The sequence below is a fragment of the Priestia flexa genome (genome assembly GCF_021441905.1).
In the GTDB taxonomy this organism is placed as follows: Bacteria; Bacillota; Bacilli; order Bacillales; family Bacillaceae_H; genus Priestia; species Priestia flexa.
In genome coordinates this window covers 2529277-2586947 of the sequence record NZ_CP090431.1, presented here as the reverse complement: position 1 = coordinate 2586947, position 57671 = coordinate 2529277, and the positions used below count along the sequence as shown (strand labels likewise).

Sequence of the window (57671 nt, the reverse complement as noted above, 5' to 3'; positions counted from 1 at the left end):
AAATTGAGGATATTTCAGTTGGTATGCAGCAACGTGTCGAAATTTTAAAAACCTTATATCGCGGTGCAGAAATCTTAATCTTTGATGAGCCGACAGCGGCTCTTACACCTCAAGAAATCACAGAATTAATTGAAATTATGAAGCGTTTAATTAAAGAAGGAAAATCCATTATTTTAATTACTCATAAATTAAAAGAAATTATGGCAGTTTGTGATCGCTGTACGATTATTCGCAAAGGTGTAGGGATTGGAACAGTGACGGTTTCTGAGACCAATCCAGATGAATTGGCGTCCTTAATGGTTGGACGTGAAGTGCATTTTAAAACAGAAAAGAAAACAGCAGAACCAAGAGATGCTGTGTTAACAATAGATGGCTTAGTCGTGGAAGATGCCCGCGGAGTAGCAGCTGTTAATGATCTATCGCTAACTGTCAGAGCGGGTGAAATTGTAGGAATTGCAGGAGTAGATGGTAATGGGCAAACAGAACTAATTGAAGCCCTCACAGGTCTTACAAAAATCAAATCAGGTTTTATTAAGCTAAATGAAAGTGACCTCACAAAGCTATCAGCACGTAAAATTACTGAATCAGGTGTAGGACATATTCCTCAAGACCGCCATAAGCACGGCCTTGTTTTGGACTATACAATTGGTGAAAATATCGCACTTCAAACGTATTACAAAGAACCAATGTCTAAAAGAGGTATTTTGAACTATAAAGAGATTTATAGAAAAGCGAAAGAACTCATTGCAGAATATGATGTTCGCACACCGAGTGAGTATACGCAAGCTCGAGCCCTTTCTGGAGGTAACCAGCAAAAAGCCATTATCGCTCGTGAAGTAGACCGCAGTCCGGAGTTATTAATTGCAGCTCAGCCGACACGCGGATTGGATGTGGGAGCAATTGAGTTTATTCATCGTAAATTAATCGAAGAACGTGATAAAGGAAGAGCGGTTCTTCTTGTATCTTTAGAACTGGATGAAGTTATGAATTTAAGTGATCGTATAGCTGTTATCTACGAAGGTAAAATCGTTGATATTGTGAATCCAAACGAGACGAATGAGCAGGAGCTTGGGTTATTAATGGCAGGCGGAAAGCGCGAGAAAGCAGGTGAAACATCATGAAATGGCTAAGAAATGAGCGAACCATTCATATTCTAATTCCAGTTATCTCGGCAATTTTAGGGTTACTTGCTGGTGCAATTATCATGGTTTTTGGAGGTTATGATGCGGTAAAAGGGTATGATTCTTTATTTAACGGTATGTTGGGTAGTCCAAAAGCTATAGGTGAAACAATTCGTGCAATGACGCCTCTTGCTTTAGCTGGTATTGCCGTGGCGTTTGCCTATAAGACAGGCTTATTTAATATTGGGGTAGAAGGTCAGCTACTCGTTGGCTGGTTAGCAGCGGTTTGGGTAGGCTACGCTTTTGAACTTCCGTCTGTTATTCATATACCACTCGCAATCCTTGCAGCAGGTGTTGCTGGTGCATTGTGGGCCTTTATTCCTGGGTTTTTAAAAGCACGCTTTCATGTTCATGAGGTTATTGTCTCTATTATGATGAACTATATTGCACTGTATACAACCAGCAGTATCATTCGTGAGTTTTTATATGCAGGAAATGAAAAATCGTACAACATCCATGAGTCAGCTTCATTGGCATCTTCATTTTTAGCTGAAGCAACGAACAATTCTCGTTTACACTATGGGATTATTGTCGCGTTTTTAGCAGCTTTTGTAATGTGGTTTCTATTGAACAAAACGTCAAAAGGCTTTGAACTTCGGGCCGTTGGGTTTAATCAGCAGGCTTCTAAATATGCAGGGATGAATGTATCTCGCAACATCATCCTTTCCATGTCAGTATCCGGTGCATTTGCAGGATTAGCCGGTGCAATGGAAGGCCTTGGTACATTCCAATATATGAATACTTTTACGTCATTTACTGGAACAGGGTTCGACGGAATTGCTGTTGCTCTTTTAGGAGCCAATAGTGCAATTGGTATCTTACTTGCTTCTTTCCTATTTGGAGGGTTACAAACAGCAGCACCACAAATGAACTTTATGGCGGGAGTGCCGTCGGAATTAATTGAGATTGTTATCGCTCTTATCATTTTCTTCGTGGCGTCCAGTTACCTTATTCGTTGGATTATTGGTCGTTTAAGTAAAGGAGGAGCACAATGAGTTTCTTAGACGTTTTAATTATAATTATTCCAGCTGCGCTGTACTCTGCGGCACCGCTTATTTTTACAGCATTAGGTGGAGTGTTCAGTGAGAAGTCTGGTGTTGTAAATATTGGTCTTGAAGGTCTTATGATGTTTGGTGCATTTACGGGAATTGTTTCAACACTACTTCTTCAAGACTCATTGGGTGCATGGGCACCTTGGGTTTCAATTTTAATTGCAGCAGGGGTTTGTGCAATCTTTTCACTTATTCATGCCGTAGCAAGTATTACGCTTAAAGCAGATCAAGTAGTCAGCGGAGTTGCGCTCAACTTCTTAGCTGGAGGTTTATCTATCTTTTTAATCAAGAAAATCTTTGGAAAAGGACAAACGGATTTTATTCAATTCCGTATTGATAAAACAAGCATTCCTGTTCTATCTGATATCCCGGTTATTGGTAAGCTATTTTTCTCTAATGTTCCAGTGACGTCATACTTAGCAATTTTGTTAGCCTTTGTTGTATGGTATATCATTTACAAAACGCCGTTTGGGCTGCGTCTTCGTTCTGTAGGTGAACATCCGATGGCTGCAGATACAATGGGAATTAAAGTTATCAGAATGAGATATGTAGGCGTTATGCTATCTGGTGTGTTAGCAGGTATCGGTGGTGCTGTATATGCAACATCAATCGCCACAAATTTTTCAGCAGGTACCATTTCTGGACAGGGCTTCTTAGCGCTTGCTGCCATGATCTTTGGAAAATGGCATCCAATTGGTGCGATGGGAGCGGCTCTCTTCTTTGGCTTAGCACAATCCCTAAGTATTACAGGAGCACAGATTCCAGTTATTCAAGACATTCCAACTGTTATTTTAACAATTGCTCCTTACGTCTTAACAATTTTGGCGCTAGCTGGATTTGTCGGTCGAGCAGAGGCACCGAAAGCACTTGGTACGCCTTATGAAAAAGGTAAAAGATAATAGAATGGTTTTCTGAGGCTAGGACATACGTATTTCAGTTAATGATCTATCCAAACTATCGCGAGTTAACTCCCTTCGATAGTTTGGATATTTTTTGTTAGTGCGGAAAGGAAAACAATTAAAAAACTAGTGAAATGAAGCGTAGGACACGCGACTGCTGGGGGAGATAAAGGAAGAGCTGAGACCCAGCAGCGCAGCAAAGAGGCTGGGATTCCGCCCCATGGAAAGCGAGTGTCTGCAACGCAATGGAACGAACTTGTTTTTTAAAACTAACTATTGTAGAAAAATCATGATTCGTTTTTGAGAAGAAGTCATTTAGTTATGTTCCAGCCTCTCTTAGTTCAGATGTAGTTTGTGGAAAAAGGAAAGTGTTTCTGTCACAGTGAATGTACAAATACAAGGTGAACTGTTAATTGGAAATATAATTTATTTTGCACCTATGCAAAAAAGCTAAATTGCTTATCTTATTTAGTCTTTATTCAAGAAGGACTTATATGAAAGTTGTTTCCTTGAAAATCTTTCCTCTAATTGGATATAGTGAAGGTAAGACTAAAAACGGCAAAATAAACTAAAAATAAAGGTATTGTGTTGTTTTTAGCAAACTTACTATTAATAAGGAGGTATCTCTATGAAATTATTGACTGAACAAAAGCACGAACTGAATGGCTTAACGCTGCATACAATTCCAACTACAAAGTATAAAACCAATACGTTTATTTTAAAATTAAATGCTCCATTGAATGAAAAAACGGTGACGATGCGAGCTCTTTTACCTTATGTATTACAAAGTGCTACAGAATCTTTTCCAACGACAACACAGCTGCGTACATATTTAGATGAACTCTATGGTGCAACTTTGCAGGTGGATTTGACGAAAAAAGGTGATAACCACGATATAACCATTCGAATTGATATAGCGAACGAAAAATATTTAAAAGATTCAACTCCTCTTCTTCAAAAAGCACTCACGCTGCTTGGTGAAATTCTCTTGAAGCCGGCAACGGAGGAGGGAGCTTTCTTAAATGATGCAATGGAAAAAGAAAAGCGCTCTCTGCGTCAACGTATTCAAGCAGTCTTTGACGATAAAATGCGCTATGCAAATCTTCGCTTAGTTGAAGAGATGTGTAAGGAAGAGCCGTACTCTCTACATGTTAATGGTCGAATTGATGATATTGAGTCGATTACAGCAGCTACGCTTTATGAGTATTATCAACATGTATTAAAAGAAGACGCCATTCATCTCTATGTCATTGGCGATTTTCATGAACAAGAAGTAAAAACCACGGTTGAGCAAGCGTTTGATTTGCCGCAGCGTCAACCAAAAGAAATCAAACGTTCAATTACGAAAAAAGAAATTACCGACGTAAATGAAGTTGTAGAAAAACAAGAGGTAAAGCAAGGGAAGTTAAACATTGGCTACCGTACAAACGTTGTATACGGAGATCGTCAGTACTTTGCTCTTCAAGTGTTTAACGGTATATTTGGCGGCTTTTCTCATTCAAAGTTGTTCATCAATGTCCGTGAAAAAGCAAGCTTAGCTTACTATGCTGCATCGCGAGTTGAAAGTCATAAAGGTCTTCTGATGGTTATGTCAGGAATCGATGCGAAAAACTATGATCAGGCTGTAACCATTATTAAAGAACAAATGGAAGAAATGAAAAATGGATCGTTTACCGATAGCGAAATCGCTCAAACAAAAGCAGTTATTCATAATCAACTGTTAGAAACGGTGGATACACCACGAGGGCTGGTTGAAGTTATGTACCATAATGAATTAACAGGGAAAAGTATTTCCGTTGATGAATACCTCAAACAAATTGATGCAGTATCAAAACAAGAAATTGTGAAAGTAGCTGAGAATATTCAGATGGATACAGTGTATTTCTTAACAGGAAAAGGCGGTGAAAACAATGGAGAAAATTGAATTTTCCCAGCTGAAAGAGCAGCTTTATCATGAAAAAATGGACAATGGATTAGAAGTTTATATTTTACCAAAGCCTGAATTTAACAAGACGTTTGCGACGTTTACCACAAAATATGGTTCCGTTGACAATCAGTTTGTTCCGCTTGGGGAAGATAAAATGATTAAAGTTCCTGATGGGATTGCGCATTTTCTAGAGCATAAGCTGTTTGAAAAAGAAGATGGTGATGTATTCCAACAATTTAGCAAGCAGGGGGCGTCTGCCAATGCATTTACATCATTTACGCGAACAGCATATTTATTTAGCTGTACGTCTAACTTTGAACAAAATTTAGAGACGCTTGTAGACTTTGTTCAAGAACCGTATTTCTCTGAAAAGACAGTCGAGAAAGAAAAAGGAATTATTGGACAAGAGATTACGATGTATGATGATAATCCGGACTGGCGCTTGTACTTTGGAACAATTCAAAACATGTATAAAAATCATCCTGTGAAAATTGATATTGCTGGTACCATCGAGTCCATTTCTCATATTACAAAGGATTTGCTTTATACGTGCTACGAAACGTTTTATCATCCGAGTAATATGTTGTTATTTGTGGTAGGGCCCGTTGATGCAGAAAAGGTAATGACTCAAATTCGTGAAAATCAAGCTAAAAAAGATTATGAAGATATGCCTGAAATTACTCGTCATTTTGATAAAGAACCAGAAACAGTAGCGGAACAAAAGCAGGTATTAAATATGCCTGTTCAAGCCTCTAAAGCAATGGTTGGTTTAAAAACAAGAAAGCCTGAACGTTCTGGGCAAGATATGCTTCGACATGAGCTTGCGATGAACATTGTACTTGACCTTGCGTTTGGAAAAAGCTCTTCTTACTATGAGGAACTTTATAAAAATGGACTGATTGATGAGACATTCTCATACGACTATACTGAAGAAAATGGCTTTGGTTTTGCGTTAATTGGTGGAGATACAGAAAATCCGGAAAAATTTTATGCTCGCATTAAAGAAATTTTGCTTGAAGTGAAATCCAACGGTTTGCAAGAAGAAGAATTAGAACGAGTAAGAAAGAAAAAAATTGGAGAATTTTTGCGAGCTTTAAATTCTCCAGAGTTTATTGCCAATCAGTTTACTCGCTATGCGTTTAACGATATGAATTTATTTGATGTTGTAGATACGCTTGAGAAACTGACAGTTGCAGATGTGAAGCACGTAATGGATGATATGATCCATGAGGAGAGCTTTACTGTATGTGAGGTTGTACCAAAATAAGTGATAAGATAGTATATGAAAAGCTGACGTTGAGTCAGCTTTTTTAATGGATAATATAAGGAGAATCAACATGGAGAAATATGCGCTAATTACAGGAGCAAGTGGCGGAATTGGCAGTGCTATTGCGGAGAAAATGGTAAAGGAAGGGTATGGGGTAGTTCTGCATTATCACCAAAACGAAGCTTCAGTTAACGAAATTGCTAGCCGACTTCGCTTCTACACAAACAATATTATCGTTGTGCAAGGAGATTTATCTTCAAAAGATGGCGTCGATCGGTTTTTAGCTACTCTTTCTGTTCCGATAGACGTACTTATTTATAATAGCGGTCAAAGTTTATCAGGATTAATGACCGATGTTTCAGATAACCAAATTGAAGAAATGGTTTATTTAAGCGTAACGGCTCTTTATCGAATCACCAAGTTTGTTCTTCCTAAAATGATTCAGAAGAAAAATGGGAATATTATCGTTGTCTCATCTATTTGGGGATTAGAAGGAGCTTCTTATGAAGTGTTGTATTCAATGGTGAAAGGCGCTCAGAATACTTTTGTCAAAGCATTGGCCAAAGAGGTTGCGTTAAGTGGAATTCGAGTAAATGGGATTGCACCAGGAGCTATTTTAACAAATATGTTAGCCGATTATACAGAAGAAGATGTTGAAATGATGGAGCAAGAAATTCCCATGGGACGGATTGGGAAGCCGTCAGAAATTGCAGATGTTGTGGCTTATCTAACGTCTAATCAGTCTTCTTATATGACAGGGCAAATTTTATCAGTAGATGGCGGTTGGCATACATAATAACGCGAATAAAAAAGAGGAAGGTGTACAAACTATGATATGAATAAACCTTAAGGAGGGCTACTCATGTCAGTATTAGACAATTGGGGTAACTGGAAAAACTTTTTAGGCGATCGCTTACATCATGCTCAAAACGAGGGTATGAACAACGAAGTAATCAATGACTTAGCATATCAAATTGGTGGCTACTTAGCGAACCAAGTTGACGCAAAAAACGAACAAGAAAAAGTATTAGCAGATTTATGGAGCGTTGCTTCAAAAGAAGAGCAACATGCAATTGCTAATATGATGGTGAAGCTTGTTCAAAACAATGGTTCTGCTCATTAATATAACCATGTTAATGAAATGAACAAAAGAAGGAGTCGGCTCAAGTTTTTTGAGAAACGACTCTTTTTTATTTATAAATAAGTCAATGATAAGCAAAGATAAAAACTACAGCGCTTACAATAAGAACATTTACATAAGAAATAGGTTTTACACTTTATAATTTAATGAAAATCATTTATATTTAAATTATGTGAAAAAAGGGGAAAGATAACAGCGGGTACCATTTCATAGGCTCGCATTTTTTACATATCTAATAACAGCTTCTCCGAGTAGTGTTTGAGGTGATTTATTAATCGTTCTTCAAGCATTTTTGTGCTGTGAATGAGTGTTTTAATATGTTCATTCTATTATTGGATTAGGTTTAGACGGAACAAATGGGATGAGGAGGGGTTTCGTGAATAAAATTGAGTGGTACTTAGAATATCAAATACAGAAAAATCGACCTGGTTTATTGGGAGACATTTCGTCTCTTTTAGGAATGTTGGCAATTAATATTGTTACAATTAATGGGGTAGATGACAAAAGGCGTGGTTTATTACTAAGGTGTGATTCCCATGAGCAAATTGAGCGGCTTGAATCTATATTAAAAACAATGGATAATATTGTTGTGACAAAGATGCGTCCTCCCAAGCTACGAGATCGTTTAGCTGTTCGTCACGGTCGTTACATTCAACGAGATGCTGATGATAAAAAGACATTTCGATTTGTACGAGATGAACTTGGACTGCTAGTGGACTTTATGGCAGAGCTTTTTAAGCAAGATGGTCATAAGTTAATTGGTATCAGGGGAATGCCTCGTGTAGGTAAAACAGAGTCGATTGTTGCTGCTAGTGTTTGTGCGAATAAGCGATGGTTATTTGTATCATCAACGCTTTTAAAACAAACGATTCGCAGTCAGCTAATTGAAGATGAGTATAATTCTAATAACATCTTTATCATTGATGGTATTGTATCAACAAGAAGGGCGAATGAGAAACACTGGCAGCTCGTTCGTGAAATTATGAATGTGCCTGCGACAAAGATTGTTGAGCATCCCGATGTATTTGTACAAAATAGTGAATATACGCTGGATGACTTTGCATATATCATTGAATTACGAAATGATCCAGATGAAGAGATTACATATGAAGTCATTGAAGGATCGCAAATGTTTCCAAACGGTGGATTATCCATGTTTGATTTTTAGCATAATTGGTAGGTGTTAATATTGACAGAGTTAGGGCAAAGGTTAAGACAAGAGCGAGAAAATAAAGGGATGTCGCTAGAGGATTTACAAAAAAACACAAAAATTCAAAAGCGCTATTTGATTGGTATTGAAGAAGGCAACTATGATGTAATGCCAGGGAAATTTTATGTGCGAGCGTTTATCAAACAGTATTGTGAAGCTGTAGGGTTGAATCCTGATGACATTTTTGATCAGTACAAAACGGATATTCCAACGACTCAAACCGATGATATTCCACAGCCGTTATCTCGTGTTCGCAGTCGAAAAGAAATTCCCCAAAATACGAAAGCATCAAAAGCAGCAGATTATTTACCGACGATTTTAGTAGTTGCTGGTGTGCTGGTAGTCGGAATTATCATTTGGGTGATTGCTCAAAATATTGTATCCGGGCGTCAAGAAGATCAGGCTGCAAATACTGAACAAACGAATAACGAAGTACAACAATCTGAAGAGCAGCAAGCATCTAATGAAGACCAAGCTGCTAAAGAAGCGGCAGAAAAAGAAGCAACAGAAAAAGAAAAGGCAGACAAAGAAAAAGCTGCTAAAGAAGATGAAGAGAAAAAAGATGAAGAAAAAGAAGAAACAAAGCAAGCTTATAAAGAAGTTCAAAAGTCAGGCCGCAATGGAACATATGAGCTATCTGGAACAGATGAGTTTAAGCTAGAAGTGTCGTCTACTCAAGCTGATACATGGTTAGATGTAAAAAATGGTAAGGGCAATTCATTTTATAATGCCATGTTAAAAAATGGTGAGACAAAAGAATTTGACTTCACGAAAGAAAGTGAAGTTCGAGTGAATATTGGATTCTCACCAGGGGTACAATTGAAAATTAATGGACAAGATGTTTCTTTACCGTTTGATGCAAATCAACAGGTTAGACAAGTTGTAACGATTAAATATGAGCAGGAAAAAGCTCAATAAGTAGCTTAGCAGTATCAAAAATGGTTAAGTCGTGCCGACAACAGTTTGCACGGCTTACGTTTTTGTATGTAATTGGAGGAAACAATAGTGAATTTACCAAATAAGATTACAATCTCTCGAATTTTTTTAATCCCGCTTTTTTTAATTTTAATGATGGCACCGTTACCTTTTGGTGAAGTTAGCGCTGCTGGAATGGACGTGCCAATCGCTCATTTATTAGGGGCAGCGTTATTTATTATTGCGTCTACAACAGACTGGATCGACGGGTACTACGCTCGTAAGTATAATATGGTTACAAACCTTGGGAAATTTTTAGATCCGCTAGCAGATAAGCTATTGGTTTCAGCAGCTTTGATTGCTATTGTAGACTTAGACTTAATTGCCGGTGCAGGTTGGGCTGCAATTATTATTATTAGCCGCGAATTTGGAGTAACAGGCTTACGTTTAGTTCTTGCTGGAGAAGGTGAAGTCGTTGCTGCAAATATGCTAGGTAAAATTAAAACGTGGACACAAATTATTGCTATTTCAGCTATTTTACTTTATAACTTACCCTTTGAATTTGTGTCATTTCCATTTGCAGCAATTGCCCTATGGATTTCTGTTGTATTTACAGTAATTTCTGGATGGGATTACTTTGCGAAAAACAAGCAAGCATTTGTTAATTCAAAATAATGGGGATGATTTCATGAACGCGGAAATTATTGGAGTAGGTTCAGAGCTTTTGCTAGGCCAAATTGCCAATACAAACGCGCAATACCTATCTAAAAAGTTTGCAGAGCTTGGTATTAACGTATATTATCATACGGTAGTTGGCGATAATGAAAGCCGATTGAAAGAAGCAATTTTGACCGCCAAAAAACGTGCGGATTTGATTGTGTTTACAGGTGGGCTTGGGCCAACCAAAGATGACCTTACAAAAGAAACAATTGCTTCAGAACTAGGTGTCTCACTTGTAACAGATCAGCAAGCGCTTGAAAGTATCGAAGCGTATTTCGAAAAAACGAATCGGACAATGACGCCTAATAATAGGAAGCAAGCAATTGTACTTGAAGGTGCAACAATACTGCCAAACGATTATGGAATGGCACCAGGAATGGGCATTACGGTGCGTGGTATTCACTACATGTTATTTCCTGGTCCACCAAAGGAACTTTACCCTATGTATGAATCGTATGGACAAGCATATTTAGCAGAAAAGCTAGATATGAAAGAGCAAATTGAATCTCGCGTTTTACGTTTCTTTGGAATTGGAGAGTCTCAGTTAGAAACAGATATTGAGGATTTATTAGATGCACAAACAAACCCAACCATTGCGCCGTTAGCTGCTGATGGAGAAGTAACGCTTCGCTTAACGGCTAAGCATGGAGATGTGGTTGAGGCTCATCGAATGCTTGATGAAGTAGAAAAGCAGATTATGAGCCGTGTAGGAGAGTTTTTCTACGGATACGATATGACATCTCTACAGGCTGAACTCATTGCTACAATGCGAGAGCAAGAAGTGACCGTTGCTTCAGCTGAAAGTTTAACTGGCGGATTGTTTAGTGGGACGCTAACGAGCATTCCTGGAGCTGGAGATGTTGTAAAAGGTAGCATTGTTGCTTATCACACTGAGGTAAAGCACAATGTGCTACATGTAGCAAAAGAAACCCTAGAGCAAGACGGGGCAGTTAGCGAGAGATGCGCAGAAGAAATGGCTGTTGGTGTGAAAAAGCTGACAGGCTCTGATGTTGGTATTAGCTTTACAGGCGTCGCTGGTCCGTCTAAGCAAGAAGGTAAAGAAGTTGGTACAGTTTACATTGGTATAGCTTTTAAAAATGAAAAAACACGCGTGTATTCGCTAAAGCTTACAGGCAGTCGTGATGGTATCCGTAAACGCACTGTGAATTATGGAATTTATTATCTTTTACAACTATTGAAACAGTAATATATTGAAGCGGTGTAGTCCCTCCTTGTGTAAATAAGGAGGGACTTTTCCTTCATAAAATAGTTATTTTTTTAAAATATAGTCTTGGCTGTTAAAATAAAAAAATCGAACATTTATTCGCTTTTTTGCTTGTCAAATGACTCAAAAGCGAGTATAGTTATGTATAGAAAGTTAATTAAAACGTCATTGCTACTACAACGTAGTAATCTTAAATTATAAAACAAAGCAAGCAAGTATAGAGGAGGAAATCGAGTGAACGATCGTCAAGCAGCCCTTGATATGGCTCTAAAACAAATTGAAAAGCAATTCGGTAAAGGTTCAATTATGAAATTAGGAGAACAAACGGAACGTAAAATTTCAACTGTGTCTAGTGGTTCTCTAGCGTTAGATGTTGCGCTTGGTGTAGGTGGGTATCCACGCGGACGTATTATTGAAGTTTATGGTCCAGAAAGCTCTGGTAAAACAACAGTTGCGCTTCATGCAATTGCAGAAGTACAGCAGCAGGGTGGACAAGCAGCGTTTATCGATGCTGAGCATGCGTTAGACCCGGTGTATGCACAAAAGTTAGGTGTCGATATTGACGAGCTTCTTTTATCACAGCCTGATACAGGTGAACAAGCACTTGAAATTGCTGAAGCGTTAGTTCGTAGTGGAGCAGTTGACATTCTGGTTATTGACTCTGTTGCAGCCCTTGTGCCTAAGGCTGAAATTGAAGGTGAAATGGGAGATTCTCACGTTGGTTTACAAGCTCGTTTAATGTCTCAAGCACTTCGTAAGCTATCAGGTGCTATTAATAAGTCGAAAACAATTGCTGTTTTCATTAACCAAATTCGTGAAAAAGTTGGCGTTATGTTTGGTAACCCTGAAACAACGCCAGGTGGACGTGCGCTTAAGTTCTATTCTTCAGTGCGCCTTGAAGTTCGTCGTGCTGAGCAGTTGAAGCAAGGTAACGATATTGTAGGAAACAAGACAAGAATTAAAGTTGTCAAAAACAAAGTAGCACCACCATTCCGCGCAGCTGAAGTGGATATTATGTACGGAGAAGGAATCTCAAAAGAAGGAGAAATTTTAGATATTGCTTCTGATTTAGATATCGTACAAAAAAGTGGAGCTTGGTATTCTTATAACGAAGAACGTTTAGGTCAAGGCCGTGAGAATGCGAAGCAGTTCCTAAAAGAAAATGTTGATATTCGTCAAGAAATTGCTGGCCAAGTTCGTGAATATCATGGATTAGACGAAGCGGCAGAGCAAATGCCTGAAGACGATGCTCAAGATGAATTGAAAATTTAATAACACTTCTTTTGCTTAAAAAAGACTCTTTTTTAAAAAAGGGTCTTTTTTTTGAAAAAAATGTTAATCATAGTGATAGCAGGGGCAAGGATTTTCGTGACATAGCATTTTCATAGGCTTGACAATAAAAATGGACAGACTTACAATTAAGATGTATATTTTCCCTTTTTAAAACATTTTAGCGTTTAAAAGCCTTTGTGTGTATATTGAAAGGTGAAGGCGATATACATGCCGACATGAAATTAAAAACTTACAAGTTTATAGCAAGGGGAGGTGAAATGATGGATATAATTACAATCATCTTCGCTTTGCTTGGCCTAATCGTCGGTGCAGTTGTTGGCTTTTTTGTTTGTAAATCGATTGCTGAAGCTAAGGTTGCGGGAGCAAAGTCAAACGCAGAACAAATTATCGATGATGCAACCCGTGAGGCGGAAGCTTTGAAAAAGGAAGCTTTATTAGAAGCGAAAGATGAAATCCATCAGCTTCGTACAGAGGCAGAACTAGATATTCGTGATCGTCGAGCAGAACTTCAAAAACAAGAAAATCGATTAATGCAAAAAGAGGAAAATCTTGATCGAAAAGACGAGTCACTTGATAAACGTGAAGCGGCACTTGAAAAGAAAGATAATTCTCTTACCGTTAAACAACAGCATATTGAAGAGATGGAAAGCAAAGTTGAAGAATTAGTCAAGGCTGGTCAAGCGGAATTAGAACGCATTTCAGGCTTAACGAGAGACGATGCACGAGCGATTATTTTAGATCGTGTTGAAAATGAACTTTCCCATGATGTTGCGATGATGGTGAAAGAAACAGAAAATCGTGCCAAAGAAGAAGCCGATAAAAAGGCTAAAGAAATTCTTTCGCTTGCGATTCAACGTTGTGCAGCGGATCACGTAGCTGAAACAACGGTTTCAGTTGTTAACTTACCAAACGATGAGATGAAAGGTCGAATCATTGGTCGAGAAGGTCGAAACATTCGTACATTAGAAACATTAACAGGTATTGATCTTATTATTGATGATACACCAGAAGCAGTTATTTTATCAGGTTTTGACCCTATCCGCCGTGAAACGGCACGTATCGCCTTGGACAAACTTGTTCAGGATGGACGTATTCACCCAGCTCGAATTGAAGAGATGGTTGAAAAATCTCGTCGTGAAGTAGATGAGTATATTCGTGAGGTTGGTGAACAAACAACGTTTGAAGTTGGAGTTCATGGCTTGCATCCAGACTTAATGAAGATATTGGGCCGTTTGAAATTCAGAACGAGCTATGGTCAAAACGTCTTAAAACATTCGATGGAAGTTGCTCATTTAGCTGGATTGATGGCTTCTGAACTTGGTGAAGACGCTACGCTTGCGAAGCGTGCAGGTTTACTTCACGATATTGGAAAAGCAATCGACCACGAGGTAGAAGGAAGCCACGTTGAAATTGGCGTTGAGCTAGCTACGAAATATAAAGAGCATCCTGTTGTTATTAACGCAATTGCTTCACATCATGGTGACACGGAACCGACGTCAATTATTGCTGTTCTAGTTGCTGCGGCCGATGCTTTATCAGCTGCAAGACCGGGTGCTAGAAGTGAAACGTTAGAAAACTACATTCGTCGCTTAGAAAAGCTTGAAGAAATCTCTGAGTCTTATGAGGGTGTTGAAAAATCATTTGCTATTCAAGCAGGACGTGAAGTCCGCATTATGGTTAAACCAGATACGATTGGTGATTTAGAAGCGCATCGCTTAGCGCGCGATATTCGCAAACGCATAGAAGATGAACTAGATTATCCTGGTCATATTAAGGTAACAGTAATTCGAGAAACACGAGCTGTTGAATACGCGAAATAAGTAAAATAAAGTGGCTATTGCCACTTTATTTTTTTGAGTCAGAAATAAGGAGCTAAAAGATGAGAATTTTATTTGTTGGAGACGTTGTTGGTTCTCTAGGTCGAGATATGGTAGAAGAATATTTACCACGCTTAAAAAGAAAATACGCCCCAGGCTTAACGATTGTAAATGGTGAAAATGCGGCGTCTGGAAAAGGAATTACAGAAAAAATTTATCGAGCATTTTTACAAGCTGGTGCAAACGTAGTAACGCTTGGTAACCACGCATGGGATAAGCGTGAAATTTTTGATTTTATTGATGATGCTAAGAACTTAGTGCGTCCAGCTAATTTCCCAGAGGGAACGCCAGGAAAAGGAATTACATATGTAACCTACAATCAATATGAAGTAGCTGTTATTAACTTACAAGGGCGAACGTTTATGGCCCCTCTTGATTGCCCGTTTAAAAAGATTGATGAGTTGATTGCACAAGCAAAGCAACGTACGCCAATTATTTTTATTGATTTTCATGCTGAAACGACAAGTGAGAAGCAGGCAATTGGCTGGTATGTAGATGGTCGCGTAAGTGCTGTAGTGGGTACTCATACTCATGTTCAAACAGCTGATAATCGTATCTTGCCGCAAGGTACTGCGTATATTTCAGATGTGGGAATGACAGGTCCTTACGATGGTATCTTAGGTATGGAGCGAGAAGCAGTGATGAAGCGCTTTTTAACATCGCTTCCGGTTCGCTTTGAAGTTCCTAAGGAAGGCCGAACGCAGCTGAGTGGAGTTATTATTGACCTTGATGAAAAAACAGGTCAAGCTAAAAAAATTGACCGAATTTTAATTAATGACGATCATCCTTTTTTTGAATAAGTGAGATGAAAGAGCGGTATGTTTCTTTGGAGACATACCGCTTTTTTTGTCGTTTTACTGAGCGAAAAAGAACAGAGATTAGCGAATCTGTACAAATGACAAGTTTTTGAACAATTAGAGAAAACAAGCAGGAATACGTTTACTATTTCGTGAATATAGTATCATTGAAATCAATTAAGTCATTGGTCTAATGATCTCTCATCATACATTGTAAAGAATAAGGAGGAGTTAGATATGGAAATTTTAAAGGTTTCGGCGAAGTCTAACCCGAATTCAGTTGCTGGTGCTTTAGCAGGAGTATTGCGCGAACGCGGTGCAGCTGAAATTCAGGCGATTGGCGCTGGTGCACTAAATCAGGCAGTAAAAGCAGTAGCGATAGCTCGAGGTTTTGTAGCGCCAAGCGGTGTCGACTTAATCTGTATTCCTGCTTTTACCGATATTCAAATTGACGGGGAAGAGCGGACAGCGATTAAACTCATTGTTGAACCTCGTTAATCATAAAATGGACGGGACCTGCTAGGTATGACCTAGCAGGTCTTTTTTGCAGATAATAGATTGAAAGGAGTAGGGAAAATGATTTTCGATGCGCATTGTGATGTATTAGCCAAGCTATGGTGGAATCAGCATCTATCTGTACAGGATAGCCCAAACCTTCATACAACAATTGATGGAATGAAGCAAGTGGGTGGTAAAGTACAGGTATTTGCTATCTTTGTACCAGAAGCTGTTCAAGCCGAGCAGCAGTTTGACGTAGCTCTTGAAATGGTACACCTCTTTAAAAAACATATTATTAGTCTTCCGAATGTGAAATGGATTCAATCACAGGAAGATGTTTTGCGCTTAGGTAAGAGTGAAATAGGCGCAATGTTGAGCTTAGAGGGATGTGATGCCATCGGCGTTCATCTCGTCCGTTTACAGACGTTATTTGCTTTAGGGGTTAGGTCAGTAGGCCTGACATGGAACTATGCGAACGCGGCGTGTGATGGTATTCTAGAACCACGTGGAGCCGGCTTGTCTAGCTTTGGTAAAGAAATTGTAAGGGAAAATAATCATTATAAAGTCTGGACAGATGTTTCTCACTTATCAGTGCGAGGTTTTTGGGATGTAATAGAAGAATCAGATTTCGTAGTTGCGACTCATTCAAACGTGTATTCCTTATGTTCCAACCCGAGGAATTTACGCGATGACCAAATTGATGCGTTATTGAAAAAAAAGAGCGTTATTGGTATTACCTTTGTCCCACAGTTTCTAACGGATAAAAAAGAAGCAACCGTGGATGATGTGTTAAGACATCTTGATTATATATGTAGCAGAGGAGGAGAGTATTCAGTTGGATTTGGCTCAGACTTTGATGGTATTGATCAAACGGTAGTAGGGCTAGGTAAGTTTAAAGATTATCACAATTTAATTAATCAACTACATAAGCGTTATTCCGCGGACCAAGTGCATCGTTTTTTATTTTCAAATTTTGTGCAACGATTACCATAATGAACCTAGTAAATACTCTGAAAATATAAATCTGTGAATTATGTGGAAAGGGTTGCATTTTAGTACATGTGGGAATAGAATTGTAGACGGATTAAGAAACTTAGTATTTTATTGCTCGTTTTTAGAATGATTTCGTTAGAAAAAAGAGCAATCTTGACAGAATAAAAGGAGTGGCTTAGATGGTAAAGCAGCTTTCATGGAAAGTTGGCGGTCAGCAGGGTGAAGGAATCGAAAGTACAGGTGAAATTTTCTCAACTGCCTTAAATCGATTAGGGTACTATTTATACGGCTATCGTCATTTTTCTTCACGTATTAAAGGTGGACATACAAACAATAAAATTCGCGTAAGTACAACGCAAGTGCGTTCTGTATCGGATGATTTAGATATTTTAGTAGCGTTTGACCAAGAAACGATTGATGTGAATGTACATGAGCTTCGTCAAGGTGGAATTGTCATTGGAGATGCAAAGTTTAAACCAGCACTTCCAGAAAGCTGTACAACGGCAACATTGTATTCCGTTCCGTTTACAGAAATTGCAACTGAGCTTGGTACATCTTTAATGAAGAACATGGTAGCAGTAGGAGCTTCAAGCGCTGTTTTACATATTGATACAGATGTATTCGAAGAAGTAGTATTAGAGATTTTTGGTCGCAAAGGACAACAGGTTGTTCAAAAGAATATGGAAGCCATTAAACGAGGCGCAGAGTATATTCGTGAGCAGCTTGGTGAGAACTTAGAGACGATGAGACTTGAACCAGCAGATGGACAAAAGCGCATGTTTATGATTGGAAATGACGCTATTGCTCTAGGTGCTGTAGCAGGTGGAGCTCGCTTTATGCCGGCATACCCAATTACGCCTGCATCAGAAATCATGGAATACTTAATTAAAAAGCTTCCGCAGTTTGGTGGTACGGTTATTCAAACTGAGGATGAAATTGCAGCATGTACAATGGCAATTGGTGCAAACTATGCTGGCGTTCGTGCGTTAACAGCATCAGCAGGTCCAGGACTATCTCTTATGATGGAATCAATTGGTCTTGCAGGGATTACAGAGCAACCAATCGTTATCATCGATACACAGCGTGGAGGTCCAAGTACAGGACTACCAACTAAACAAGAACAATCAGATTTAATGGCAATGATCTATGGTACCCATGGTGAAATTCCTAAAATTGTGATGGCGCCAAGTACAGTTGAAGAAGCCTTCTATGATACCATTGAAGCATTTAACTTAGCTGAAGAATACCAGTGTCCTGTTATCATGCTGACAGATTTACAGCTTTCACTTGGGAAGCAATCTGTGAATCCTTTAGATTATAGTCGTATTCAAATTCGCCGAGGAAAGCTTCAAGAAGCTGAGCTTCCTGAGCTTGAAGCGAAAGAATACTATAAGCGCTATGAAGTGACAAAAGATGGCGTTTCTCCTCGTGTTGTTCCTGGTATGAAAAACGGTATTCACCACGTAACAGGAGTTGAACATGATGAAACAGGAAAGCCTTCTGAGTCACCAATCAACCGTAATAATCAAATGGATAAACGTATGAGAAAGTTAGACAACATTCAGTTTAAAACACCAATTCACCTGCACTCAGATGAAGTTGATTCAGATGTTTTATTCGTTGGCTTTAACTCAACAAGAGGAGCAATTGAAGAAGCGATGGAACGCTTAGAAGCAGATGGACTTCGCGTCAACCATGCGCATATTCGCTTGATTCATCCGTTCCCTGTTGATGAAATTCTTCCTTATGTAAATGGAGCGAAGAAGGTAATTGTAGTGGAAAATAACGCAACGGGTCAATTAGCCAATATTTTAAAGATGAATGTCGGTAATCACCATAAAGTGCAGAGTATCTTAAAGTATGATGGAAACCCATTCTTACCGCAAGAAGTCTACACAAAAAGTAAGGAGATGTGCTTGATTAATGGCAACGTTTAAAGATTTTCGTAATAGTGTAAAACCTAACTGGTGTCCAGGGTGTGGAGATTTCTCGGTTCAAGCAGCAATTCAACGTGCATCGGCTAACGTAGGACTAGAACCACATGAATTAGCGGTTATTTCTGGTATTGGATGCTCTGGTCGTATTTCGGGTTATATTAATTCATACGGATTTCATGGTATTCATGGACGCGCTCTACCAATTGCACAAGGTGTGAAAATGGCTAACCGTGATTTAACAGTTATTGCTTCTGGTGGAGATGGAGATGGATTTGCCATTGGTATGGGGCATACTGTTCATGCAATTCGCCGTAACATTGATGTGACATATATCGTAATGGATAACCAAATTTATGGTTTAACAAAAGGGCAAACATCTCCTCGTAGCGACGTAGGATTTAAGACAAAGAGTACGCCAGAAGGTTCGATTGAATCATCTTTGTCCGTCATGGAACTTGCTTTAACATCTGGTGCAACATTTGTGGCACAGAGCTTTTCAACTGATTTAAAAGAGCTTACAAGTTTAATTGAACAGGGTATTCAGCATAAAGGGTTTTCTTTAATTAACGTATTCAGCCCATGCGTAACGTATAACAAAGTGAATACGTATGATTGGTTTAAAGAGAATTTAACAAGCTTAAAAACAATTGAAAACTATGATCCAGCAAACCGTATGCAAGCGATGCAGACATTGATGGAGCATAATGGTTTAGTAACCGGCTTAATTTATCAAAATGCTAACCAACCTTCTTATCAGCAGCTTGTGCACGGTTATAGCGACCAACCACTTGCTGATTCTGATTTAATGATGTCAGAAGATAAATTTAAAGAGCTTGTAGCTGAATTTATGTAAACAAAAAGAGACTGAGACATAAGTAGTTCAGCCTCTACTATACCTGAACGATTGAGAGTTCATAACTTTTAATCGTTCAGGTTTTTTGGTTGATTGTGAAAACAGGGTGGAATGGAGCGTAGGATACTCGACTCCTGCGGGAAAGAGAGGGGAAACTGAGATCCCAAAGTGCAGCGAGGAAGCTCAGGTTCCTCCCCGCGGAAAGCGAGTGACCGTAGCGCAATGGAACGAACGTATTGAGACAAACTAAAGAGATGGGAACAGCGAGTGTTCGTCTTTTAGAAGCAATCATTTTGTTATGTCCCAAACTCTTTTTGATATTTTTTCTCCCTTGGTGACATATGTATATATGGAGAGGACTCGGTTATTTACCTGTATTTAAAAAGGTGTTAATATATTTGTGATGAAAGCGTTTTTATAAAAAGGGGATGTGCACCATGGGTGGAAAGATGAAAGCGTTGGTGAAGGATAAAAGAGGGTTTGGAGCTGTTTTGGCTGAAGTTGATATTCCATCGATTGCCGATGATGAAGTATTAATTAAAGTGAAAGCAACTTCAATTTGCGGTACAGACGTTCATATTTATAAATGGGATAAATGGGCATCTTCACGAGTCAATCCTCCTTACGTGTTCGGTCATGAATTTTCGGGGGAAGTTGTTCAAATTGGTCAAAATGTAGCAGGAGTACAGATTGGGGACTCTGTTTCTGCTGAAACGCATATTGTATGCGGACGCTGTATGCAGTGCTTGTTAGGTAATGCTCATATTTGTCAAAAGACAAAGATTATTGGCGTTGACCGAATGGGCTGTTTTGCTGAGTACGTAGCTGTACCAGCTCAAAATATTTGGAAAAACCCTAATCACTTATCACATGATGTTGCGTGTTTGCAGGAGCCGCTTGGAAATGCAGTTCATACAGTTTTAAATGACAGTATTGCGGGTAAATCTGTCTTAGTAATAGGGTGCGGACCTATCGGTTTAATGGCCGTAGCCGTTGCAAAAGCTTCCGGAGCATCTTTAGTGATAGCAATGGATGTGAATGAGTATCGCTTGAGCCTTGCCAAGGACCTTGGAACTCACATTGTACTTAATCCACTTGAACAAGATCCTCTAGAGGTTATCAATAAGCTGACAAGTGGAAATGGTATTGATGTTGTCTGTGAGATGTCGGGCCAGCCGACAGCAATGAATCAAGGTTTTAAGATGGTAGCAAATGGAGGGAGAGTATCTATTTTAAGCTTACCAACGACACCTGTTTCCATTGATGTGACGAATGATATTGTATTTAAAGGGGTAACGGTTCAAGGTATCACAGGGCGTAAAATGTTTTCAACTTGGTATACAGTGTCTAATTTATTGGCAGGAAATCAGCTGAATATGAACGAACTAATTACGCATCGCTTGCCACTAGAAGACTATGAAAAAGGCTTTGAGCTCATGATGGAAGGAAAATGTGGGAAAGTTGTATTTATCTTAGAGTAGTTGAAAGGGGAAGGGGTAAATGAGAGGATTTGAGTTTTTAGATCAAGAGCTACAGGAAATGAAGAAAGCAGGTACTTTTCGCAAGCTTATACCAATTGAGTCTGAACAAGGATCAAAAGTGCAGATTAACGGGCAGACGCTTATTCAGCTATCGTCAAACAACTATCTAGGTTTAACATCCCATCCGAAAATGAAGGATGCGGCTATTGAAGCGGTTCAAAAATATGGTGCTGGTACGGGATCTGTGAGAACCATTGCAGGAACATTCTCTATGCATGAGGCGCTGGAGAAAAAATTAGCAAAATTCAAGCATACGGAGGCAGCACTTGTGTTTCAATCTGGCTTCACGACAAATCAAGGCGTGCTTTCATCAATTTTAACACATGAAGATGTTGTTATTTCTGACGAATTAAATCACGCATCCATCATTGATGGGATTCGATTAACAAAAGCTGCTCGTAAAGTATATAAGCATGTGGATACGGAAGATTTGGAAAGAGCTCTTAAAGAGTCAGGAGACTATCGTAAACGGATTATTGTAACGGATGGTGTATTCTCAATGGATGGTAATATTGCACCGCTTCCGAAAATCGTTGAGTTAGCTGAACAATATGATGCTCTTGTAATGGTGGACGATGCTCATGCCTCCGGAGTGCTTGGTGAGAATGGCCGAGGTACAGTCAATCATTTCAGTTTAGACGGACGCGTTCATATTCAAGTAGGGACGTTAAGTAAAGCAGTTGGTGTTCTTGGCGGTTATATCGCGAGCTCCCAGACATTAATTGATTATTTAATTCACAAAGGTCGACCTTTTTTGTTTAGTACTTCTCATCCACCAGCAGTGACGGCCGCATGCAGCGCAGCTATCGATGTATTGCTTGAAGAGCCAGAGCTCATTGAAACATTGTGGGAAAACACGGCATTCTTTAAACAAGGGTTATCAAAGTTAGGCTATGATATCGGACATAGCGAAACGCCTATTACACCCGTTATCATTGGAGATGAAGCATTGACGCATCAGTTTTCAGAAAAGCTAGCAGAAGCAGGCGTCTTTGCTCAAGGAATTGCGTTTCCAACGGTTGCTAAAGGGAAAGCAAGAATCAGAACAATCGTAACGGCTCAGCATACAAAGGAAGAATTAACAGCTTCTCTTAGCGCTTTTGAAAAAGTAGGAAAAGAGTTGAAGATTTTAGTATAAACGTCAAGAAAATACTGCAGGCTGCAGTATTTTCTTTTTTACAGCTCAAGGGTATGTTATTGTGTTCAATAGATGAAAGTTATATACTAATATAATGTGATTCCGTTTCGTTTTTTGTATGAATGAGGACAAAAAATAAAGACATGAATGGCATTTTTTTAACGAGTTTATAAAGCAACGCATAACAATGAAAAAATTAGTAAATGTGCACGTTGAAAGGAGCTTTTATATGAACGAAAAACAACGTTTAGAAAGTGGACAAGTAACTCCAGCGGACAAAAAATCCGAGAAGGATTACAGCAAATATTTCCAAACAGTATATATGCCACCTTCTTTAAAGGACGCAAAAAAGCGCGGTAAAGAAGAGGTTGCTTATCATAACGACTTTTCTATTGAAGAGCGTTTCAGAGGCATGGGACAAGGCCGTAAGTTTTATATTCGTACATACGGCTGTCAAATGAACGAGCATGATACGGAAGTAATGGCAGGAATTTTCTTAAGCTTAGGCTATGAGCCAACTGACTCCGTTCAAGATGCACACGTCGTTTTATTAAATACGTGTGCCATTCGTGAAAATGCTGAAAACAAAGTATTTGGTGAACTAGGGCATTTAAAGGCTTTAAAGCGTGAGCGTCCAGACTTATTGATCGGAGTATGTGGCTGTATGTCACAGGAAGAGTCAGTCGTTAATAAAATCTTACAAAAACATCAGCATGTTGATATGATTTTTGGAACGCATAACATTCACCGCTTGCCTCATATTCTAAATGAAGCATATATGGCAAAAGAAATGGTGATTGAAGTATGGTCAAAAGAAGGAGACGTTATTGAAAATCTGCCACGTGCAAGAAAAGGCAGCATCAAAGCGTGGGTAAATATCATGTATGGCTGTGATAAGTTCTGTACGTACTGTATCGTTCCTTATACGCGTGGTAAAGAGCGTAGCCGTCGTCCAGAAGAAATCATTCAAGAGGTGCGTCATTTAGCAGCTCAAGGGTATAAAGAAATTACGCTTCTTGGTCAAAACGTAAATGCATACGGAAAAGACTTTGAAGATATGGAATATGGTCTAGGTGACTTAATGGATGAGATTCGTAAAATTGATGTTCTGCGTATTCGCTTCACAACAAGTCATCCACGTGACTTCGATGACCGCTTAATTGAAGTGTTAGCAAAAGGTGGAAACTTAGTTGATCACATCCATTTACCAGTTCAGTCAGGTAGCTCAGATATTCTGAAGATCATGGCGCGTAAATACACGCGTGAGCACTACCTAGAGCTTGTTCGTAAAATTAAAGAAGCAATTCCAACAGCATCTCTTACCACTGATATTATTGTTGGTTTCCCTAATGAAACGGACGAGCAGTTTGAAGAAACGCTATCATTGTACCGTGAAGTGGAATTTGATAGTGCTTATACGTTCATCTACTCTCCTCGTGAGGGTACACCAGCTGCTAAAATGAAAGACAACGTACCGATGGAAGTGAAAAAAGAGCGTCTTCAGCGCTTAAATGCACTTGTAAACGAAATTTCTGCAAAGAAAATGCAGGAATACGAAGGTCGTGTTGTCGAAGTATTAGTGGAGGGTGAAAGTAAAAACAACCCGAATGTGTTAGCTGGCTATACTGAAAAGAATAAGCTTGTAAACTTCGTAGCACCAGAATCAGTAATTGGTCAAGTTGTAAAAGTGAAAATTACAAAAGCTAAGACATGGTCTTTAGATGGAGAGATGGTAGAAGAAGCAGCAGAGGTGAAGTGAAATGTCGCAGTACACAAAAAGTGATGTGATTGCAAGAGCGAAAGAACTTGCAAAAATGATTTCTGAAACGGAAGAAGTTGAATTCTTCAAGCGTGCAGAAGCTCAGCTGAACGAAAACCAAAAAGTTCGTGAAAAAATTGCGAGCATTAAAAGCCTGCAAAAACAAGCGGTTAACTTTCAGCACTATGGAAAAACTGAAGCGTTAAAGCAAGTGGAAGAAAAAATCGATCGAATCCAAGCTGAGTTAGATGAGCTGCCAATTATTCAGCAGTTTCAAGACTCTCAGGTTAACGTTAATGATTTGCTTCAACTTGTGGCGAGCACAATTTCAAATACGGTCACTGATGAAATTATTGTGGCAACTGATGGTGACGTACTTCGTGGTGAAACGGGCTCAAAAGTTCGTAACACTCCGGGGGCAAGCTGCCATTGATAAAAAACTCCCAGCGGAAGCTGGGAGTTTTTTTATGTTGTACAATTTTCTCTAGAATAATTGTCACATTTCTCTAAGGTGTTGCATACAATGAAACATAGGTTTTTTATGTCTTTAACCTAGTTTTACAAAATAATGTGCAAACAAGCGATAGAACCTGCATAGGATGAAATGAAGATAGTTTGAGGAGGGTATGCTCACATGTCACAACACTATAGAGAAATTATTACAAAAGCAGTCGTAGGTAAAGGGCGTAAGTTTACGCAGTCATCACACACGCTTACACCACCGAACCGACCGACGAGCATTTTAGGTTGCTGGGTAATTAACCATCAGTATGATGCTAAAAAGCGCGGAAATACAGTTGAAGTGGACGGCAAATATGATATTAACGTCTGGTATTCTTTCAAAGATAATACAAAAACAGAAGTGTTTACAGAGACGGTTCACTATCGTGATGTGATTAAGCTTCGCCAGAAAGATGACGATGCTTTTGGAGATGATTGCGAAATTATCGTACGAGTGCTACAGCAGCCAAATTGCCTTGAGTGTACAATTTCACCAAACGGAAACAAAACGATTGTCCAAGTAGAGAGAGAGCTTTTAGCCGAGGTAATTGGTGAGACAAAAGTATGCGTAGCCGTTAATCCGAAAGGATGCGATGATGGTGATGAACTTGATTTAGACGTTGATGACGATGAATTTGAAGACCTCAATCCAGATTTCATTTTAGGTGACGATGAATAACTAGGAAGAATTTCTTCCTAGTTTTTTTATGTGCACCAAAAGTGATTAGCAAGTTTTACAATCATGAAGTTTTTTGCAAACCTATGTTATAATACGTGTAGAAAAAATGATTAACAGAAGTTTTTGGAGGAATAGTATGGCAACATATACGCCAATGATACAGCAATATTTAAAAATCAAGGCAGACTATCAAGATGCCTTTTTATTTTTTAGATTAGGTGATTTTTACGAAATGTTTTTTGAAGATGCAACGACTGCATCTCAAGAATTAGAAATTACGTTAACAAGCCGAGACGGAGGGGGCGATGATCGCATCCCAATGTGCGGTGTACCTTACCACTCAGCGCCTACATATATTGAAAGATTAATTGAAAAAGGCTATAAGGTGGCAATTTGTGAACAAGTAGAGGACCCTAAAAAAGCCAAAGGCGTCGTAAAGCGTGAAGTCATTCAAGTCATTTCACCAGGGACTTTAATGAACGAAAAAGGACTGCAAGAAAAAGAAAATAATTATATTTGCTCGGTCACGCATTTCCCAGATGACACGTTTGGATTAGCGCTATCGGATTTATCGACCGGGGAAAATAGCGTCACGCTTATTTCTTCATTCCATGACGTTGTTTCTGAAATCTATGCCAAAGAAGCAAAGGAAATAGTTGTTTCAAGCAGCTTTTCTGCTGAATTGCTGCAAACAGTGAAAGAGAGAATGACCATCACTATTTCGTTTGAAGAAAGTACAAAGGTTGAAGATGCCTTTTTACATTTAACTGAATCACTTCAACAGCAAAAATTAGTAGATACATTTGCTCGTATTTTACAATATTTAGTACGTACACAAAAGCGTTCTCTTGAACATTTACAGCCTGTACAGCTTTATCAAATCAATGAATATATGAAGATTGATTTGTTTTCTAAGCGAAACTTAGAGTTAACAGAAACGATTCGTTCAAAAGGTAAAAAAGGATCTCTTTTATGGTTATTAGATCAAACAGTCACGGCAATGGGTGGACGTTTATTAAAAAATTGGATTGACCGCCCGCTTCTAAGCAAAGAGAAAATTGATGAGCGTTTAAATATGGTTGACGTTCTTATGAAACAATTTTTTGAACGTGAAGAACTGCGAGATTTATTAAAAGAAGTGTATGACCTAGAGCGTTTAGCAGGTCGCGTAGCATTTGGTAACGTTAATGCGCGTGACTTAGTACAGCTGCGCAAATCCCTGCAAAAGGTTCCTGAAATTCAAGAAGTGGTTTATCGATTAAATAATCCATATGTTTCTAAACTCGTTGAAGATATTGACCCATGTGAAAGGTTAACTGCGCTACTGGAAAGAGGATTAAAAGAACATCCTCCTCTATCAATTAAAGAAGGGGATATTATTGCAGATAATTATAACCATCAGCTTGATCAATATCGAGATGCTAGTCGGAACGGGAAGACATGGATTGCTTCTTTAGAGCAGAAAGAGCGTGAAAGAACAGGGATTCGTTCGTTGAAAATTGGTTATAACCGCGTGTTCGGCTACTACATCGAAGTAACGCGTGCCAACTTGCATTTACTACCTGAAGGGATGTATGAGCGTAAGCAAACCTTAACGAACGCTGAGCGCTTTATTACACCTGAGCTTAAAGAAAAAGAAGCGCTTATTTTAGAAGCGGAAGAAAAAATTGTTGAGCTTGAGTACGAGCTGTTTGCGCAAATTCGTGAAGAGGTCAAAGTATATATTCCTCGTCTTCAAGCGTTAGCTAAAAAAGTAAGTGAGCTTGATGTATTGCAGTGTTTTGCAAAGGTCAGTGAAGAGCGTCATTATACAAAACCTACATTCTCTACTAATGGAGATATTCATATTAAAAATGGGCGTCATCCCGTTGTTGAAAAAGTGATGAATGCACAAGAGTATGTACCAAACGACTGTCAAATGACTGACGATAGCTCAATCTTACTCATTACAGGACCAAATATGTCGGGTAAAAGTACGTATATGCGCCAAGTAGCGCTAACAGCCATTTTAGGACAAATCGGCTGCTTTGTTCCTGCAGAAGAAGCAGAGCTGCCCATCTTTGATCAAGTGTTTACGCGAATTGGAGCAGCGGATGATTTAATCTCAGGTCAAAGTACGTTTATGGTTGAAATGTTAGAAACGAAAAATGCAGTTACCAATGCGACACAGTCAAGCTTAATTTTACTGGATGAAATTGGACGAGGTACGTCAACATATGATGGAATGGCGCTGGCTCAAGCAATTATTGAATATGTGCACGAACATATTGGATGTAAAACACTATTTTCTACACACTATCATGAGTTAACGGTATTAGATCAACAGCTTTCAGCACTGCGTAATGTGCATGTTAGCGCAATTGAAAAGAACAATAAGGTGGTCTTCTTACATAAAATTAAAGAAGGGCCAGCAGATAAGAGTTATGGTATCCATGTTGCTGAGCTAGCAGAGCTTCCAGAGCCTTTATTGCAGCGTGCGCGCGTCATTTTAGCAGATTTTGAGAACGCGAGCGAAGAGCAAAAAGTGAAGCCGACTGCTGATGCAGTAGCTGAACCTGAACCTCAGCCAATTGAGCAACCAAAAGCTGAAACTAAAACAGATACCGAGCAAAGTCAACTTTCATTTTTCGGAGAAGAAAAAGAACAGCAGGTAAAAGAAGCCAGTTTATCGAAGCGTGAAAAGCAAATTCTAGCAGAATTAAAGCAGCTTGATCTTCTTGAGATGACGCCGCTTGATGCAATGAACGCCATGTATAAGCTACAAAAACTACTAAAGAAGAAATAGACTTGAAAGGGGTGAGTCTGTGGGTAAAATTAGACAGCTTTCAGACGAACTTTCAAATAAAATCGCAGCAGGAGAGGTTGTAGAACGACCTGCTTCTGTTGTGAAAGAGCTCGTTGAAAATGCGATTGATGCAAATAGCACAGTTATTGAAATTGAACTAGAAGAAGCAGGGTTATCAAAGATTCGTATTTTAGATAACGGAGACGGGATTGCACCTGAAGATTGCTTAACTGCTTTCCGTCGACATGCGACGAGTAAGATTAAGACTGAGAACGACTTGTTCCGAATTCGGACATTAGGTTTTCGCGGTGAAGCACTGCCAAGTATTGCGTCTGTATCCATGCTTGAAATTAAGACAAGTACCGGTGATGAAGCCGGTACCCACTTAAAGCTTCGTGGAGGAGAAATAACGCATCACGAACCGTCTTCAAGCCGAAAAGGTACAGAAATTATTGTAGAAAACCTATTTTTCAACACGCCAGCACGCCTTAAATACATGAAAACAATTAATACAGAATTAGGAAACGTAACGGATGTTGTGAATCGCCTTGCCATGGCGAATCCTCATGTATCCATTCGTTTAATTCACCAAGGTCGTCAGCTTCTCTATACAAACGGAAGTGGAGATGCGCGTCAAGTGTTAGCTGCTATCTATGGGATGGCAGTAGCGAAAAAGATGATTCCGTTAAAGGTAGAATCGCTAGATTATGATATCACCGGCTATATTGCCTTGCCGGAAGTAACACGTGCATCTCGAAGCTATATGTCTACGACAATTAACGGTAGATTTATAAAAAACTACGGGCTTTTAAAAGCTATCCAGCAAGGCTATCATACGCTGTTACCGATTGGACGCTTTCCGGTTGTATTTTTAGCTATTAACATGGATCCATTGCTAGTAGATGTGAACGTACACCCAGCAAAGCTTGAAGTAAGGTTAAGTAAAGAAGCAGAGCTGTATGAGCTTGTAGAAGAGGCAATTAAAGCTGCGTTTAAAAAACAGCAGCTTATACCAGAAGTGACAGCAGCTTCTCGCTCTAAACAACCAGTGCTGCCAACGGAGCAGCAAACCTTCACGTTTAATCATGGATTGCCTAAAGAGCCTCTTCCTTTATCGAAGGAATTTGTTGAACCGAGCAAAGCTCAGCCTTTCTTTAGCAAGAACGTTGCCGAAACGCAAGAAAAGCCAGGTTTTATGGTGACAGAAAATGTTGAAAATGAGCTTGAATACGATGAGCTGGAAGAGCAGGATGCAGAACCAGTGTTTTCTTATGAGGAAGAAAATGATGTACAAAAGCAAGAATCGGGTAATGAGAAAGTCGAAGAAGTGCAAGCAGAGCGAGTTCCTCCCATGTATCCGATTGGTCAGATGCACGGTACGTATATATTAGCTCAAAATGAAAACGGCTTGTTTATCATTGACCAGCATGCGGCTCAAGAGAGAATCAAATATGAATTCTTTAAGAAAAAGCTTGGTCAAGTAGATGCAGAAGTGCAGGAACTTTTAATGCCACTCACGTTTGAGTTTTCAGGTAACGAAGCGCTCATTCTAGAAGAAAATCGTAGAGCTCTTGAAGATGTCGGCGTATTTTTAGAACCGTTTGGCCAAAATGCTTATATCGTTCGAGCACACCCTCAGTGGTTCCCAAAAGGTGAAGAAAAAGAAACAATTGAAGAGATGATTCAGCAAGTATTTGTGATGAAACGTGTAGATATAGAAAGCTTACGTGAAGAAGCTGCTATTATGATGAGTTGCAAAGGTTCAATCAAAGCGAATCATCACCTTCGAAATGATGAAATTTTAGCTTTACTTGAAACGCTAAGAAAAACAACCGATCCGTTTACTTGTCCGCACGGGCGACCAATTATCATTCACTATTCAACATATGAAATGGAAAAAATGTTTAAGCGCGTGATGTAAAGTGATTTATACAATGTTTTACCCCATTTGATGAAGTTATATCTGCACCATTTTTCACCGTAATTGTGTGTTTAAAAGTAAAATTGCAAAGCGGTATGTGGTGCAGGTATTTTTTTAAAAAGAAAAGATTGTTTTTCTTTTATTGTGTATGTAGATTCTGTAAGTCAGATACCTATACGTTAGTAGTTTCTATTGCATATACTAGCGGTAGAAATTAAACATAATGTGAAGGGGAAGTTATGATGAATAACGATTTTAACAGATTACAAACCAATTCAAACCATGATATCGGTTCTAATAGAGATAATGAGTCGGGAAATAAAAATATTATTAGCAATAGTGGAAGCTCTAACGTTAATATTAATATACCTCAGATAAGAGAAACATCTCAAAATCGCTCGGGGCGTCGTAGAAAATGTCGAGCAGAAAACCGCTCTCAAGGTCGTGTACAATCCGAATCAGAAAACCTCTCTGGCCGTCGCAGAAAATGTCGAGCAGAAAACCGCTCTGGTGGTGGCACACAACCTCAATCTGGAAACCAATCCCAACCTCTTGTTCGACCCCAGTCAGAAAATCCTTCTGGAAATCGTGTACAATCTGAATCAGAAAACCGCTCTGGTGGTGGCAGAAAATGTCGAGCAGAAAACCGCTCTCAATGTAGAAGGAATCCTTTTCGGTTCTTTTAATTCAGAAGGTAGAACTTTTAAGAGGAACAGATGTAGAATGCTAATTTTCAAAGCGAAAAAAGAATCTCCATCATTGTTTTGGAGTTTCGTGCTTGCTCAAAACTAGCTTTCAAACAATACCTGTTTCTCTTCTTTTTATAGGCCTGTAAAGAAATTTTTATGTACATTCAGCTTTTTTTCTTTTTTAGTAAATATCTTTTCCAACCAAGTTACTGTCATTGGTGTATGTTCAGGTTAAGAGTTGACTTTTTCTAAAAACCATTCATATTCTTTTATTATTTCATCAGTTAAACGAATTGAGTTTTTGTTTCTACTTTTATAGTCGAGCTCCGCTAATTCAATTGCTGTAACAGAACGTTCCTTCTTTATCAGCCTTGAATAAAGATGGGTTTTCCGGGTAAAATGAGAAGATGTAAATGTAATAGATGAAAGTAGTGTGGTTATGACGGGAGAGAAACAAAAATTAATAGTAATTATTGGTCCGACAGCCGTTGGTAAAACCAAGTTGAGCATTGAAATGGCCAAGCTGTTAAATGGAGAAGTTATTTCGGGAGATTCCATGCAAATTTATAAAAAGATGGATATCGGAACAGCGAAGGTTACAAGCGATGAAATGGAAGGAATTCCTCATCACTTAATTGATATTAAAGAGCCGACTGAGTCGTTTTCCGTGGCTGAATTTCAAGAGATTGTAAGAGAGAAGATTACAGATATTCATGGCCGGGGTAAACTGCCGATTATTGTAGGTGGTACAGGATTATATATTCAATCTGTCATCTATGACTATCAGTTTACTGAATCAGCAGGCGACGAACACTTCAGACAGCGCATGGAACATTTTGTTGCAGCGCATGGAATTGAGCCTCTTTATCAAAAACTTTGTGAAATAGATCCAGTTGGCGCAGAGTCCATTCATCCTAACAACCATAGGCGCGTTATTCGTGCTCTTGAAGTGTATGAAGTGACTGGTAAGCCTTTCAGCGTTTATAATCGTGAGCAAACTCAAGAGCTTCTCTATGATGTGACGCTCATTGGTTTAACAATGGAGCGTAAACAACTATACGATCGAATTAACCAACGTGTTGATCTTATGGTGCAAAAAGGCTTGGTAGAAGAAGTCAAATCACTGTACGATGCAGGGGTTCGTGATGTACAATCAATTCAAGCGATTGGCTACAAAGAACTGTATACATATTTCGACGGAAACTGCACGCTTGAAGAAGCGATTGAACAGTTAAAGTTGAATTCAAGAAGGTATGCCAAACGTCAATTAACGTGGTTTCGTAATAAGATGCCTGTAACGTGGTTTGAAATGGAAGTTGACAATTTTCATGAAAAGTTCAACAAAATTTTCACTTATGTAGCAGGAAAGCTGAAAGAAGAAGCGAATTAATCTAGTAAAGATAGAGAAATGAGGAGGCCGAATAGTGAAACAATCCGTTAATATTCAAGATCAGTTTTTAAATCAATTACGCAAAGAAAATATTTATGTCACTGTGTTTTTATTAAATGGTTTTCAACTGCGCGGACTAATTAAAGGGTTTGATAACTTTACAGTTCTATTGGATTCAGAAGGAAAGCAGCAGTTAATTTATAAACATGCAATCTCAACGTTTGTTCCAAATAAAAATATCTCTGTAGAATTAGAGTAGTCAGATAACCAGCCAAATCCGCGGGGATGAGGCTGGTTTTTCTTATGGTTGAAAGAGAGAAGTATTTTTCTTAACATGGTTTACTGTTTTACCACATACAACTATAATAAGCGTTTATTTCTTGGGTAATGGCGAGCTACAGAAAAAATACAAGCCGCTAAAAGAAAATGATGATTTCATTCGTTCGTCCTACAGCTAGAGATAGAGCGATACAATGTCATCAGCGTAACTGTGATGAAACGAGAGGTGAACAGTGTGGAGCAGCCTATAACTCTTAAAAACAATGGGCAAATTAATATTGTTTTAAATAACGAGACAAAGAAAGAACGAGTCTATACAACGTCAATTCCACGTCCTGTGAAACGACCGATTGTTAATCATGAACCACTGCTAGAAATTGAAAGAGAAATGAGCGGTCTGGTTGGAATGGATGAGCTAAAAAAAATGATTAAAGAAATATATGCTTGGTTATATATTAATAAAAAGAGAGAAGAAAGTGGTCTGAAGGCAGAAAAACAAGCGATGCATATGATGTTTAAAGGAAATCCAGGTACAGGAAAAACAACGGTTGCAAGGCTTTTAGGGAAATTGTTTTTAAATATGAATGTGTTATCAAAAGGACACCTCATTGAAGCTGAAAGAGCAGACTTAGTGGGTGAGTACATTGGACATACAGCACAAAAAACCCGAGATCTTGTGAAAAAAGCGTTGGGTGGTATTTTATTCATTGACGAAGCCTATTCGCTTGCCCGAGGTGGAGAGAAAGATTTTGGGAAAGAAGCAATTGATACGCTTGTGAAGCATATGGAGGATGCAAATGATAAGTTTGTCTTAATTTTGGCTGGCTATCCACGCGAAATGGAGAACTTTTTAAGCTTAAACCCTGGTCTTCGTTCAAGGTTTCCGTTCATCTTTGATTTTCCGGATTATGATGTCAATGAGCTAATGGATATTGCAGACCGGATGATGGATGATCGCCAGTATCAATTCAGCGGCGATGCTTATAAAAAGTTAAAAGAACATTTCATGGATGTAAAATACAATCAGACGCCTCTAGACTTTAGCAACGGTCGCTATGTGCGAAATATTTTAGAACGCTCCATTCGAGCTCAATCCATGAGGCTTTTAGAAGAAGCAAACTATGGTAAAGAGCAGCTGATAACGCTTAAATCAAGCGATATTCGTCTATAAAAATCCGGATTTAAAATGCACCCCAATTGTTAGACACAGTCTAACAATTAAAGGTGCATTTTTTTATGGCTAAATTTAGTGTAGAAGAAAAAATAAACGCTTTTGTCAGATATGTAAACATTTATCATGAACACGAAGGATGTTACGGATATCATCGTATTCGCAGTGAACTCGCAAATCGTGGAAGTAAAGTGAAACACAAAAAGGTTCAACGTATCATGAAAGCACGAGGATTAATCTGCATGGTACGCATAAAAAAATATAAATCCTATAAAGGAACAGTTGGCAAAAACGCACCGAATCGTTTAGAGCACCAGTTTACAGCTGAAGCTCCGAATGAGAAATGGGTTTTTATTTCTCATTTAATGTATGTTCAGTTAGAAGAATCTTATTATCGGATGTTTTTGCCACTAAGTTGTTGTTCTGCCATTTGTACTGTTTGCGATTGTATGCAAATCCTTTACAAGTTGTATCGTTAACATGTGTAAAAGAAAAATGGTTTATTCTTAAGGCGAGAAGTTATTTTTTAAAAGTCTTTTAGTTGATAAATTGGTAATAAAAAGCAGGGAAAACGACTGTTGGCTCGTGAATTTTATCTCTGTCGGTAGACAAAAACTAATAAGAGAAGTTTATTGATTCCTACTGTCTATTTGGCAGAGTTGGTGCCATTCATGAATGTTTGCGTCAATTCAAATAAAAATATAGACATTTATGTATGTCTATACTAATATAGTGAAGATGTTGATTGGAAGCGTTTTTAAATTTTATCTAAAGAAGCTAAAGTAATAAGAAAATAGTTTTACTAGCTTTGATTGGGAAGTATAACGGTTATAAAGCATGTTAGAGTCTGGATGGTGATTAAAGTCTCTTCAACAGTAGTGAGGAATGAAAGCTTTATAAAAATTCTCTATCGGAGCAAATGATTTAATACAAGAAACAGGTGAAACTTATGAATACAAGACAAAAAGAAATTTTGTATCTATTGTTATCTCAACCTGATGAATATTTACTGGTGCAGGAATTTGCGGATAGATTAAATTGTTCTGAAAAAACAATTCGTAATGACTTGAAAATAATTGAAGATTACCTTGATAAGCACTCAAACGCTCATCTAATTCGAAAACCAGGACTAGGTGTTTATTTAGATATAGAAGAACATGAAAAAGTGAGTTTATGTAATAAGTTTTATAAAGTAGATAATGATGCAAGATATCAAACCGGTGAGGAAAGGGTATTGCAAATCACCTATAACTTACTGATGAATGTAAAGCCAATTACAGCAAAAGAGTTAGCTACTCAATATTTCTTAAATAGAGCTACAATAAAGAAAGACTTAAATAAAATTGAGAAATGGTTGAAGCATTTTAACTTAAGGCTAGTCTCAAAACAACGAGTAGGTTTGATAGTTGAAGGAACTGAAAAAAATAAAAGAAAAGCATTGGCTAGAATGTCAGATTTAATTAATAACTTAGATTTTGTAAGTCAGTTTGTCAAAAGACAGTTTTTTACTCATGAAGTAGAATTTGTAGCGAATGAATTGAAAATGCTACAAAGTCGTTATTCGTTATATTTTACAGATGAAACGCTCGAAGGTTTATTATTGCATACATTGTTGATGATTCGACGAACGAAACTAAAACAATCTATTTCGATTTCTAAAAGTGAGATAACTCTTTTACAGGAGAAAAAAGAATATAAATGGACTTGTGGATTTCTTAAAAGGTTGGAAAAAGTTTTCGCTATCCATTTTCCAGAAGAAGAAGTGGTGTATCTAACATTACATATATTAGGTGGGAAAGTTCGATATCGAAAAAATGGGACATCATGGAAAATGGATGAAATCGATGAAGAGAACACCGAGTTTTCTAAGGTGTTACGTCATTTAATTGATCGTATATCTGAACTAACTATGCTAAATCTTGGTAAGGATCAAGTTTTGGAAACTGGCTTAAAAGTTCACTTATGTACAGCTTTAAATCGAATAAATTATAATCTTTCTGTATCAAATCCACTGTTGAATGACATTAAAAATATGTATCCTTACATGTTTGATATAGTGATTGATGTACTTGGAGAAATCAATCAATCGTTTGCTCTTTCTATTCCAGAGGAAGAAGCGGCGTACCTTACCTTGCATTTCCAAGCATCTATTGAACGCTTAAATAGTAACAGGCAAAAGCAAAAGAACGTAATCATAGTATGTCATATGGGAATTGGCATGTCACAATTATTACGAACAAAGATTGAAAGAAAATTTCATCAAATTTATGTGATAGATTGTATTGCAAAAGCGGATTTAGAAGAGTATTTAACGAAGCATCATGATGTAGAACTTGTTATTTCTACAATATCTCTTCCAGAGTTAAAGATTCCTTATGTTGTGGTATCACCTCTATTAGAAGCTAGAGAAGAAAAGAAACTAGGTGACTTTATCAAACAACTTGAAGAACCAGTCCATCAAGAACAAATAGAGTTTGCTATGCTAAACTATACGACTCCTTTTCTAGTTTTTTTACAAGAGGATATAGAGCATCGTTACAAGTTAATCGAGAAGTTAGCAACAGTCTTGTTTGAAAAGGGTTATGTGGAAAAAGAATATGCTGTTCATGCAATTATGAGAGAAAAAATGTCGGCAACAACCATTGGAGCAGGTATTGCAATTCCTCATGCTAATTCCAAATTTATTAAACAGTCAGCAATTGCTATTGCTACATTAAAAGAGCCTCTTGATTGGGGAACTGAAAAAGTGACTCTTGTATTTATGCTAGCTGTAAAAAATGATGATCAAAAAATGATAAAGAAATTATTTCAAGAGTTATCTTTTATAAGCGAACAACCATCATTTATTCAAAAACTTACTAAGGAAACAAATGTAATGAAGTTCCTATCTCATCTACATTATTAAAAAGCAAGGCATTTGTGCCTTGCTTTTTTATTTGATAGGGTAAAAGTTCAATTTTTCCGGAAGTTACGGTAAAAAACAAAACTTTTGACTTTGTAATATTGCTATATAGTATTTGTAGGCGCTTACGAAATAGAATTTAAGGAGGATTAAAAATGAAATTGTTAGCGGTTACATCATGTCCGAATGGAATCGCCCATACCTATATGGCAGCGGAAAATTTGCAAAAAGCAGCAGAGAGATTAGAGGTTGAAATGAAAGTCGAGACCCAAGGTGGAATAGGGGTAGAAAATGAACTTACTGAAGAGGATATTCGTGAAGCAGACGGTATTATTATCGCTGCAGACCGAGCAGTAAATAAAGATAGATTTATAGGAAAAAGACTTTTAGTTGTTGGAGTTCAAGATGGAATTCGTAAGCCCGAGGAATTAATTCAGAAAGTAAGAAATGGTGATGCTCCTGTTTATCATTCAAAATCAAAAACTGAGGAAGGGAATAAACAGCAGAAAAAGCAAAATCCGATATATCGTCATCTAATGAATGGTGTATCTTTTATGGTTCCATTTATTGTAGTTGGGGGATTATTAATTGCAATTGCTGTGGCTCTTGGAGGAGAAAAAACACCCCAAGGTTTAGTTATTCCAGACGATTCTTTTTGGAAAACAATTGAACAAATCGGTGGTGCTTCATTTACATTCATGGTTCCAATTTTAGCTGGATATATTGCATATAGTATAGCTGATAAGCCTGGACTTGTTCCTGGTATGATTGGCGGGTATATTGCAGCTACAGGAAGTTTCTATGGGAGTGAAAGTGGTGCAGGTTTCCTTGGTGGAATTATTGCAGGTTTCTTAGCTGGTTATGTAGCGCTAGGAATTAAAAAAATGAAAATTCCAAAAGCAATTCAACCGATTATGCCAATTATCATTATTCCCGTAATTGCCTCCCTCATTGTGGGTCTTGCATTTGTGTTTATTATCGGTGCGCCTGTAGCACAAGTTTTTGATTCATTAACAGCTTGGTTAGCAGGTATGAAAGGTTCTAGTTCAATTCTTTTAGCATTGATCTTAGGCGCTATGGTTTCTTTTGACATGGGTGGTCCTGTTAATAAGGTTGCATTCTTATTCGGTTCCGCAATGATTGGTGAAGGAAATTATGAGATTATGGGTCCAATTGCTGCGGCAATCTGTATTCCACCAATCGGAATGGGACTTGCTACGTTCTTAAGAAAGAGAAAATTCCAAGCTTCAGAGAGGGAAATGGGTAAAGCAGCCTTCACAATGGGTTTATTTGGAATTACAGAAGGTGCAATTCCATTTGCAGCACAAGATCCAATTCGTGTTATTCCAAGTGTTATGGTGGGTTCTATGACAGGGGCCGTTATTGCAATGATTGGTCATGTAGGCGATAGAGTAGCACACGGTGGCCCAATCGTTGCTGTGTTAGGAGCGGTAGACAATGTATTTATGTTCTTTGTCGCTGTTATTGTCGGTTCTTTTGTAACTGCTATTTTCGTAAATATGTTGAAAAAAGATATTGCTAAAGTAGACATGCAAGAAGTAGAAAAAATAGAAGAAGTTTCAGCAAGAGAAGAAATACCAGAAGTTCAAAAGCAAGTAGAACAGGTGGAAATAAAAAAACTAAAGGATATAACGAGTTTAGAACTGATTGATACGGATTTAATCGGAGAAACACGTGACGATATTATTGATGAAATGATTCAAAAACTCAACTTTGCTGGTGCGTTATATTCAGAGTCTGAATTCAAGCAAGCTATTATGAATAGAGAACAAGAAAGTACGACAGGCATTGGTATGAATATTGCGATTCCTCATGGAAAATCAGATGCTGTTAAGAAGCCAAGTGTAGTATTTGGAATTAAACGATCAGGAGTAGATTGGAAAAGTCTTGATGGAACAGAAGCGAAATTAATATTTATGATTGCTGTACCGAAAAGTAGTGAAGGAAATGAGCATTTGAAAATTCTTCAAATGCTCTCTAGAAAACTAATGGATGACAGTTATAGAGAACAGTTATTATCTGTCCAAACAAAAGAAGAAGCATACAAACTACTAGATGAAATCGCATAAAGCAAAGGGAGATTAGTCATGACTGAATTATTATTTTTTGAACCTGTTTTTAAGGAAAGAATTTGGGGTGGAACGCAACTTACCACTTTTGGTTATGAGATTCCATCGAACCAAACAGGAGAGTGTTGGGCTTTTGCAGCACATGCACATGGACAAAGCGTTGTAAAAAATGGTAAGTATAAAGGTTTAACTCTAGGTGAATTGTGGAAGGAACACCGAGCTATATTTGGGGACTTGGGTGGGGAGTCTTTTCCCCTTCTAATAAAAATCTTAGATGCTAATCAAGATCTATCTGTTCAAGTACACCCAAATGATGAATATGCCAATATCCATGAGAATGGAGAATTTGGAAAAACAGAATGTTGGTATGTTATTGATTGTGAAAAAAATGCAGAAATTATTTATGGACACCATGCAAAAACAAAAGAAGAATTCATGTCTATGGTAGAACAGGAAGAATGGGATAAGCTATTACATCGTGTAAAAGTAAAACCCGGAGATTTCTTCTATGTTCCAAGTGGAACTGTTCATGCAATTGGGAAGAGAATTTTAATATTAGAAACGCAGCAAAACTCTGATACGACTTATCGATTATATGATTATAATAGAAAAGATTCAGAAGGGAATACACGTGAGCTGCACCTGGTAAAGAGTATTGAAGTTACGGAAACTCCATGTACATCAAATAAACTAACTATTCAACAAGAAAAAATACATGATTTGTATGTAACTACTTTTATTGAATGTCCGTACTTTTCAGTACAAAAATGGGTATTAAACGGTACCAGTAGTTTAAAAAAAGAAAAACCTTTTCTTCTTGTTAGTGTAATAGATGGGAAAGGGAGCCTAATTTCTGTAGGAAATGAATATCCCTTTAAAAAAGGAGATCACTTTTTAGTACCTAATGGTTTGGAAGAATATCAACTTGTGGGAAATGCTGAATGTATTGTTTCAAGTCTATAGTGCCTGCATTTATAACTGGAAGAGATTCTGGTTATGGTTTACAAGTATTATATGGGGAATTATTCTTTCTCCAATGCAGGTGTGTTTGCACAGGACGGAGATTACAGAAAGTCAAATAATTATTTTAATGTTAGCAATTTTTTATGGATACCAGAAAAATTTAAAGGAGATAATGGTATACTACCATCATAGTTCCAGGAATATATTTAACGCTACGACAATTATTATATTTGAAATTGTTCTGAATTTCTTTACGCATACTGAGGCTACCTAACAGCTATTTCTGTGTTACGTGTAAATTAAACAGTTGGTATGTCAACACTATATTAAATTTATAGGATATAAATTATTAAAAGCGCTTATGTTTTACTTAGCGCTTTTTTATTTATTTGTGCAAATATAAGTTCGGTTACAAAAAAACTATTAAATCTATCTAGCAATATATATTATAAATGTACCAAATGGTTAAGTAATCTATTTTTGTAAAAGTAAGGAAAAAAGAACTGAATTATTATGTAAAAAAATTTACATTATTTTGGTCATTAATTCTTGATATTACCTTTTATTCTAAAAAAAGGTTGATTTAATAATGTCTACCAATTAAGTTAGTAGTGAGATAAAAATAATAAAGGAGAGAGAAATGAAAAGAAGGTTATTAGCATTATTGTCTTTAGTTCTGTTAATAGGAACAACTCTACCAATCTACGGAGAGGTCAATAAAGTAGAAGCTGCTGAGCAAAGTTTTAACGAAGATGAGATTACAGAGATGGCGGAAGAATATTTAGATGGCTTTGAAATAATTCAATCTGATGAACTAGAAAGTTCTTTTTCAGTTATTGAGGATGATGGTGAAAGATATGAATATGAAACACTTGTGTTGAATCCTGACACTGACGAAGAGACAGTTCAAGTGAATAAGTATTTGCTTGTTAACAATAAAAGAGAAAACCTGGTTGAAACATCTGAAGAGTTGGTTAATAATAGTAATGAAATGGTTGCTATGGCAAAAGCTTCTTGCCACGGAGTAACAGGTGGTGTGATAAGTTGGAAAGGTACAAGAGCTACAGCCTACTTTGATTCTTGTCTTACAAAGAAATTTGTAAATATAATAGATGAATCTCAAGGCGCTACAGGTGCTATCGCAGGTCTTAGTGCAGTTATACGCAATACTACAAAATTAGGAAAGATAATTTCGTATGCAGGTTTTGTTTCAAGTATCCTATGGGCTGCGGGATATACTATTAAGAAGATTTCAGAAAATGGAAAATATGGTATTGGCTTCCATATGGCTAGAAATCCTATAACTGGTAAGATAAATAAGTCGATGGGTATACCTTGGAGACAATAGTTGTAATCAAGGAGGGTTAGAATGATATATAGGGTATTATTAATTTTTGCATCATTAATATTCATAGTAAATTACGTAGTAGGCCCTAGGTTTTTAGATATGGAAGTATCTACTTCTGGAACTTTTGTGGGACTTATGTTAATTATTGTTGTGTTGTCTCACTTACTAGATGGAAAGAAAAAATAGAGGTGTTAAAGAGTTCTCTTATAAAAAAATAAGGGAACTCTTTCTTTTGATTCTGTAGTAATGGATAGGCTACACTGAGTTGGACAGAAAAAATAAGGTCAAGTAGAATACAGTAAATACTACGGGGGAGCATCTACTATGACGAAAAAAGCTAGACGAACATTTACAGCTGAATGTAAGGAACAAATCGTGCAGCTCTATCTTAATGGAAAGCCAAGAAAGGATATCATCCGGGAGTATAACTTGACACCCTCGTCATTGGACAAATGGGTGAATCAAAGCCAGGAATCTGGATTGTTCAAAGAACAGGACAACCTAACCCCTGAACAACAGGAATTGAATCGACTTCGCAAAGAGATTAAGCAACTTCAAATGGAGAACGATATTTTAAAGCAAGCCGCGCTGATACTAGGACGAAAGTAAATGTCATCAAGAATAATCAACATAAATACTCGATATCAGCAATGTGCAAAGTCCTACAATTACCTAGAAGCACGTACTATTATGAAGCCAAAGAAAGAGCAGCCGTGGATGATATAACCTCAGATGTGATCGAAATATTCCACGCGAGCCGTCAAAATTATGGAACACGCAAAATTAAAATGGAATTAAAAAAACGCGGACTCATCGTGTCTAGACGGAGAATTGGGCGTATTATGCAAGAACAGGGTCTTGTCTCTGCTTACACGGTAGCTCAGTTTAAGCCACATGCGAAATCCTGTAATGAATCCGAACAGAAGAATGAACTAAACCGCGAGTTCCATCAGGAAGAAGAAATGACAACGATCGTAAGCGATTTAACATACGTAAGAGTCAAGCAAAAATGGCATTACGTATGTGTATTTGTCGATCTTTTTAATCGGGAGATTGTAGGTTACAGCGCAGGTCCAAACAAAGATGCGTTACTTGTCTATCGTGCATTCGCCTCTATCAAAGCCGACCTTCGTAAAATCCAACTGGTTCATACAGATCGTGGGAATGAGTTTAAAAATAAGCTAATGGACGATGCGTTAGAGACATTTAACATTCAACGTTCTTTAAGTATGAAAGGCTGTCCATATGACAATGCCGTCGCTGAAGCAACGTTTAAAATCATCAAAACAGAGTTTGTGAAAGGTCAACATTTTGATAGTTTAGAAGAATTAACAAGGGAATTACATGACTATGTCCACTGGTTTAATCACATTCGAATTCATGGAACACTGGGTTATGTCAGTCCGGTTGATTATAAACTTGAACACCTTAAAAAATCTGTCTAGTTTAGTGTTGACATACCACATACAATCTCCTAGAAAAAGAATTTTTTCTTCAAGAACATAAATAATACTAGAATCAACAGCATGATCTCCACCTACATGTTCAATTAGACAATGCACTCCGCCTAAATTGACTGTCATTCGGTTATCGAATGTAATGTGAGGTAGAGGAAGAAAGACGTCTCGATAATTCCCTAGCTCTTTTTGTATTGCTTCAGAACAAAATGGGATTTCTGTTCCTTCTTTAACACGTTGATCTAAGTATTGATCTTCCCAAGATAGACTCTGTAATTTTTTTATCCTGTCATGAGTTTTGAAATGAGAAATAGTTGGCATATTTACTTCGCTCATGCCGAATATATGATCCCAATCTCCATGAGTAAGAACAACCCAGTCCCCTTTAATATGGTTTTCTTTTAGTTGTTCTAGAAACAATCTTGCATGGCTTGATGAATTGCCAGCATCAATTAATAGTGTTCTTTCTTCTCCTGTAACTGCTGCTAGAATCGGACGATCTGTTTCTTGATAGGGTGGTAAATATGTGACGCGATTAGATATTCGTTGTAGTTTCTGCAATTTCTCATTCTCCTTATTTAGTGTATTAATTTCCTCTTTTATAATAGGCAATTTCAATTCTGGTGTAAATTTAGTCATAAAAAAACTGCACCTTCAATTGTTAGACTATATCTAACGATTGGAGTGCAGTTTTTTATTACATATTTGGTTGGCGAATTGAACGAATTGGCAGCTTCCATTTGTACATATAAGATAGCATACGACATGCAACAAGCAAACCAAATAATACGTAAAGCTCTACCGGAGAGCTTGCGATTTGAAGGCCAACAATCAAGCCTGCAAGAATTGCCCAAAGCGCATAGATTTCATCTTTTAAAACGGTCGGTTTTCGGCGAGCAAGCAAGTCGCGTACAATCCCACCGCCGCTACCTGTTAATACAGCAGCAACGATAACAGCGCTTAAGGGGTGTCCCATGCTGGTAGCATAGAGTGCGCCTTGAATGGCAAAAGCCGCAAGCCCAATTGCGTCAGAAAAGTTTCCCCAACGTTTCCACTGTCTTAAGATGCTGTTTGGAAACAAAAAGGTTGCCGTAATCGATAATAGCGCAATTTGGAAAAATAATCCCTGCTCCCAAAGAGCAGATACTGGTACACCAATTAATAAGTTACGGATGGCGCCACCGCCAAACGCTGTGACGATTCCTAGAATGTAAACTCCTAAAATATCATATTCTTCTTCCATTGCAATAAACGCCCCGCTAACTGCAAAAGCAATGGTGCCGATGATGCTCAAAACGTCCCATGTCATCGCAACTTCCCCTTTATGTATAAAAATTCGTTTGTTAGAAAGTATTACAATAATAAAGTCATTCAAATTGTATCCACTATTGAGCAGAATTTCAACGTTTTTTTAGGGATAATTTCTTAAAAGAAACAAAGCGTGATAAACTAGTAAAAACAATCTATTCTGCATCTTTGAAGAAGATAGAGAAAATCGTGTTTTTTTGTTATGATATGAGTGCGTTAATACTTTAACAGTAAGGGAAGGAAAGTCATTGACATTTGAGATGAAACAAGAGCTTGAGCGTGTGATTTTAGTGGGGTGTCAGCTTCACGATGATGATGAGCGCTTTGAGTATTCGATGGATGAACTAGCATCATTAACTGAAACAGCACAGGGTGAGGTTCTAGTACGCTTGTCTCAAAAGCGCGACCGTATACATCCAGCTACATATATCGGAAAAGGAAAAGTGGAAGAGCTCGTTGCGCTTGAAGAAGAGCTAGAGCCAGATTTAATTGTGTTTAACGATGAGCTTTCACCGAGTCAAATTCGTAATTTATCCAGTCAGCTAGAAGCTCGAATCATTGACCGAACGCAGCTGATTTTAGATATTTTTGCGCAGCGTGCGCAAACAAAAGAAGGAAAGCTGCAGGTTGAGCTTGCGCAGCTAAACTACTTACTCCCTCGCCTAGTTGGACAGGGAACAGCACTTTCTCGCTTAGGAGGAGGAATTGGTACAAGAGGTCCAGGTGAAACGAAGCTTGAAAGCGATCGACGTCATATTCGTCGTAAAATCGATGAAATTAAGCGTCAGTTAAAAACAGTCGTCAGTCACAGGGAGCGCTACCGAGAGAGAAGAAAGCGTAACCACGTATATCAAATCGCTATAGTAGGATACACAAACGCCGGTAAGTCAACGCTTTTCAATCGTTTAACAGAAGCGGGCATTTATGAAGAAAATCAGCTGTTTGCAACCCTTGATCCAACGACGAGACAGTATACGATGCCGTCCGGCTTAACTGCTCTTTTAACAGATACGGTTGGGTTCATTCAAGATTTGCCAACAACGCTTGTTGCTGCGTTTCGTTCCACATTAGAAGAAGTGACAGAAGCTGATTTCATTTTACACGTGGTCGACTCTGGTAATCCAGACTATCACAACCATGAGCAAACTGTTCACAAGCTATTAGCGGAATTAGATGTAGAAGATATTCCGATGTTAACCGTTTATAATAAGCGAGATGTGAAGCATGAATTATTTGTGCCGACCACACCTGCTTCTGTTTTAATCAGCGCTTTTAATAAGGAAGATCTCGCTTTGCTGGGAACAAAGATCCAGGATGAAATGAAGAAAGAGATGGAGTACTTTCATCTATTTATTCCTTCGGATGAGGGCAAGCTGTTGGCGGAGTTAAAAACCGTTGCGCTGATTGACTCCCTAAAGTTTAATGAGGAAAAAGAAAAGTACGAGTGCCGAGGCTATATTGCAAAAGAGCACCCAATTTATAAGCAGCTAAGAATGATAGAAGAAAGTTGAGGAAGATAGAAAATGATGTTTGATCAGTTAGCAAACGGAGAGAGAATTAAAAGGTTAGCAAAGGAAGTGGAGCAGCAAATTAAGCCGATTCATGAACGAATTGATGAAGTGATTGAAGCAAATCAGTTTCGCGTGCTGCAAAGCTTTCAACAAAACCAGGTGAGTGATTCACATTTCATTCCCTCCACGGGCTATGGTTATGATGATTTAGGAAGAGATACGCTTGAAAAGGTATATGCTGATGTATTTGGAACGGAAGCGTGCCTTGTACGTCCCCAAATTATTTCAGGTACGCATGCAATAGGCATTTCGCTATTCGGTGTGTTGCGACCTGGTGATGACCTTTTATACATTACCGGTAAGCCATACGATACGCTTGAAGAAATCGTTGGAATTAGAGGGTCTGGCGTTGGTTCACTGAAAGAGTATAACATTGGATATAAAGCCGTAGATTTAACAAAAGAAGGGCGAGTAGACCTTGAAGAAGTGAAAGCGGCCATTACGGATACAACGAAAATGATTGGTATTCAGCGTTCAAAAGGTTATGGAATTCGTCCTTCGTTTACGGTCAGCCAAATTAAAGAAATGATTGCTTTTGTGAAAAGCATCAAGCCAGACGTTATCGTATTTGTAGATAACTGTTACGGAGAATTTGTAGAGACAATAGAGCCATCTCATGTTGGAGCTGATTTAATTGCAGGCTCTCTCATTAAAAATCCAGGCGGTGGGTTAGCGAAAATCGGTGGCTATATTGCTGGACGTAAAGAGTTGGTTGAAGCATGCTCTTACCGCATGACAACGCCAGGTATTGGAGCAGAAGCTGGTGCAACGCTGTACAGCCTACAGGAAATGTATCAAGGTTTCTTTTTAGCTCCGCACGTTGTAGGGCAGGCTTTAAAGGGGGCTGTATTTTCTTCGGCCATGTTTGAAAAACTTGGGATGCAGTCAGAACCAAAGTGGGACGCTGAGCGAACAGACTTAATTCAGTCCGTTCAGTTTGATGATCGGGATAAGATGGTGGCGTTTTGCCAAGCAATTCAATACGCGTCGCCAATTAATTCGCACGTGACGGCATACCCAGCTTATATGCCAGGATATGAAGACGATGTAATCATGGCAGCCGGTACGTTTGTTCAAGGGGCTAGCTTAGAGCTAACGGCAGATGGTCCAATCCGTCCACCGTATGTTGCTTATGTACAAGGTGGTTTAACGTATGCTCACGTTAAAGTAGCTATCTGCACAGCAATTGATTCAATGATTTTGAAAAAGTTAATTTAAGTATAATCTTGCTCAGCAAGAGAAAAAGATGAGCTATCGTGTATAAAAACAAATTAAAAATAAACTAAAATCGCTATTTTATTGTATTCGTGAAATATTCTAAAAATTTTTATGTGAGAATTGCTCACATATGGTTGACAGATAAACTAACATGGCATACAATGAAACTAGTTAATCAAAGGAGGAACTGAGATGAGTGACAACATACGAAGAAATACGCCGCTTTTCCCAATTGGAATTGTGATGCAGTTAACTGAGTTGTCGGCTCGCCAAATTCGCTACTATGAGGAACATGAATTAGTTACACCTGTACGATCTGAAGGTAATCGTCGATTATTCTCGTTTAACGATGTTGATAAATTACTAGAAATTCGGGACTTAATTGAACAAGGTGTAAACTTAGCTGGTGTTAAGCAGCTATTTCAAGTTCAGAAAGCGCAAGAAGGGCATAAAAAAGAGGCAAAACCAGAAGATGAAAAGGTTGTAGCAGAAGCAAGCAAATCTGAGCTATCAGATGAAGAGTTACGCAAGATGCTTCGCGCTGAGTTAATGCAAGCAGGACGCTTTAACAAAGCAACGCTCAATCAAGGAGATATGTCTCGGTTCTTTCATTAAAAATTGTAAGTATTTATATGCTTCGTTAACAGGAAGTATATAAACTATAAATATTTTTTAGATTTAGGGGAGGATCACACGATGGCAAAGTACACAAAAGAAGATATTTTCAAAAAGGTTCAGGAAGAGAATGTAAAATACATTCGCCTTCAGTTCACTGACATTTTAGGAACAATCAAAAACGTTGAAATTCCAGTAAGTCAATTAGAAAAAGCGTTAGACAACAAGATGATGTTTGACGGTTCTTCAATCGAAGGTTTCGTACGTATCGAAGAATCTGATATGTACTTATATCCAGATCCAGACACGTTTGTTGTATTCCCTTGGACGTCTGAAAAAGGTAAAGTTGCACGTTTCATTTGTGACATCTACAATCCAGACGGAACTCCATTTGATGGAGACCCACGTAACAACTTAAAGCGTGTATTAAAAGAAATGGAAGACTTAGGATTCAGTGATTTTAACCTTGGGCCTGAGCCAGAATTCTTCTTATTCAAGCTAGATGAAAAAGGAGAGCCAACGTTAGAATTAAACGATAAAGGTGGCTACTTCGACCTAGCACCAACTGACCTTGGTGAAAACTGCCGTCGTGACATCGTATTAGAGCTTGAAGAAATGGGCTTTGAAATTGAAGCATCTCACCATGAGGTAGCTCCTGGTCAACATGAGATTGACTTCAAATATGCTGGCGCATTAAGAGCTTGCGATGACATCCAAACATTTAAACTAGTAGTTAAAACAATTGCTCGTAAGCACGGCTTACACGCAACATTCATGCCAAAACCATTGTTCGGTGTGAACGGTTCAGGTATGCACTGCAACCTTTCACTATTCAAAGATGGCCAAAATGCATTCTATGATGCAAACGGAAACTTAGAGTTAAGTGATACAGCTCGTCAATTCATCGCTGGTATCATTAAGCACGCTCACAGCTTCACTGCTGTAACAAACCCAACAGTAAACTCTTACAAGCGTTTAGTACCTGGTTACGAAGCTCCTTGTTACGTTGCATGGTCTGCACGCAACCGTAGCCCATTAATTCGTATCCCAGCTTCTCGCGGAGTAGGAACTCGTGTTGAGGTACGTAGCGTAGACCCAGCTGCTAACCCATACCTAGCGATGGCTGTATTACTAAAAGCTGGTTTAGACGGAATCAAGAACAATCTTGAAGCTCCAAAACCAATTGACCGCAACATCTATGTAATGACTAAAGAAGAGCGCGTAAAAGAAGGTATCGTAGATTTACCTGCTACGCTAGCTCAAGCTTTAGATAGCTTCCAAGCTAACGAAATCATGGTTTCTGCATTAGGTGAGCACTTAGCTGAACACTTCATCGAAGCTAAGGAAATTGAGTGGGATATGTTCCGCACACAAGTTCATCCATGGGAACGCGATCAATACATGAGCCAATATTAAGTGGTAAATCCCTTGACATTACTGGTGTCAAGGGATTTTTTATTTTGGTCGCAAATTTAATTTGACGTAATGAAACGTTCACGACCAAAATAGGACCAAATTTTTAATTTTGCAAAACAGTGACTATATATTTCAATAAAAGAGCACGATCAGTCTGCACATCTGTTTAGAATCTAAGTGAAAATAATTAGATAAGCCCACTACTTATAAGTAGTGGGCTTATACATGTTTATAGGTCATTTAAAAATCTTTAGCTTCTAAGTTAATTCCATCTACTTTATTTTTATAAATAAAAAATGAAAGTAAGATATTTTTATCTCTATCAACATACTCCATTACTTTATCTGTTTGGTCACTTGAGCGTTCTATATAACTTTCACCATATGCTGTAATTAAATCTTTTTCGGAAGTACCTACTGAAACATTTTTAGATGTTTTAGAATTTGAATCAAATGCTTCAATTCTGTAAATAACATTGTTTTTGTGACTGCCGCTCTTTACAGTAATTCGTTTATTTTCATCAATAGTATATACTTTGTAACCTGGGTGGCTAACATCTTGGCTAATAGAAAAATGATGATTTGTTTCATAACTTTCCATATTATCTAATAGGTAAATATGATCTATATTCTCGTTAGATAAGTCAGTTGTTTTTGTCTGATATTCGTAAAATTTAAATCCAATAATACAGATAATTGCTAGTACTATTAAAATTAATATCCAAAAGCTTTTTCTCTTTATTCTGATATTTAAAACGCCCACTTTCTTCAAATATATATAAATGTTAAAAATTAACTGGAAACATAGGGTATTATAGTATATATACATTTTTATTACAATAGTAATTTTTGTTTTTTAGAATTTATTACTTGATTTAAGGATGATTAGCAAGCCCATCGGGTCTACATAAGATTGAAAATAAAATATTATTCAGTGAATTGCTTAAAGATAGCAAGTTTACCTTGATTAACTAAAAAATCCGAATATAGTACAGCCGAATCAAATAAATATAGGCTTTTAACCATCTGCTTATGTTACGAATATAATATTTATAAAAGTTATTATATTCTAATGGAGTGAATGGGGATGCAGAACCAGGAGAAAAATCAATTCGAGCAAGAAGAAACACAATTAGCAACAAGTTTAAAGTTATATTTATTATCCGGCATACTTGGTACTGTAGCGGATATTATAGCGACGTATGCAGCAAAGTTTGCAATTGATGAAGTAATGGAAGAGCAGGCGTTTGAACAACAAGAAAATGCTGAGCAAGAAACACGATTAAAAGAATTAGAACGGCAGGTCGAAGCTTTACAAAGAAAGCTTGAGGAATTACAGCTGTAGGCCACTAATCACTATGTAGTGATTAGTTTTTTTTATTTCAAAAAAGCGAATGCAAATGGAAAGTAGAATAAACTAAAATATGTGCTAAATGAAAAGCGTAAAAGCCAAAGCGAGCCGCATTCTAGAAGTATGAAGCATGACATCTAGTCGGTAATTCACCGAACATGAACAGAGTACATAAAAATAACTAACTATGTAAAATGAAGAGGTGTTTTATGTATTATTATCATTATTATAACCCATGCTTTCAACAGCAAATGAATCGTCAGCCACAATCCCCACCAGTTGATACTTCTATTTTTAGTCATTCTGTCAATTCCCTTCAAAAAATTGTTCTTGAATCCAGTGTTTTGCTGAAAAAATTAGCTGATCCAAAGTTTTCTCAGACCTTGATGACAGCAGCTCAGGCTGGAAATCACAAGCAGGTTGATAATTTAATTAAATCAATAGGAATAAGTACACCTATAACAACCAAGTACAATCCAGATGGGCTTTTGTTAATTATGCCTGCTCAGTCTCAGGGGAAAGAATGTTGTGCGTTAAGCATGTTTCTTAAATGGGGAGAATTCCGTGGATATAACTCTTGAAAAGCTAGTGTTTTGTTATAGGTTATTTTTCCCTGGAAAGCCTTTTAACACATGTATCTATCTTGACATATAGCGAGCATTTATTGGACAAAGAAGCTAAATAAATGAAAGGGAATTGAAAAACAGGAGCTTAATGCAAACGCTCCTGTTTTTATTATTCTTGAATCCTGTTTATATAATTAGTTTAATTTAAAGATGAACAGAAAGATTATAAAATAAAACGCTATATACGTTACGTATATAGCGTTTTCAGATTGACGAGAAACCTGTAAGGTTCTCGTCAATCTGAGGCTCTTTTCATTTTTTATAGTGAAACAAGTAAACATTTCACAAACAAATCGTCGTTTTCCATAAAAATCGCCCATTACCTGACCTGTTTTGGTCAGGTAATGGGCGATTTTTTTCATGTTTTGACAAGCTGCCGTCAGATACGCCTGCATCTGGACAGACTTCAGCCCTCGATACCGGGCATATCGATACCCATTTAGCTCTTTTGCGTCGGCAAAGCTACGCTCAATCGTCGTGCAACGCATACGATAAAGTTGTTTACCTGCTTTTGTGCGCTTGTTTAGACGCGCTTGTTCTTTGAATCTCTCCCAAATGTGACGTGTCACCACGCGTTGTTTTTGGGAAGCGGAAAAACACCCGTCTCTCATTGGACAAACGGCACAATCACTTGGATTTGATTTGTATGTACGATCTCCTGTGCGACTGGTAGTCGCATACGATAAAATGCACCCCATTGGACAAGCGAATACATCTTTTTCCTGTACGTAGTGAAACAGACGTTTTGGCACGTCTTTGTTTGACGATCCAAAACGCCGATAGCCCATCACCATAAAAATCCCTTTTTCAGAAAGGCGTTTACAAATATGGCTTGTAAAATACCCGGCATCTAATGCAACAGCTTCAACAGAAAAGCGAAACTTTTTTATTTGTATGTCAAGGCGGTCAAGATAAGGAACAGAGTCAGCCACATTGCCAGCTGTAATACAGGTATCTGTAATAATATTATGTTTGACATCCACCGTTCGATGATCTAAATAATGAAAGCCATCTGGCTTTCCATCTCTCATCATAAAACCACTATCGGGATCCGTTGTACTGATGCGGGTTTGTTTTTGTAAGGCAACGCCTTCCTTTCGAGGACTTAGTTCTTTTTTCCGTTTTCAAGACGATCTTCGTTGACGGCTGCTTCTAACTCTTCCATATACGCTTGTCGGCGGGACTTCTTTGGTTGTTTTTCATATTTATGTTTATTCGCATTCGCTTTGATATGAGTCGAGTCTGTCATTAAAGCACGTCCACCAACCATGCGATGTTCTATCGCCTGGCGAACAATTTCATCAAAAATGTCTTCAAAAATCGTCGTATCTAAAAAGCGTGTTCGGCGATTAAAACTAATCGTCGAATGGTGAGGAACGGCATCCGTTAACGATAAGCCTAAGAACCATCGATACGCCACATTCGTTTGAATTTCTTTGGCAAGTTGACGTTCGGAACGAACGCCATAAAAGTAGCCAATAAACATCATTTTGAATAGCGTAATGGGATGAATGGAAGGACGTCCATTGTCTTCACAATAATAAGGAAGAAGCTTTTCTTCAATAAAGCTAAAATCAATTGTCGCTTCAATTGTACGCAAAAAGTGATTGGCAGGAACTAAATCTTCTACAGAAACCATCACTTGTTCATCTCGATGATTTTTAAGTGCACCCATCATGTTTCATCAACTCCAGTCTTTTTTTATCAGTGTTACCACTGATAAAAAAAGACAGACATAAAAAAGCTGTTGAGAACAAAGTTTCTCAACAGCCTGAAAACGCTATATACGTTACGTATATAGCGTTTTATTTTGAGGTTTAGATGTTCGCATATTTGTTTTAGTTTTAATGAGATGTTAGTTTTACTAATTAAAATTAGTGCTACTGTGCAGAAAATTAATGCTGAGGTCCATCCAACATAGTTATTAATAGTGCTGTTTTCAAAGAAATCAAGAATTCTTAACGAAATGGTTAATGCAACAAAGGTTAAGAAATTTTCATATTTTTTATTAAGTTTTTTTGTTGTTAGTTCATAAGCATTCTCCATTGCAATTCTCTCCTTCTAGAAGTGACATCGTATTTTCTTCTTTAATACATTCTATCATAGGGTAATCAAGGGGTTATGGAAAATTTTTCTTTATTTGTGAGAAAAAATAAATAAAGAAAAATTTTTAAAAAGATATATTTTATTAGAATTTTTCAAGATGTAAACATGGTGAAATATGTATTAAGAGAGTGGTGAATGCTGAATAGGGGTGTTCTAATGGCCTTAGTGTTGGCTGGGATTTTGATGTATATTTATCTCGCTTTAATGACAATTGGCTATAGTATCCTTTATAACATAATGACAAAAAAGACGACTAGCTATGACTGGACGTTGCTTCCTGCAATACTGCTAGTTGCGGCTACTTTAACTTTAATTTATGTTTTTTTGCCAGATTATGAAGGGAAAGGGCTAATGAAAGTAACGATGTATGCAGCTAATGGATTGGTTGCTTATTTATTGATGCTGAGGCTGCTAAAAGGTGCAAATAAAAAAGCGTATGACTTCATTCTAAAAAAGCGCAAAAGTAAGTCATAAAGGTTCAGAAAAGAGGAGACAACGATGAATAAAATAAGAATTAATGATGAAGATTTCTTTAATATAAAGGAGTTTCATAAATCTATTTTAAAAAAAAGATTTACCTTCATATCACGGTGAGAATCTAGATGCTTTATGGGACTGACAAATCATGTCCAAACACCACCTCTCATAAGCGCGGAGAAATTTGAGAAAGGTAAAGCATGCATGGAAAAAGGTGCTAAAAATGTGTTGGAGGTTTTTCAAGAGGATCAAGAGAGTGATAATTAAAGCGTGAGCGTCTGGACTAACTCTTTTTAATGTATAAAAAACGATTTTAAAAAGTACATATTGAAGTTGTCTCCCAGGCACAATGGGATGGGAGACAGTATTACATGTACCATAGCTACTTCTAACATTTAACTAAATAAAGGGCTTGACTATCTCTGTGTGCATCTAGATACGTTGAATAGCTTGTCTAAACAAATAGATTATATACATTTTTTATTAAATTGAATGATTGTTTAGGTAATGGTTATATTAATGCTTGTGCGCAAGATGGAAGGTAGCACACCGTTATAAATATGTTAAGGAGGATGAAAAAATGGGTATTTTAAGTGGAAATCCAACAGATGAGCCAATGCACTACGGTGAGGTATTTGGAACTTGGTCTTTTGTTTCAACATCAAAAGCTTTAGTGTCTGGATATCAAACATTTTTAAATCACGTAGGTGACAAAGACCTACATAAATTAGTTCAACAATCAATTGAACAATGTCAAGAAGAGATGAAAGCGATAGAAAAATTATTAAAAGAAAACGGAATAGGTTTACCTCCAACACCTCCAGAACGTCCTGAAGCTTGCTTAGATGATATTCCAGTAGGTGCTCGAGTTCAAGATCCAGAAGTTGCGGCTTCTGTTTCGCGCGATATTGCAGCAGGTTTAGTTGCTTGTAGCCAATTGATTGGACAGTGTGTACGTGAGGATATCGCAGCAATGTTCAGCCAGTTCCACATGGAAAAAGTAGCGCTAGGCGGTAAATTTTTAAAGCTTAGTAAAGAAAAAGGATGGTTAATTCCTCCACCTCTTCATAAGTCTAAAAATACGGACTGTTAATAAATGTTTTTGCAGATTATTACAAATCCGATTCCTTGTGTATTCAATTAATAAACAGAGGGGGTTGGATTTTTCCAATCCTCTATAAAGAGTATGAATTAATAATACCAAGCTTATGTTTATGTCTAAGTTATAAAGAATTGAACCTTAATGATGATAAAAAAGATGAAGTCTATTGCACAGGTAACAAAAGTAAATTATGAGTAAACTGTTTCTAAGTACAAATACACTCGTAAGAATGCATTTTGACTAAGAGCTAAGAACATTTCTTAATACAGTTACAGTAAGTTTTTTTATAAAAAAATATTTTGTTAATAACGGACACATATAGCAGCCCTTACTTATTGTATGTGTAATTTAAATCTCAGGTAATATTAAAAGGATCTTTTACTTTTGCGTAGCGGGCTCACCAAAATGTGTCTTGTAGTTCCATAATAACAGTACCATTTTTGAATAAACAATTATAAATAATATCGATTCTTTGCTTTTCCTCAAACTCTAAAACTAAAGAAATAGTACTTCCAAATTCTAAATTTTGCTCAGGGAAAGAATCAGAAACCATGAAAATAGTTCATCTTTTTTAAACTTAGCGTGCATAATCCGATTCTGAGCTTCTGGAGGAGTTGGGAAATCTACTTCTCCAAACGTTTGAATTTCTTGAACTTGACCTTCAAAAACTTCCTTGTAAAATTCTAAAGCTTCCTTTGCATTTCCATTAAAAGATAAATAAGGTGTAATTTGTTTCTTTATTTCAAGCTCTCCTTTAAGTTGAAGTGTCAGACAATCCAATTATAGTGGTAATAATTCTTCATCGTAAAATTGAGCGTTCAAAGCTTTTAATAAAAAGAAGTAAAGATGTACATGTACTTTTTTATTTAGCTTATTTATATAAATATTTTAAAAACCAAAATTGCATCTTAGCAAAAGAATATGCTAAAATTTGACGAGTGTACTTGCCAGAAGTACATTCTTTTTTTGTATATAAACAGCTAGTATTCATCATTAGAGAAAAAGGAGTGGATTCCTTTGCCGCAGCAAGACTTAAAAAAGGAAATTGGATTCTTAGCTGCTCTTACGACAGTTATTGGAACCGTTATTGGAGCGGGTGTGTTTTTTAAACCAACCGCGGTTTATGGAGCGACTGGCTCCGCTAGCCTTGGACTCTTAGCCTGGTTAATTGGTGGGCTTTTAACGATATGTGCGGGTCTTACAGCTGCTGAATTATCAGCTGCTATTCCTGAGACAGGAGGGATGATGGCTTATTTAAAGAGAACGTATGGGAACCTTGTTGCGTTTTTGCTTGGGTGGGCACAGACGGTTATTTACTTTCCGGCTAATATTGCTGCGCTTGCTATTATCTTTGGAACGCAAACAATTAGTTTATTTGGACTAACGGCAAACGATAATCAATTCCTCATTGTTATAATTGCCATTGCAACTGCGTTGTTTTTGACCTTAATGAATTTTTTAGGAGCCAAAGCAGCTGGTGCTATTCAAACGATTGCAACTGTTTGTAAGCTCATCCCATTAGTACTCATTATTATCTTTGGTTTATTACATAGTGGAGACGTGCCATTTCAGCTGTTTCCAGTAGAAGCAGGACCAGATAAAGATTTCTTAACAGCGTTAGGATCAGGATTACTGGCAACCATGTTTGCTTATGACGGCTGGATTTTAGTTGGAAACATTGCAGGGGAAATGAAGAACCCGAAAAAAGATCTTCCGAGAGCTATTATCCTTGGCTTATCCGTTGTAATGGCCGTATATCTTCTTATTAACGTTGCGTTTCTTATGGTAATGTCGGCAGCGTCTTTAGCAGGTACAGATACGCCAGCATCAGATGCTGCAGGCCTGATTTTTGGCGCTTTTGGTGGGAAGTTTGTAAGTATTGGTATTTTAATTTCTGTATTTGGCTCGATCAATGGCTACATTATGACGGGAATGCGCATTCCGTATGCGATGGCGACAGAGAACAAGCTTCCATTTAGCAAGTGGTTTGGGCGTCTTTCAAAGAAAAGTAAAGTACCGTACAACTCGGGCATTTTTATTTTGTTTATCGCCATCATTATGATGACGATTGGTGGATTTAACACGCTAACGGACATGCTTGTGTTTGTTATTTGGATCTTTTACACGATGACTTTTGCGGCTGTGCTCATTTTACGTAAGCGTGAACCCGATCTTCCAAGACCTTATCGTGTGCCACTTTATCCGGTACTACCACTTATTTCGCTACTAGGTGGGCTGTTTATTGTGATTAATACGCTCTTTACACAAACAACTCTTGCTTTGTGGGGGTTAGGTATTACGGCTCTTGGTTTACCCATTTACTTTGCGATGAGAAAGAATCATATTAATAATTAGAAAAGAAGTCTTTTAGGGCTTCTTTTTTTATTGGTTTTTTGTTGTATATGCAACAAAAATGAGATACATTATATATAAATATTTTGTTGTGAATACAACAAAATGGAGGTGTGTCAATGTGGAGATTTTACGCGAAATTGGGATGATTGCAAGAGCGCTTGATTCTATCAGTAATATTGAGTTTAAAGAGTATGATCTTACCAAGGGCCAATATTTGTATCTTGTTCGGATTTGTGAAAATCCGGGAATTATTCAAGAAAAGCTAGCAGAAATGATAAAGGTTGATCGAACAACGGCAGCTCGCGCTATAAAAAAATTAGAGATAAATGAATTTATTGAAAAAAAAGAAGATGTCCATAACAAAAAGATAAAAAAGCTTTTTCCAACTGAAAAAGGCAAGATTGTCTTTCCTATTATTAAAAGAGAAAATGAGTACTCAAATGAAATGGCTTTAAACGGATTTTCAAATCAAGAAATGGAAGTGATGGTGGACTTACTTCAACGAGTAAGAAGAAATGTTGAAAAGGACTGGGAGTTTGTTAAAAAAGGAAATAAGAGAATGTATTGAGAAAGTTGAGAGGAAAGGTAGGCGTAACATGAACATAAAAATTAAGCCGTGCAATTATGAACAATTAGATCAGCTCCAAACTATTAGCTATGAAACGTTTGATGAGACGTTTCGACATCAAAACTCTCCTGAAAACATGAAAGCGTATTTAGAAAAAGCATTTACCTTACAGAAGCTAGAAAAAGAGTGGGCTACTGCTTCTTCACGCTTCTTTTTTCTTTATCATGATGACGAGCTAGCAGGATATTTAAAAGTCAACGTGGGTGAAGCTCAGTCTGAAGCACTGGGAGATGATGCGCTTGAAATTGAAAGAATCTATATCCGAAAAAACCATCAAAAACATGGTCTTGGTAAGAAGTTGTTTAATAAAGCGGTTGAGGTCGCTTTAATGTTAGATAAACAAAAAATTTGGCTAGGCGTTTGGGAGAAAAATGAGAACGCGCTTGCTTTTTATAAAAAAATGGGATTTGTTCAACAAGGCCAACACTCTTTTTATATGGGGGACGAAGAGCAAATCGATTTAATTATGGTTAAATCACTGATCTAAATGATCTTTTTAAA

Annotated in this window: 48 protein-coding genes and 3 pseudogenes (1 of these 51 running past the window's edge); 46 read left to right on the top strand and 5 right to left on the bottom strand. The window is 37.7% G+C overall.

The genetic code is table 11. From position 1 onward, the window contains the following. From LZP85_RS13310 to LZP85_RS13140, 35 genes and pseudogenes are all read left to right on the top strand, one after another. Positions 1 to 1121, top strand: the 3' portion of a protein-coding gene (locus tag LZP85_RS13310) for an ABC transporter ATP-binding protein (protein ID WP_206782064.1). The gene continues 409 nt to the left of window position 1, outside the view; only the last 1121 of its 1530 coding nucleotides appear in the window; its start codon lies off the left edge, out of view; it ends in the stop codon at positions 1119 to 1121. Continuing rightward, the gene (locus tag LZP85_RS13305) at positions 1115 to 2176 is read left to right on the top strand and encodes an ABC transporter permease (protein ID WP_119542596.1); all 1062 of its coding nucleotides are present in this window, start codon (positions 1115 to 1117) and stop codon (positions 2174 to 2176) included. The genes LZP85_RS13310 and LZP85_RS13305 overlap by 7 nt, the downstream gene beginning before the upstream one ends. Beyond that, positions 2173 to 3132, top strand: a complete 960-nt coding sequence (locus LZP85_RS13300) for an ABC transporter permease (RefSeq protein WP_025908588.1) — start codon at positions 2173 to 2175, stop codon at positions 3130 to 3132. Before LZP85_RS13305 ends, LZP85_RS13300 begins: the two co-directional genes overlap by 4 nt. A 628-nt stretch (positions 3133 to 3760) precedes the next feature. Then, entirely contained in the window at positions 3761 to 5056 is a 1296-nt protein-coding gene (gene yfmF, locus LZP85_RS13295; RefSeq protein WP_025908589.1) for an EF-P 5-aminopentanol modification-associated protein YfmF, read from the top strand. Then, a complete protein-coding gene (gene yfmH / locus LZP85_RS13290; RefSeq protein WP_025908590.1) occupies positions 5043 to 6326 on the top strand; it encodes an EF-P 5-aminopentanol modification-associated protein YfmH in 1284 nt (427 codons plus the stop codon). The genes yfmF and yfmH overlap by 14 nt, the downstream gene beginning before the upstream one ends. Positions 6327 to 6396: 70 nt before the next feature. Next, complete coding sequence (gene ymfI / locus LZP85_RS13285; RefSeq protein ID WP_078989381.1) at positions 6397 to 7122, top strand: elongation factor P 5-aminopentanone reductase; 726 nt, start codon at positions 6397 to 6399, stop codon at positions 7120 to 7122. A gap of 66 nt (positions 7123 to 7188) precedes the next feature. Further along, entirely contained in the window at positions 7189 to 7449 is a 261-nt protein-coding gene (locus tag LZP85_RS13280) for a DUF3243 domain-containing protein (protein ID WP_119542597.1), read from the top strand. A gap of 394 nt (positions 7450 to 7843) precedes the next feature. After that, on the top strand, positions 7844 to 8635 hold the full coding sequence (locus LZP85_RS13275; protein ID WP_035320247.1) for a DUF3388 domain-containing protein: 792 nt from the start codon (positions 7844 to 7846) through the stop codon (positions 8633 to 8635). Positions 8636 to 8647: 12 nt separating this feature from the next. Beyond that, positions 8648 to 9595, top strand: coding sequence for a helix-turn-helix domain-containing protein (locus tag LZP85_RS13270; RefSeq protein ID WP_234561751.1), 948 nt, complete (start codon positions 8648 to 8650; stop codon positions 9593 to 9595). An 87-nt stretch (positions 9596 to 9682) separates the two neighbouring features. Next, positions 9683 to 10267 (top strand): CDP-diacylglycerol--glycerol-3-phosphate 3-phosphatidyltransferase, encoded by a 585-nt coding sequence (pgsA, locus tag LZP85_RS13265; protein ID WP_025908595.1) that lies wholly within the window; start codon positions 9683 to 9685, stop codon positions 10265 to 10267. A gap of 13 nt (positions 10268 to 10280) precedes the next feature. Continuing rightward, positions 10281 to 11519, top strand: coding sequence for a competence/damage-inducible protein A (locus LZP85_RS13260; RefSeq protein ID WP_061785730.1), 1239 nt, complete (start codon positions 10281 to 10283; stop codon positions 11517 to 11519). A 252-nt stretch (positions 11520 to 11771) separates the two neighbouring features. After that, positions 11772 to 12809, top strand: coding sequence for a recombinase RecA (recA, locus tag LZP85_RS13255; protein ID WP_025908597.1), 1038 nt, complete (start codon positions 11772 to 11774; stop codon positions 12807 to 12809). A gap of 281 nt (positions 12810 to 13090) precedes the next feature. Continuing rightward, on the top strand, positions 13091 to 14650 hold the full coding sequence (gene rny / locus LZP85_RS13250) for a ribonuclease Y (RefSeq protein ID WP_025908598.1): 1560 nt from the start codon (positions 13091 to 13093) through the stop codon (positions 14648 to 14650). Between the two features lie 59 nt (positions 14651 to 14709). After that, on the top strand, positions 14710 to 15507 hold the full coding sequence (locus tag LZP85_RS13245; RefSeq protein ID WP_234561749.1) for a TIGR00282 family metallophosphoesterase: 798 nt from the start codon (positions 14710 to 14712) through the stop codon (positions 15505 to 15507). A 234-nt stretch (positions 15508 to 15741) separates the two neighbouring features. Further along, positions 15742 to 16002, top strand: coding sequence for a stage V sporulation protein SpoVS (spoVS, locus tag LZP85_RS13240; RefSeq protein ID WP_003181955.1), 261 nt, complete (start codon positions 15742 to 15744; stop codon positions 16000 to 16002). Positions 16003 to 16080: 78 nt separating this feature from the next. Further along, a complete protein-coding gene (locus tag LZP85_RS13235) occupies positions 16081 to 16995 on the top strand; it encodes a dipeptidase (RefSeq protein WP_061785728.1) in 915 nt (304 codons plus the stop codon). Positions 16996 to 17174: 179 nt separating this feature from the next. After that, on the top strand, positions 17175 to 18932 hold the full coding sequence (locus tag LZP85_RS13230) for a 2-oxoacid:acceptor oxidoreductase subunit alpha (RefSeq protein WP_025908601.1): 1758 nt from the start codon (positions 17175 to 17177) through the stop codon (positions 18930 to 18932). Further along, positions 18919 to 19785 (top strand): 2-oxoacid:ferredoxin oxidoreductase subunit beta, encoded by an 867-nt coding sequence (locus LZP85_RS13225; protein WP_025908602.1) that lies wholly within the window; start codon positions 18919 to 18921, stop codon positions 19783 to 19785. Before LZP85_RS13230 ends, LZP85_RS13225 begins: the two co-directional genes overlap by 14 nt. A gap of 437 nt (positions 19786 to 20222) precedes the next feature. Next, positions 20223 to 21266 carry an L-threonine 3-dehydrogenase gene (gene tdh, locus LZP85_RS13220; protein ID WP_234561747.1) on the top strand — a complete coding sequence of 348 codons (1044 nt, stop codon included), beginning with the start codon at positions 20223 to 20225 and terminating at the stop codon, positions 21264 to 21266. 19 nt (positions 21267 to 21285) lie between these two features. Further along, on the top strand, positions 21286 to 22464 hold the full coding sequence (locus tag LZP85_RS13215) for a glycine C-acetyltransferase (protein WP_061785718.1): 1179 nt from the start codon (positions 21286 to 21288) through the stop codon (positions 22462 to 22464). A gap of 229 nt (positions 22465 to 22693) precedes the next feature. Further along, positions 22694 to 24223 carry a tRNA (N6-isopentenyl adenosine(37)-C2)-methylthiotransferase MiaB gene (gene miaB / locus LZP85_RS13210; RefSeq protein ID WP_025908606.1) on the top strand — a complete coding sequence of 510 codons (1530 nt, stop codon included), beginning with the start codon at positions 22694 to 22696 and terminating at the stop codon, positions 24221 to 24223. Position 24224: 1 nt separating this feature from the next. Next, positions 24225 to 24656 carry a YlbF/YmcA family competence regulator gene (locus LZP85_RS13205; protein ID WP_025908607.1) on the top strand — a complete coding sequence of 144 codons (432 nt, stop codon included), beginning with the start codon at positions 24225 to 24227 and terminating at the stop codon, positions 24654 to 24656. Positions 24657 to 24857: 201 nt separating this feature from the next. Beyond that, complete coding sequence (locus tag LZP85_RS13200; protein WP_025908608.1) at positions 24858 to 25403, top strand: outer spore coat protein CotE; 546 nt, start codon at positions 24858 to 24860, stop codon at positions 25401 to 25403. Positions 25404 to 25539: 136 nt separating this feature from the next. After that, positions 25540 to 28188: a DNA mismatch repair protein MutS gene (gene mutS, locus LZP85_RS13195; protein ID WP_234561745.1), complete on the top strand. Its 2649-nt coding sequence runs from the start codon at positions 25540 to 25542 to the stop codon at positions 28186 to 28188. Positions 28189 to 28207: 19 nt separating this feature from the next. Beyond that, positions 28208 to 30109, top strand: coding sequence for a DNA mismatch repair endonuclease MutL (mutL, locus tag LZP85_RS13190; RefSeq protein ID WP_025908610.1), 1902 nt, complete (start codon positions 28208 to 28210; stop codon positions 30107 to 30109). A gap of 239 nt (positions 30110 to 30348) precedes the next feature. After that, positions 30349 to 30795, top strand: a complete 447-nt coding sequence (locus tag LZP85_RS13185) for a hypothetical protein (protein ID WP_234561743.1) — start codon at positions 30349 to 30351, stop codon at positions 30793 to 30795. A 442-nt stretch (positions 30796 to 31237) separates the two neighbouring features. After that, positions 31238 to 32188, top strand: coding sequence for a tRNA (adenosine(37)-N6)-dimethylallyltransferase MiaA (gene miaA / locus LZP85_RS13180; protein ID WP_076513904.1), 951 nt, complete (start codon positions 31238 to 31240; stop codon positions 32186 to 32188). Between the two features lie 34 nt (positions 32189 to 32222). Beyond that, positions 32223 to 32447 (top strand): RNA chaperone Hfq, encoded by a 225-nt coding sequence (gene hfq, locus LZP85_RS13175; RefSeq protein WP_025908613.1) that lies wholly within the window; start codon positions 32223 to 32225, stop codon positions 32445 to 32447. 255 nt (positions 32448 to 32702) lie between these two features. Further along, positions 32703 to 33638, top strand: a complete 936-nt coding sequence (gene spoVK / locus LZP85_RS13170) for a stage V sporulation protein K (RefSeq protein WP_025908614.1) — start codon at positions 32703 to 32705, stop codon at positions 33636 to 33638. Positions 33639 to 33757: 119 nt separating this feature from the next. Then, a pseudogene (locus LZP85_RS13165) lies at positions 33758 to 33988 on the top strand (IS3 family transposase); the annotation flags it as partial. A gap of 599 nt (positions 33989 to 34587) precedes the next feature. Beyond that, positions 34588 to 36543 (top strand): BglG family transcription antiterminator, encoded by a 1956-nt coding sequence (locus LZP85_RS13160; protein WP_264190155.1) that lies wholly within the window; start codon positions 34588 to 34590, stop codon positions 36541 to 36543. A 152-nt stretch (positions 36544 to 36695) separates the two neighbouring features. Then, positions 36696 to 38630 carry a PTS fructose transporter subunit IIABC gene (locus LZP85_RS13155; RefSeq protein ID WP_226639508.1) on the top strand — a complete coding sequence of 645 codons (1935 nt, stop codon included), beginning with the start codon at positions 36696 to 36698 and terminating at the stop codon, positions 38628 to 38630. Positions 38631 to 38648: 18 nt separating this feature from the next. Beyond that, on the top strand, positions 38649 to 39593 hold the full coding sequence (gene manA / locus LZP85_RS13150; protein ID WP_226639510.1) for a mannose-6-phosphate isomerase, class I: 945 nt from the start codon (positions 38649 to 38651) through the stop codon (positions 39591 to 39593). Between the two features lie 640 nt (positions 39594 to 40233). Then, complete coding sequence (locus LZP85_RS13145; RefSeq protein WP_226639512.1) at positions 40234 to 40941, top strand: hypothetical protein; 708 nt, start codon at positions 40234 to 40236, stop codon at positions 40939 to 40941. Positions 40942 to 41265: 324 nt separating this feature from the next. Next, positions 41266 to 42386 (top strand): IS3 family transposase gene (locus LZP85_RS13140; RefSeq protein ID WP_234561742.1). Its coding sequence is split into 2 segments (ribosomal slippage): positions 41266 to 41515 and positions 41515 to 42386, totalling 1122 coding nucleotides; the frame shifts between segments, so codons are not numbered across the junction. 15 nt (positions 42387 to 42401) lie between these two features. Here LZP85_RS13140 and LZP85_RS13135 read toward each other — a convergent pair. After that, positions 42402 to 42959, bottom strand: a pseudogene (locus LZP85_RS13135) (MBL fold metallo-hydrolase); the annotation flags it as partial. A gap of 136 nt (positions 42960 to 43095) precedes the next feature. Further along, complete coding sequence (locus tag LZP85_RS13130) at positions 43096 to 43707, bottom strand: trimeric intracellular cation channel family protein (protein WP_061785712.1); 612 nt, start codon at positions 43705 to 43707, stop codon at positions 43096 to 43098. 247 nt (positions 43708 to 43954) lie between these two features. Here LZP85_RS13130 and hflX point away from each other — a divergent pair, with 247 nt between their 5' ends. The 4 genes from hflX (at position 43955) to glnA (ending at position 48526) form a co-directional block, all read left to right on the top strand. Further along, the gene (gene hflX, locus LZP85_RS13125) at positions 43955 to 45217 is read left to right on the top strand and encodes a GTPase HflX (RefSeq protein WP_319004683.1); all 1263 of its coding nucleotides are present in this window, start codon (positions 43955 to 43957) and stop codon (positions 45215 to 45217) included. Between the two features lie 15 nt (positions 45218 to 45232). Beyond that, positions 45233 to 46495, top strand: a complete 1263-nt coding sequence (locus tag LZP85_RS13120; protein WP_025908617.1) for a methionine gamma-lyase family protein — start codon at positions 45233 to 45235, stop codon at positions 46493 to 46495. Positions 46496 to 46687: 192 nt separating this feature from the next. Further along, positions 46688 to 47110, top strand: coding sequence for a MerR family transcriptional regulator (locus LZP85_RS13115; RefSeq protein WP_062686192.1), 423 nt, complete (start codon positions 46688 to 46690; stop codon positions 47108 to 47110). An 81-nt stretch (positions 47111 to 47191) separates the two neighbouring features. After that, complete coding sequence (gene glnA, locus LZP85_RS13110; protein WP_119542609.1) at positions 47192 to 48526, top strand: type I glutamate--ammonia ligase; 1335 nt, start codon at positions 47192 to 47194, stop codon at positions 48524 to 48526. 240 nt (positions 48527 to 48766) lie between these two features. Here the strand turns inward: glnA and LZP85_RS13105 are convergent, their stop codons facing one another. Beyond that, positions 48767 to 49288: a hypothetical protein gene (locus LZP85_RS13105; protein ID WP_206833537.1), complete on the bottom strand. Its 522-nt coding sequence runs from the start codon at positions 49286 to 49288 to the stop codon at positions 48767 to 48769. A gap of 324 nt (positions 49289 to 49612) precedes the next feature. On the opposite strand from LZP85_RS13105, the gene LZP85_RS13100 reads away from it, so the two are divergent. Next, complete coding sequence (locus LZP85_RS13100; protein ID WP_094912497.1) at positions 49613 to 49870, top strand: hypothetical protein; 258 nt, start codon at positions 49613 to 49615, stop codon at positions 49868 to 49870. Between the two features lie 215 nt (positions 49871 to 50085). After that, entirely contained in the window at positions 50086 to 50457 is a 372-nt protein-coding gene (locus tag LZP85_RS13095) for a YuzC family spore coat inner layer protein (protein WP_131888155.1), read from the top strand. Positions 50458 to 50807: 350 nt separating this feature from the next. Here the strand turns inward: LZP85_RS13095 and LZP85_RS13090 are convergent. After that, a pseudogene (locus LZP85_RS13090) lies at positions 50808 to 52180 on the bottom strand (IS1182 family transposase); the annotation flags it as partial. 584 nt (positions 52181 to 52764) lie between these two features. Here LZP85_RS13090 and LZP85_RS13085 point away from each other — a divergent pair. Next, a complete protein-coding gene (locus LZP85_RS13085; RefSeq protein WP_206833539.1) occupies positions 52765 to 53082 on the top strand; it encodes a hypothetical protein in 318 nt (105 codons plus the stop codon). A 583-nt stretch (positions 53083 to 53665) separates the two neighbouring features. Beyond that, positions 53666 to 54178 (top strand): DUF3231 family protein, encoded by a 513-nt coding sequence (locus LZP85_RS13080; protein ID WP_061786050.1) that lies wholly within the window; start codon positions 53666 to 53668, stop codon positions 54176 to 54178. Between the two features lie 528 nt (positions 54179 to 54706). Here LZP85_RS13080 and LZP85_RS20830 read toward each other — a convergent pair. Beyond that, positions 54707 to 54967, bottom strand: a complete 261-nt coding sequence (locus tag LZP85_RS20830) for a VOC family protein (protein WP_310648939.1) — start codon at positions 54965 to 54967, stop codon at positions 54707 to 54709. Between the two features lie 237 nt (positions 54968 to 55204). On the opposite strand from LZP85_RS20830, the gene LZP85_RS13070 reads away from it, so the two are divergent. From LZP85_RS13070 to LZP85_RS13060, 3 genes are all read left to right on the top strand, one after another. Next, positions 55205 to 56542, top strand: coding sequence for an APC family permease (locus LZP85_RS13070; protein WP_061786051.1), 1338 nt, complete (start codon positions 55205 to 55207; stop codon positions 56540 to 56542). 142 nt (positions 56543 to 56684) lie between these two features. Next, a complete protein-coding gene (locus LZP85_RS13065) occupies positions 56685 to 57110 on the top strand; it encodes a MarR family winged helix-turn-helix transcriptional regulator (RefSeq protein WP_061786060.1) in 426 nt (141 codons plus the stop codon). Positions 57111 to 57138: 28 nt separating this feature from the next. Continuing rightward, positions 57139 to 57657 (top strand): spermidine/spermine N(1)-acetyltransferase, encoded by a 519-nt coding sequence (locus LZP85_RS13060; RefSeq protein WP_025908324.1) that lies wholly within the window; start codon positions 57139 to 57141, stop codon positions 57655 to 57657. Positions 57658 to 57671: the final 14 nt, after the last annotated feature.

Coding starts and splice junctions, on each gene's coding strand:
- LZP85_RS13300 (WP_025908588.1), top strand. CDS start 2,173: ATGAGTTTCTTAGACGTTTTAATTATAATTATTCCAGCTGCGCTGTAC.
- yfmF (WP_025908589.1), top strand. CDS start 3,761: ATGAAATTATTGACTGAACAAAAGCACGAACTGAATGGCTTAACGCTG.
- yfmH (WP_025908590.1), top strand. CDS start 5,043: ATGGAGAAAATTGAATTTTCCCAGCTGAAAGAGCAGCTTTATCATGAA.
- ymfI (WP_078989381.1), top strand. CDS start 6,397: ATGGAGAAATATGCGCTAATTACAGGAGCAAGTGGCGGAATTGGCAGT.
- LZP85_RS13280 (WP_119542597.1), top strand. CDS start 7,189: ATGTCAGTATTAGACAATTGGGGTAACTGGAAAAACTTTTTAGGCGAT.
- LZP85_RS13260 (WP_061785730.1), top strand. CDS start 10,281: ATGAACGCGGAAATTATTGGAGTAGGTTCAGAGCTTTTGCTAGGCCAA.
- rny (WP_025908598.1), top strand. CDS start 13,091: ATGGATATAATTACAATCATCTTCGCTTTGCTTGGCCTAATCGTCGGT.
- LZP85_RS13245 (WP_234561749.1), top strand. CDS start 14,710: ATGAGAATTTTATTTGTTGGAGACGTTGTTGGTTCTCTAGGTCGAGAT.
- spoVS (WP_003181955.1), top strand. CDS start 15,742: ATGGAAATTTTAAAGGTTTCGGCGAAGTCTAACCCGAATTCAGTTGCT.
- LZP85_RS13235 (WP_061785728.1), top strand. CDS start 16,081: ATGATTTTCGATGCGCATTGTGATGTATTAGCCAAGCTATGGTGGAAT.
- LZP85_RS13230 (WP_025908601.1), top strand. CDS start 17,175: ATGGTAAAGCAGCTTTCATGGAAAGTTGGCGGTCAGCAGGGTGAAGGA.
- LZP85_RS13225 (WP_025908602.1), top strand. CDS start 18,919: ATGGCAACGTTTAAAGATTTTCGTAATAGTGTAAAACCTAACTGGTGT.
- tdh (WP_234561747.1), top strand. CDS start 20,223: ATGGGTGGAAAGATGAAAGCGTTGGTGAAGGATAAAAGAGGGTTTGGA.
- LZP85_RS13215 (WP_061785718.1), top strand. CDS start 21,286: ATGAGAGGATTTGAGTTTTTAGATCAAGAGCTACAGGAAATGAAGAAA.
- miaB (WP_025908606.1), top strand. CDS start 22,694: ATGAACGAAAAACAACGTTTAGAAAGTGGACAAGTAACTCCAGCGGAC.
- LZP85_RS13205 (WP_025908607.1), top strand. CDS start 24,225: ATGTCGCAGTACACAAAAAGTGATGTGATTGCAAGAGCGAAAGAACTT.
- LZP85_RS13200 (WP_025908608.1), top strand. CDS start 24,858: ATGTCACAACACTATAGAGAAATTATTACAAAAGCAGTCGTAGGTAAA.
- mutS (WP_234561745.1), top strand. CDS start 25,540: ATGGCAACATATACGCCAATGATACAGCAATATTTAAAAATCAAGGCA.
- LZP85_RS13185 (WP_234561743.1), top strand. CDS start 30,349: ATGATGAATAACGATTTTAACAGATTACAAACCAATTCAAACCATGAT.
- miaA (WP_076513904.1), top strand. CDS start 31,238: ATGACGGGAGAGAAACAAAAATTAATAGTAATTATTGGTCCGACAGCC.
- LZP85_RS13160 (WP_264190155.1), top strand. CDS start 34,588: ATGAATACAAGACAAAAAGAAATTTTGTATCTATTGTTATCTCAACCT.
- LZP85_RS13155 (WP_226639508.1), top strand. CDS start 36,696: ATGAAATTGTTAGCGGTTACATCATGTCCGAATGGAATCGCCCATACC.
- manA (WP_226639510.1), top strand. CDS start 38,649: ATGACTGAATTATTATTTTTTGAACCTGTTTTTAAGGAAAGAATTTGG.
- LZP85_RS13145 (WP_226639512.1), top strand. CDS start 40,234: ATGAAAAGAAGGTTATTAGCATTATTGTCTTTAGTTCTGTTAATAGGA.
- LZP85_RS13130 (WP_061785712.1), bottom strand. CDS start 43,707: ATGACATGGGACGTTTTGAGCATCATCGGCACCATTGCTTTTGCAGTT.
- LZP85_RS13120 (WP_025908617.1), top strand. CDS start 45,233: ATGTTTGATCAGTTAGCAAACGGAGAGAGAATTAAAAGGTTAGCAAAG.
- LZP85_RS13115 (WP_062686192.1), top strand. CDS start 46,688: ATGAGTGACAACATACGAAGAAATACGCCGCTTTTCCCAATTGGAATT.
- glnA (WP_119542609.1), top strand. CDS start 47,192: ATGGCAAAGTACACAAAAGAAGATATTTTCAAAAAGGTTCAGGAAGAG.
- LZP85_RS13100 (WP_094912497.1), top strand. CDS start 49,613: ATGCAGAACCAGGAGAAAAATCAATTCGAGCAAGAAGAAACACAATTA.
- LZP85_RS13095 (WP_131888155.1), top strand. CDS start 50,086: ATGTATTATTATCATTATTATAACCCATGCTTTCAACAGCAAATGAAT.
- LZP85_RS13085 (WP_206833539.1), top strand. CDS start 52,765: ATGGCCTTAGTGTTGGCTGGGATTTTGATGTATATTTATCTCGCTTTA.
- LZP85_RS13080 (WP_061786050.1), top strand. CDS start 53,666: ATGGGTATTTTAAGTGGAAATCCAACAGATGAGCCAATGCACTACGGT.
- LZP85_RS13065 (WP_061786060.1), top strand. CDS start 56,685: ATGATTGCAAGAGCGCTTGATTCTATCAGTAATATTGAGTTTAAAGAG.
- LZP85_RS13060 (WP_025908324.1), top strand. CDS start 57,139: ATGAACATAAAAATTAAGCCGTGCAATTATGAACAATTAGATCAGCTC.